The organism is Vreelandella populi, from assembly GCF_003989825.1.
Taxonomy (GTDB): Bacteria; Pseudomonadota; Gammaproteobacteria; order Pseudomonadales; family Halomonadaceae; genus Vreelandella; species Vreelandella populi.
On sequence record NZ_RZHE01000008.1, the window covers coordinates 1 to 57671 of the forward strand.

51 protein-coding genes and 1 tRNA gene (1 of these 52 running past the window's edge) are annotated in these 57671 nt (G+C 55.3%); 34 read left to right on the forward strand and 18 right to left on the reverse strand.

Annotated elements, in window-relative coordinates; translation table 11 throughout:
- Nucleotides 1-106: 106 nt before the first annotated feature.
- A tRNA-Asp gene (locus ELY25_RS09625) sits at nt 107-183 on the forward strand.
- 117 nt (nt 184-300) lie between these two features.
- On the opposite strand, the gene ELY25_RS09630 is transcribed toward ELY25_RS09625, so the two are convergent.
- The 4 genes from ELY25_RS09630 to glcD all read right to left on the reverse strand — a co-directional run bounded on the left by ELY25_RS09630 (nt 301) and on the right by glcD (nt 4633).
- Nucleotides 301-702, reverse strand: coding sequence for a GlcG/HbpS family heme-binding protein (locus ELY25_RS09630; protein ID WP_126951074.1), 402 nt, complete (start codon nt 700-702; stop codon nt 301-303).
- 66 nt (nt 703-768) lie between these two features.
- Complete coding sequence (glcF, locus tag ELY25_RS09635) at nt 769-2001, reverse strand: glycolate oxidase subunit GlcF (RefSeq protein ID WP_126951075.1); 1233 nt, start codon at nt 1999-2001, stop codon at nt 769-771.
- Nucleotides 2002-2015: 14 nt separating this feature from the next.
- The gene (gene glcE, locus ELY25_RS09640; protein ID WP_126951076.1) at nt 2016-3116 is read right to left on the reverse strand and encodes a glycolate oxidase subunit GlcE; all 1101 of its coding nucleotides are present in this window, start codon (nt 3114-3116) and stop codon (nt 2016-2018) included.
- A 17-nt stretch (nt 3117-3133) separates the two neighbouring features.
- Complete coding sequence (gene glcD / locus ELY25_RS09645; protein WP_126951077.1) at nt 3134-4633, reverse strand: glycolate oxidase subunit GlcD; 1500 nt, start codon at nt 4631-4633, stop codon at nt 3134-3136.
- Between the two features lie 226 nt (nt 4634-4859).
- On the opposite strand from glcD, the gene glcC reads away from it, so the two are divergent.
- Nucleotides 4860-5636, forward strand: coding sequence for a transcriptional regulator GlcC (gene glcC / locus ELY25_RS09650; protein ID WP_126951078.1), 777 nt, complete (start codon nt 4860-4862; stop codon nt 5634-5636).
- A gap of 5 nt (nt 5637-5641) precedes the next feature.
- On the opposite strand, the gene ELY25_RS09655 is transcribed toward glcC, so the two are convergent.
- Nucleotides 5642-6334 (reverse strand): GntR family transcriptional regulator, encoded by a 693-nt coding sequence (locus ELY25_RS09655; protein ID WP_126951079.1) that lies wholly within the window; start codon nt 6332-6334, stop codon nt 5642-5644.
- A gap of 230 nt (nt 6335-6564) precedes the next feature.
- Here ELY25_RS09655 and ELY25_RS09660 point away from each other — a divergent pair, with 230 nt between their 5' ends.
- The 9 genes from ELY25_RS09660 (at nt 6565) to ELY25_RS09700 (ending at nt 17140) form a co-directional block, all read left to right on the forward strand.
- Complete coding sequence (locus ELY25_RS09660; protein WP_126951080.1) at nt 6565-7035, forward strand: GlcG/HbpS family heme-binding protein; 471 nt, start codon at nt 6565-6567, stop codon at nt 7033-7035.
- Between the two features lie 303 nt (nt 7036-7338).
- Nucleotides 7339-8316: a TRAP transporter substrate-binding protein gene (locus tag ELY25_RS09665; protein WP_126951081.1), complete on the forward strand. Its 978-nt coding sequence runs from the start codon at nt 7339-7341 to the stop codon at nt 8314-8316.
- A gap of 68 nt (nt 8317-8384) precedes the next feature.
- Entirely contained in the window at nt 8385-8945 is a 561-nt protein-coding gene (locus ELY25_RS09670) for a TRAP transporter small permease (protein WP_126951082.1), read from the forward strand.
- A gap of 9 nt (nt 8946-8954) precedes the next feature.
- Nucleotides 8955-10238: a TRAP transporter large permease gene (locus tag ELY25_RS09675; protein WP_185856089.1), complete on the forward strand. Its 1284-nt coding sequence runs from the start codon at nt 8955-8957 to the stop codon at nt 10236-10238.
- Nucleotides 10239-10249: 11 nt separating this feature from the next.
- Nucleotides 10250-11056, forward strand: a complete 807-nt coding sequence (locus ELY25_RS09680; RefSeq protein ID WP_126951083.1) for an enoyl-CoA hydratase — start codon at nt 10250-10252, stop codon at nt 11054-11056.
- A 19-nt stretch (nt 11057-11075) separates the two neighbouring features.
- Nucleotides 11076-12263, forward strand: a complete 1188-nt coding sequence (locus ELY25_RS09685) for a CaiB/BaiF CoA transferase family protein (RefSeq protein WP_126951084.1) — start codon at nt 11076-11078, stop codon at nt 12261-12263.
- A gap of 77 nt (nt 12264-12340) precedes the next feature.
- Nucleotides 12341-13558, forward strand: a complete 1218-nt coding sequence (locus ELY25_RS09690) for a pyridoxal-phosphate-dependent aminotransferase family protein (RefSeq protein WP_126951085.1) — start codon at nt 12341-12343, stop codon at nt 13556-13558.
- A gap of 16 nt (nt 13559-13574) precedes the next feature.
- The gene (locus tag ELY25_RS09695) at nt 13575-16577 is read left to right on the forward strand and encodes an FAD-binding and (Fe-S)-binding domain-containing protein (RefSeq protein WP_126951086.1); all 3003 of its coding nucleotides are present in this window, start codon (nt 13575-13577) and stop codon (nt 16575-16577) included.
- A 38-nt stretch (nt 16578-16615) separates the two neighbouring features.
- The gene (locus tag ELY25_RS09700; protein ID WP_126951087.1) at nt 16616-17140 is read left to right on the forward strand and encodes a gamma carbonic anhydrase family protein; all 525 of its coding nucleotides are present in this window, start codon (nt 16616-16618) and stop codon (nt 17138-17140) included.
- Nucleotides 17141-17219: 79 nt separating this feature from the next.
- Here ELY25_RS09700 and ELY25_RS09705 read toward each other — a convergent pair whose 3' ends face one another.
- A complete protein-coding gene (locus ELY25_RS09705; protein ID WP_126951088.1) occupies nt 17220-18911 on the reverse strand; it encodes an L-lactate permease in 1692 nt (563 codons plus the stop codon).
- Nucleotides 18912-19261: 350 nt separating this feature from the next.
- On the opposite strand from ELY25_RS09705, the gene ELY25_RS09710 reads away from it, so the two are divergent.
- Together ELY25_RS09710 and ELY25_RS09715 are read left to right on the forward strand one after the other, a co-directional pair.
- Nucleotides 19262-19957: a glutathione S-transferase family protein gene (locus tag ELY25_RS09710; RefSeq protein ID WP_126951089.1), complete on the forward strand. Its 696-nt coding sequence runs from the start codon at nt 19262-19264 to the stop codon at nt 19955-19957.
- A gap of 197 nt (nt 19958-20154) precedes the next feature.
- A complete protein-coding gene (locus tag ELY25_RS09715) occupies nt 20155-20577 on the forward strand; it encodes a phasin family protein (protein WP_126951090.1) in 423 nt (140 codons plus the stop codon).
- 92 nt (nt 20578-20669) lie between these two features.
- On the opposite strand, the gene uraD is transcribed toward ELY25_RS09715, so the two are convergent.
- Nucleotides 20670-21212 (reverse strand): 2-oxo-4-hydroxy-4-carboxy-5-ureidoimidazoline decarboxylase, encoded by a 543-nt coding sequence (uraD, locus tag ELY25_RS09720; protein WP_126951091.1) that lies wholly within the window; start codon nt 21210-21212, stop codon nt 20670-20672.
- Between the two features lie 111 nt (nt 21213-21323).
- Here uraD and uraH point away from each other — a divergent pair, with 111 nt between their 5' ends.
- On the forward strand, nt 21324-21677 hold the full coding sequence (gene uraH / locus ELY25_RS09725; RefSeq protein WP_126951092.1) for a hydroxyisourate hydrolase: 354 nt from the start codon (nt 21324-21326) through the stop codon (nt 21675-21677).
- A 23-nt stretch (nt 21678-21700) separates the two neighbouring features.
- Nucleotides 21701-22417: a GntR family transcriptional regulator gene (locus ELY25_RS09730; RefSeq protein WP_126951093.1), complete on the forward strand. Its 717-nt coding sequence runs from the start codon at nt 21701-21703 to the stop codon at nt 22415-22417.
- Nucleotides 22418-22489: 72 nt separating this feature from the next.
- Here ELY25_RS09730 and ELY25_RS09735 read toward each other — a convergent pair whose 3' ends face one another.
- The 3 genes from ELY25_RS09735 to ELY25_RS09745 all read right to left on the reverse strand — a co-directional run bounded on the left by ELY25_RS09735 (nt 22490) and on the right by ELY25_RS09745 (nt 26279).
- Nucleotides 22490-23938, reverse strand: coding sequence for an NCS1 family nucleobase:cation symporter-1 (locus ELY25_RS09735; RefSeq protein ID WP_126951094.1), 1449 nt, complete (start codon nt 23936-23938; stop codon nt 22490-22492).
- 55 nt (nt 23939-23993) lie between these two features.
- A complete protein-coding gene (locus ELY25_RS09740; protein WP_126951095.1) occupies nt 23994-25364 on the reverse strand; it encodes an NCS1 family transporter in 1371 nt (456 codons plus the stop codon).
- Between the two features lie 162 nt (nt 25365-25526).
- Nucleotides 25527-26279, reverse strand: a complete 753-nt coding sequence (locus ELY25_RS09745) for an aspartate/glutamate racemase family protein (RefSeq protein ID WP_126951096.1) — start codon at nt 26277-26279, stop codon at nt 25527-25529.
- 264 nt (nt 26280-26543) lie between these two features.
- Between ELY25_RS09745 and puuE the strand changes: the two genes are divergently transcribed.
- Entirely contained in the window at nt 26544-27479 is a 936-nt protein-coding gene (puuE, locus tag ELY25_RS09750) for an allantoinase PuuE (protein ID WP_126951097.1), read from the forward strand.
- Between the two features lie 12 nt (nt 27480-27491).
- On the opposite strand, the gene ELY25_RS09755 is transcribed toward puuE, so the two are convergent.
- Nucleotides 27492-28940, reverse strand: coding sequence for a YfcC family protein (locus ELY25_RS09755; RefSeq protein ID WP_221885415.1), 1449 nt, complete (start codon nt 28938-28940; stop codon nt 27492-27494).
- Nucleotides 28941-29129: 189 nt separating this feature from the next.
- On the opposite strand from ELY25_RS09755, the gene ELY25_RS09760 reads away from it, so the two are divergent.
- The 5 genes from ELY25_RS09760 to ELY25_RS09780 all read left to right on the forward strand — a co-directional run bounded on the left by ELY25_RS09760 (nt 29130) and on the right by ELY25_RS09780 (nt 33793).
- Complete coding sequence (locus tag ELY25_RS09760; RefSeq protein ID WP_236995694.1) at nt 29130-29990, forward strand: MurR/RpiR family transcriptional regulator; 861 nt, start codon at nt 29130-29132, stop codon at nt 29988-29990.
- 316 nt (nt 29991-30306) lie between these two features.
- Nucleotides 30307-31146, forward strand: coding sequence for a bifunctional allantoicase/(S)-ureidoglycine aminohydrolase (locus tag ELY25_RS09765; RefSeq protein ID WP_126951098.1), 840 nt, complete (start codon nt 30307-30309; stop codon nt 31144-31146).
- Nucleotides 31147-31170: 24 nt separating this feature from the next.
- Nucleotides 31171-31662, forward strand: coding sequence for an ureidoglycolate lyase (locus tag ELY25_RS09770; protein ID WP_126951099.1), 492 nt, complete (start codon nt 31171-31173; stop codon nt 31660-31662).
- Between the two features lie 96 nt (nt 31663-31758).
- Entirely contained in the window at nt 31759-33219 is a 1461-nt protein-coding gene (gene pyk / locus ELY25_RS09775; RefSeq protein WP_126951100.1) for a pyruvate kinase, read from the forward strand.
- Nucleotides 33220-33244: 25 nt separating this feature from the next.
- The gene (locus tag ELY25_RS09780) at nt 33245-33793 is read left to right on the forward strand and encodes a DUF192 domain-containing protein (RefSeq protein WP_126951101.1); all 549 of its coding nucleotides are present in this window, start codon (nt 33245-33247) and stop codon (nt 33791-33793) included.
- A gap of 9 nt (nt 33794-33802) precedes the next feature.
- On the opposite strand, the gene ELY25_RS09785 is transcribed toward ELY25_RS09780, so the two are convergent.
- On the reverse strand, nt 33803-34663 hold the full coding sequence (locus ELY25_RS09785) for a DMT family transporter (RefSeq protein ID WP_126951102.1): 861 nt from the start codon (nt 34661-34663) through the stop codon (nt 33803-33805).
- Between the two features lie 153 nt (nt 34664-34816).
- Between ELY25_RS09785 and ELY25_RS09790 the strand changes: the two genes are divergently transcribed.
- From ELY25_RS09790 to exaC, 9 genes are all read left to right on the forward strand, one after another.
- Entirely contained in the window at nt 34817-35827 is a 1011-nt protein-coding gene (locus ELY25_RS09790) for a DctP family TRAP transporter solute-binding subunit (protein ID WP_126951103.1), read from the forward strand.
- Nucleotides 35828-35893: 66 nt separating this feature from the next.
- Complete coding sequence (locus tag ELY25_RS09795) at nt 35894-36373, forward strand: TRAP transporter small permease (protein ID WP_126951104.1); 480 nt, start codon at nt 35894-35896, stop codon at nt 36371-36373.
- Nucleotides 36363-37667 carry a TRAP transporter large permease gene (locus ELY25_RS09800; protein ID WP_126951105.1) on the forward strand — a complete coding sequence of 435 codons (1305 nt, stop codon included), beginning with the start codon at nt 36363-36365 and terminating at the stop codon, nt 37665-37667. Before ELY25_RS09795 ends, ELY25_RS09800 begins: the two co-directional genes overlap by 11 nt.
- Before the next feature lie 334 nt (nt 37668-38001).
- Nucleotides 38002-38982, forward strand: coding sequence for a TAXI family TRAP transporter solute-binding subunit (locus tag ELY25_RS09805; protein WP_126951106.1), 981 nt, complete (start codon nt 38002-38004; stop codon nt 38980-38982).
- Between the two features lie 131 nt (nt 38983-39113).
- The gene (locus tag ELY25_RS09810; RefSeq protein ID WP_126951107.1) at nt 39114-41714 is read left to right on the forward strand and encodes a TRAP transporter permease; all 2601 of its coding nucleotides are present in this window, start codon (nt 39114-39116) and stop codon (nt 41712-41714) included.
- A gap of 11 nt (nt 41715-41725) precedes the next feature.
- Nucleotides 41726-42154: a universal stress protein gene (locus ELY25_RS09815; protein ID WP_126951108.1), complete on the forward strand. Its 429-nt coding sequence runs from the start codon at nt 41726-41728 to the stop codon at nt 42152-42154.
- Nucleotides 42155-42377: 223 nt separating this feature from the next.
- Nucleotides 42378-42899, forward strand: a complete 522-nt coding sequence (locus ELY25_RS09820; protein WP_126951379.1) for a putative pterin-binding protein — start codon at nt 42378-42380, stop codon at nt 42897-42899.
- On the forward strand, nt 42886-45129 hold the full coding sequence (locus ELY25_RS09825) for an ATP-binding protein (protein ID WP_126951109.1): 2244 nt from the start codon (nt 42886-42888) through the stop codon (nt 45127-45129). The genes ELY25_RS09820 and ELY25_RS09825 overlap by 14 nt, the downstream gene beginning before the upstream one ends.
- A 232-nt stretch (nt 45130-45361) precedes the next feature.
- Entirely contained in the window at nt 45362-46882 is a 1521-nt protein-coding gene (gene exaC / locus ELY25_RS09830) for an acetaldehyde dehydrogenase ExaC (protein WP_126951110.1), read from the forward strand.
- A gap of 77 nt (nt 46883-46959) precedes the next feature.
- On the opposite strand, the gene ELY25_RS09835 is transcribed toward exaC, so the two are convergent.
- Nucleotides 46960-47373 carry a hypothetical protein gene (locus ELY25_RS09835; protein ID WP_126951111.1) on the reverse strand — a complete coding sequence of 138 codons (414 nt, stop codon included), beginning with the start codon at nt 47371-47373 and terminating at the stop codon, nt 46960-46962.
- Between the two features lie 245 nt (nt 47374-47618).
- Between ELY25_RS09835 and ELY25_RS09840 the strand changes: the two genes are divergently transcribed.
- The 4 genes from ELY25_RS09840 to ELY25_RS09855 are packed head-to-tail and all read left to right on the forward strand — an operon-like array spanning nt 47619 to nt 51672.
- On the forward strand, nt 47619-48635 hold the full coding sequence (locus ELY25_RS09840; RefSeq protein WP_126951112.1) for a Bug family tripartite tricarboxylate transporter substrate binding protein: 1017 nt from the start codon (nt 47619-47621) through the stop codon (nt 48633-48635).
- Between the two features lie 51 nt (nt 48636-48686).
- Entirely contained in the window at nt 48687-49139 is a 453-nt protein-coding gene (locus ELY25_RS09845; protein ID WP_126951113.1) for a tripartite tricarboxylate transporter TctB family protein, read from the forward strand.
- 9 nt (nt 49140-49148) lie between these two features.
- A complete protein-coding gene (locus ELY25_RS09850; protein WP_126951114.1) occupies nt 49149-50657 on the forward strand; it encodes a tripartite tricarboxylate transporter permease in 1509 nt (502 codons plus the stop codon).
- Between the two features lie 4 nt (nt 50658-50661).
- Nucleotides 50662-51672, forward strand: a complete 1011-nt coding sequence (locus tag ELY25_RS09855; protein WP_126951115.1) for an AbrB family transcriptional regulator — start codon at nt 50662-50664, stop codon at nt 51670-51672.
- Here the strand turns inward: ELY25_RS09855 and ELY25_RS09860 are convergent.
- The 5 genes in view from ELY25_RS09860 to ELY25_RS09880 are tightly spaced (at most 16 nt apart) and all read right to left on the reverse strand, a layout consistent with a single transcriptional unit that may run on beyond the window.
- Nucleotides 51653-53044 (reverse strand): sensor histidine kinase, encoded by a 1392-nt coding sequence (locus ELY25_RS09860; protein WP_126951116.1) that lies wholly within the window; start codon nt 53042-53044, stop codon nt 51653-51655. The two genes, ELY25_RS09855 and ELY25_RS09860, sit on opposite strands and share 20 nt — an antisense overlap.
- Nucleotide 53045: 1 nt before the next feature.
- Nucleotides 53046-53735: a response regulator transcription factor gene (locus ELY25_RS09865; RefSeq protein WP_126951117.1), complete on the reverse strand. Its 690-nt coding sequence runs from the start codon at nt 53733-53735 to the stop codon at nt 53046-53048.
- Nucleotides 53736-53749: 14 nt separating this feature from the next.
- Complete coding sequence (locus tag ELY25_RS09870) at nt 53750-54460, reverse strand: response regulator (protein ID WP_126951118.1); 711 nt, start codon at nt 54458-54460, stop codon at nt 53750-53752.
- A 16-nt stretch (nt 54461-54476) separates the two neighbouring features.
- Nucleotides 54477-55877, reverse strand: coding sequence for an ATP-binding protein (locus tag ELY25_RS09875; protein WP_126951119.1), 1401 nt, complete (start codon nt 55875-55877; stop codon nt 54477-54479).
- Nucleotides 55877-57671, reverse strand: the 3' portion of a protein-coding gene (locus ELY25_RS09880; RefSeq protein ID WP_126951120.1) for an efflux RND transporter permease subunit. 1301 nt of this gene lie beyond the right edge of the window; 1795 of the gene's 3096 nt are visible here — the last part of the coding sequence; its start codon lies off the right edge, out of view; its stop codon occupies nt 55877-55879. The genes ELY25_RS09875 and ELY25_RS09880 overlap by 1 nt, the downstream gene beginning before the upstream one ends.

Sequence of the window (57671 nt, forward strand, 5' to 3'; positions counted from 1 at the left end):
GTTGGGAGAGCACCAGCCTTACAAGCTGGGGGTCACTGGTTCGAACCCAGTACCACCCACCATTTAAAGTTCTTTTAAATGGTTGTTATAAAAGTGCCTTATTTGTGGACCGGTAGTTCAGTTGGTTAGAATGCCGGCCTGTCACGCCGGAGGTCGCGAGTTCGAGTCTCGTCCGGTCCGCCATTAAGCACTAGCATGTCAAGTACTCGTATTTTAAGTACGCTCGGTTAATACCGAACAAATTCCAAAACCCCGGATCGTTGATCCGGGGTTTTTTTGTATGTGCTTCGTTCACATTCATCAAGCAACGGCGCTAACGCCCGCCTTGGCGATTTGCACATCCTGCTCGGGCTTCACGCCGGAAATACCCACCGCACCAATTACCTGACCGTCTACGATGACTGGCACGCCGCCTGATAGCAGGCCCTGCAGGGGTGCGGTAACAAATGCTGTGCGCCCGCCATTAATCATTTCTTCAAATACCTGTGTCTCTTTACGTCCCAGCGCTGCACTACGTGCTTTATGGGTGGCCACTTCAGCACTGAAAGGGGCCGCGCCATCCAGGCGGCGAAGCGCCAGCAGGTGGCCGCCATCGTCAGCAACGGCGATGGTGACCGGCCAAGCGTTGCTTTCGGCCTCCTTTTGCGCAGCATCAAGAATTTTGTTGATATCGGCTAGTGCAAGAATCGCTTTGGTTTGCATATTAGTTCCTGTTGTTTGACGGGGTGGTAATGGCCGCGCCTGGTGAGCGTGGCCAAGGTAACGTTATCAGTTAAGCGCTGCGTCCACGACTTCTACCCAGTGGCGTACTGGCGTGCGGTTAGCGCCAGCCAAGTGCGTTTGGCAGCCAATATTAGCGGTGACAATAAGTTCGGGGTTGCCGACTTCCAGGGCATTGAGCTTATTGTCGCGTAATTGAGTGGCAAGTTCAGGCTGCGTCACCGAATAGGTGCCCGCTGAGCCGCAGCAAAGGTGGGCGTCCTGCACCGGTGTGAGGGTAAACCCGAGCTTGTTGAGCACGCCTTCCACCGCGCCGTTAAGCTTTTGGGCGTGTTGCAGCGTGCAGGGGCAATGAAAGGCGAGCCGCTGGGTTTCTTTCACCCTGAGCGTTTCCAGAGGCTCTTCGCGGAGTATCTCGACAATATCCTTGGCCAGCGCGCTGATCTTTTCTGCCTTTTCCGCGTAGTGGGGGTCATCTCTGAGCATGTAGCCATACTCTTTGATAAACGCTCCGCAGCCGCTTGCGGTTTGCACGATAGCTTCAGCGCCTTGCTCAATATGTGGCCACCAGGCATCGATATTGGCGCGCATACGGGTGCGGCCGTCATCCTGAGCATTGAGGTGAAAATCAATTGCTCCGCAGCAACCCGCTTCTGCCACCGGCGTCAGGCTAATATCCAGACGATCCAGCAGCCGCGCCGTGGCCGCATTGGTGTTGGGTGAAAGGCCTGGCTGTACACAGCCCTCCAGAATCAGCATTTTCCGGGTATTACGCTTACTATCAGGACGCTTGCCCGCATCAACGGGAGCGGCTGGCATCTTGTTGCGCAGCTTGCTCGGCACCAGCGGCCTGAAGGTTTGGCCCAGTTTTAAGAGCGCCTGAAAACGCTTGGGCTCGACCATCATTTTGCGCAGCGCATAGCGCTGCGCACGGTCGGCTGGCGGGCGCGGTACGCGGCGCTCGATTTCCGCGCGGCCGATATTCAAAAGCTTGTGATACTCGACACCTGATGGGCAAGTAGTTTCGCAGTTCTGGCAGGTCAGGCAGCGGTCCAGGTGCAGTCTGGTTTCAGCGGTAACCTGATCATCGTCGTCGCGGCTTTCCAGCAGCTCCTTCATCAGGTAGATGCGCCCGCGCGGGCCGTCACGCTCATCACCCAACAGCTGATAAGTGGGGCAGGTAGCGTTACAGAAACCGCAATGGACGCAGGTGCGTAAAATGCGCTCCGCTTCCTGAATATGCGGCTTTTGGCGATCTGCGTCAGTGAAATGCGTTTGCATATCAGCTCTCCTGATTAAAACGCCGCGTAAAGACGGCCAGGATTAAAAATACCGTGGGCGTCCAGCTGTGTTTTTAGATTGCGATGATACTTCTCGAGCACGGCGTTCAGCGGTGTGAAAGGCTCGGACGCGCCGCCCTGGGCATTTGGGGTGTAGCAGGTGGCATGCCCGCCTGCCGCCTGGCAGGCAGCGCGCAGGGTTTGCGCATCAAGCGCGGTTTTTACCCAGCGCTGGCTGCCGCCCCAGTCGTAGAAGATATCGGTTTCGGGAATATCCAGCGCAAGCGGTGCCGTGTTGGGAGGCAGCGACAGGCGCCACAGTGCTTGCCCTTCGTTGACATTGAAGAAGTCATGGGTGTGATCGCGCAGAGAGGCCCAGAAACTGGCCTCCAGCGGCTCGCCACCGAGGGACTCCTGCGTCGCTTTTACCGAGCTTGTCCCGCCTTCCAGGCGAATAAACAGCTCGCCTGCGTGCCAGGCGGCAGCGGTGATAGGTAACGGCTGACGGCCAAGTTTTGCGAGTGTGCCTAACGCGTCATCTAGGCTCATGGAAAGGCGCAGGCAGTGACTTGCCGTCGGGATGGGCAGCACCTTGAATGAGATATCGGCAAGCACGCCAAGTGTGCCCTGGGCGCCGGTCATCAGACGGGAAAGATCATAGCCCGCCACGTTCTTCATCACTTCACCGCCAAAGCGCAGCAGCTTGCCTTCCTGAGTGATCACCCGGGTGCCGAGTACAAAGTCACGCGCCGCGCCCGCCCAGGGGCGACGGGGGCCTGATAGGCCGGTCGCCACCGCGCCACCAATGGTGCTGTCCTCACCAAAGCTGGGTGGTTCAAAGGGGAGCATCTGGTGGTGTTCGGCAAGCGCTGCCTGAAGCGCGCTCAAGCGCGTGCCGGCACGCACGGTGACCACAAGCTCCACCGGGTCGTAGGAGACGATACCGTTGTGTTCTGCCATGGAAAGCGGCTGGCCTTCCACCGGGCGGCCATAAAACGCGCGGGTATCGCCGCCCACAATACGTAGCGGCGTGCGTGTTTCGTAAGCTGTACGCACTTGGTCGCACAGGCGCTTGGAAATATCGCAGTCAGCGGCGTGAATCGCTAAATCGGTCATGAGTGTTCCTTGTGCCATCAAAAGCGCGGTAGCTCAGGATGCGGTAATTCATTGTTATGCACATGCATGGCGCCAAACTCGGCGCAGCGGGCCAGGGTTGGAATGTTTTTTCCCGGATTGAGCAGGCGTTTCGGGTCAAAGGCCGCTTTTAGCGCATGAAAAACGCTGATCTCATCCGCCTGGAACTGGCTGCACATCTGGTTGATCTTTTCACGCCCTACGCCATGCTCGCCGGTGATCGAGCCACCAGCCGCCACACAGAGTTCCAGAATCTTGCCGCCCACGTCTTCGGCCAGCGCCAGCTCGCCCTCTTTATTGGCATCAAACAAAATCAATGGATGCATATTGCCGTCACCCGCGTGAAAGACGTTAGCCACCGCCAGGCCGCTCTGTTCAGAAAGCGCTGCTATACCTTTAAGCACTCGGGGCAGTTCGCGGCGGGGGATGGTGCCGTCCATGCAGTAGTAGTCCGGCGACATGCGGCCCACTGCCGGGAAGGCGTTTTTACGCCCGGCCCAGAACTTGGCCCGCTCGGCTTCATCGCGGGCTTGCTGAATCTGCGTGGCGCCGGCTTTTTCAAGTACCCGGCGTACCGTTTCGCAGTCGTCATCCACATCCGCTTCAACGCCATCAAGCTCGCAAAGCAAGATCGCCTCGGCGTCCAGCGGGTAGCCTGCTTTGACAAAATCTTCAGCCGCCTTGATGGCAAGCTTATCCATCATTTCCAGGCCGCCTGGAATAATACCCGCAGCAATAATATCGCCCACCGCACGGCCGGCTTTTTCCACGTCGTCAAAGCTTGCCATCAACACTTTGGCGGTTTCGGGTTTGGGCAGTAGATTGACGGTGATTTCGGTGACCACGCCCAGCATGCCTTCTGAACCGTTCATCAGCGCGAGCAGATCGAAGCCCGGGGCATCCAGCGATTCAGCGCCCAGCGTCATGTGTTCACCCTCAATGGTCAGCACATCAACGCGCAGTACGTTGTGTACGGTCAAACCGTACTTCAGGCAGTGTACGCCGCCGGCGTTTTCTGCCACGTTGCCACCAATCGAGCAAGCAATTTGCGATGACGGGTCGGGGGCGTAATAAAGCCCGTAGGGGGCTGCCGCCTCGGAAATGGCCAGATTGCGCACCCCAGGCTGCACGCGTGCCAGACGCGCATCAGGGTCAACGCTCAGTATCTTGTTAAACCGCGACATCACAAGCAGTACGCCCTGCTCAAGCGGCAATGCACCGCCAGAAAGGCCGGTACCTGCGCCTCGCGTCACCACTGGTACGTCTAATGCGTGACAGCGTTTTAACAGGGCTTCGACCTGTTCAAGGTTTTCAGGCAGCGCTACCAGCATGGGCAATACCCGGTAAGCGGCCAGGCCATCGCACTCGAAGGGGCGCAGATCCTCTTCCCGGTGGAGCAGAGTCAGGGTAGGCACGGCCTGCTGTATATCGGTTAAAACCTCGGCTTTATCACGGCGTGCAAGCTCGCCATCGAGGCGCTCATCAAAGAGGATATTCATCACGACATCCCAATTCTTATCGTTAAAAGTAAACGCACGGTCGGTAGGGCATGGCGTCAATCTGAGCTTTTTTTGTGTGCCTGTCTAGAGTGTGGTGCAATGGTCAGACCAGTAATTAGTCGACTGTCAAGCCTGCCAGTACGTGGTTAGTGATAATCGAGATATGGTCTTACCACTGCCTTGCAGAGAGGGCCATATAAAGATATAGGGGCTGAAGGAGTGAACCATGACATTGCTCAGCGAAGAGAGGGTGGCAGGGCAGCGCACGCCGGAAAATGTGGCGGCAAGGCTCGAGCGTTTGATCCTGGACGGTGTGTTTCGCCCCGGCCAGTTACTGCCTTCTGAAAGACGGTTATGCGAACGCCTCAAGGTATCGCGGGCCTCGCTGCGTGAGGGCTTAAGGATTTTACGCAGCAAGCAGATTATCGAAACCCGCCAAGGACATGGCTCAACTGTGGCGTCGCTTTTACCCATGCACCAGCAAAGCCCGTTGATGCACTTGTTCAACGACCATCCGCGCACCCTGTTTGATCTACTGGAGGTCCGGGCGCTGCTGGAAGGGGAGTCGGCGTTTCTGGCTGCCAGGCGGGGCACATCGATGGACCGCGTGCTGATTACCCGGCGCTACCGGGAAATGGCGGACTACGCGGAGCATTCAGAAAGCATTGATGTAGAGCGTCTGGCACGGCTGGATCACGCCTTTCATTTGGCGGTTTCCCAGGCCTCACACAATCCGGTGCTGGTTCACACACTACAGAGCCTGACCGACCTGCTGTTAAGTTCGGTGTTTGCCTCCGTCAAGCACCTTTATCATCGCGAGGGCCCGCGCGAGATGATCAACCGTCAGCATGCCAGGCTTCATGATGCCGTTGTCGCAGGCGATGCCGAGCAGGCGCGCCATGTGGCGCTTGAACATCTCACCAGTATTACCGAGCTGTTGCGGGAACTAGAGGCAGAAAGCGAGCGCCTGGAGCGCTCTGCGATGCGTATGGAACCCTGGTAGTAAGCTTAAGCGTTAACAACGCTATGCTCTTCGTCAGGCGCGTCATCTTCGATCACCCCAGCTAACGTCGCTACTTCAAGCTTATTGCACAGGTGGTCGCGCAGAATCTGGCCGAGCAGTTGGCTATCGCGCTTTTCCAAGGCGTTGATCATGTTTTCGTGATCCTTGACCGCCTGATCCCAGAACGCTTGGGTCATTTTTTTCGAGTAGCGCACGCGTTTTACGCGCTGGCTGAGATTGTTGTACATCTCCTGGAGTACCTCGTTTTGCGAGGCGGCCAGTATGCTTTCATGAATCTGCCGGTTGAGTTCGAAATACGCTTTTAAATCATGCTGGTGATAGTGATCAAGCATGCTGTTATGCAGCGTACGAATGGCGGCAATTTCTTTGTCGGTGATATGTTTACAGGCCAGCTCACCGGATAAACCTTCCAGCGCCGCCATAAGATCGTAAGTGTCCTTGACCTTTTTAAAGGTTAGGCGAACCACCCGAGCGCCACGATTGGGCAGCAGCTCAATCAAACCTTCGGTCGCCAGCACCTTAAGAGCCTCTCTTAAGGGGGTGCGTGAAACGCCGAATTTTTCACACAGCTGTTTTTCTGAGATTCGCTCACCAGGCGACAGCTCGCCGTGTTCGATAAGATCGCCGATACGGTCGGCGACTTCGCGGTATAAGTTGCGCTGAAGTATCTTCGTCATGGTTCCCTTCCTTCTCGGTCATCCACCTGGCGATCCTACCAAGCTGTCCACTCTGCTAACGGAATGTAGCCAACTATTCGCTTGGTATAGTGGCGAGTCTGCGTATGATCTGCAAAAGTAATTATGAATTCAATATTAACAGGCTTATTCAAAGCCTCGTGCCCAAGTGGTGATTCTTCTCCTAAAGCTAGGGGAATTTAGCAGTTAACAACGATAACAAGGAGCAAGCAATGGCGAGTAACGTGTATCACGCGAAGGTAGTGCTTACCCGAGCGCAAGCTAAAGCGATTCTGGAAGGGGCTACCGCCCAAGCGCGGGAGGCTGATCTTCCACCTTTAACCTTAGTTGTTCTGGATGGGGGCGGTCATCTGGTCGCGGCGGAACGTGAGGATGGATGCGCGCCTTTACGTTTCCCCGTGGCTCAGGGAAAAGCCTATGCCGCTTTAGGTATTGGTATTGCAAGCGGTGTCGTGGGGGAGCGAAATAGCGAGCGCTCCGCCTTTCTGGCTAGCGTGGCCGCCGCTTCCCAAGGCCATTTTGTGCCGGTAGCGGGTGGCGTTCCTATCCTGGATAACGATAACTGCGTGATTGGCGCCGTGGGGGTAAGCGGGGCATCGTCCAATGAGGACCAGCAGGCAGCTATTGCCGGTATTGAGGCGGCCGGACTCGTTTGGGGGCTTGAGCCCATTACTGATGAGTAGTGAAAAATTCCGCCATCGTTTAACCAACAGCGCTTTCAAAAGCGCTGTTTTTTATTTTTTAGAAGGTTTTTTCGCCTAGTGATCCTTGCGGATCGCTTAAAAATCAAGCTGCTGCAAAAGACCAGCGGCAGCCGATACGAAAGTTTAATACCTAATTTTGAATTTTGAATTCAAATTGAATGAGTGCACAGGAGCGGTGTTCGCGCTGCAGGGAAGCGACAACTTAATGAGCGTGCAAGGTTCGCCGGGCGTTGCCCCCGGTGGTGGCGATCCAACAACAATAAGTTCCTCTTGGAGTGCTCTATGAAATTCCTCAAAACAACGCTTTTGACCATTGCGGTGGCTGTGGGTATTCAAGCTTCAGTCGCAAGTGCTAATACAGAGGTGCGTCTTGGTCATGTGGGTGGCCCAGGCTCGCTTTTTGAAATTACCGCCAACCGGTTTGCCGAACTTGCCAATGAACGCCTTGAAGGCGTGGCAGAAGTAAATGTGTATGGCAATAGCCAGCTAGGTGGCGATGAATCGATGATGCGTCGCTTAAGGCTTGGCTCGCTGGATCTTTCTATCCCTTCTACGGTAATGAGCTCAGAGTCCAATCAGTTTGCTCTATTTGAAATGCCCTACCTGATTAAAGACCGTGAGCACATGAAGCGGGTTCGTGATGAAGTCGTTCGTGGGCCGCTTTATGAAGCAGCTGAGGCGCGCGGTTTCAAGATTATCGGCGTATGGGAAAACGGTTTCCGTCAGATCACCAATAACGTTCGTCCCATTGTTAAACCCGAAGATTTAAGTGGTATCAAACTGCGCACGCCAAGCGGCGTATGGCGTATTGAGATGTTTAGAAGCTACGGTGCCGCTCCTTCACCAATGTCGCTTTCTGAAGTGTTCGTGGCCCTGCAAACCGGTGCAATGGATGGCCAGGAAAACCCCCTTATTCAGACCTACTCTTCACGGTTTCAGGAAGTTCAGGACTATCTCTCCTTATCCAATCACGTCTATACCCCGGCGTATCTGACCGCAGGGGCCAGCTGGAACCGCCTGCCCGAGGAAGTACGTACGGTACTCGAGGAAGTCGCCATGGAAATGGAAGACTTCGCCCTAGAAGAGGGGCTGCGCCTGGATGAAGAAACCTTGGCGAAAATGCGTGACGAAGGCATGGAAGTAAATGAAGTCGACTTCGATGCCTTTGTTGAAGCCTCCCAGACCATTTATGACAAGTTTGCCGAAGAAGTCGATGGCGGTCAGGAATTAATCGATACGGTAGCCAGCCTGCGCGAATAAGCCCGGCAACGGTCTCTTCGAGGCGCATTGCCTGACGCAGGGTGCGCCTTATTGCTCTGGAGGTTTCAATGAGTGCTTATACCAAGTTCAAGAACGCCTATTTCTCATTTCTTGAGGGGATTGTGGTGGTCTTGGTTATTGCCCTGGCAGGCGTTGTCACTATCGGGTTCGTTACGCGCTATCTCGGCTTCCCATTGAGCTGGTATGACGAGCTGGCGGCCGTGCTGCTGGCATGGGTGACGTACTACGGAACGGCCCTGGCGGCCGCAAGAGGGGCACATATTACCTGCCCCAGCATATTGAATATGTGCCCGCCGTCGATTCGGGTGCCGATCGCATTGCTGGCAGAGGCCATCACCATCGGCTTTTTCGTATTTCTTGGCCTGGCCAGCTACCAGGTGATGCTGATTCTTGAAGGCGTCAATATGGTCAGCCTGCCGTCCATCTCCATGCAGCTTACCCAGTCGGCTATTCCCGTGGCTTCCGTACTGTTCATTATCGCTGAACTGCTGCGCTTACCCGATGTGCTGAAAAGCGCGCGTGGCAAAGGGTTTATCGATCATGAACTGGAAGAAGCCGGTATCGATGCCGAAGAAGTCGAAGCCGTCAGCACTCAACAGCGAGGGTAAGTAGCCAGCATGACCATACTGTATATCTTCATCGCATTGATCGTGTTGATTATGATCAATGTGCCGGTGGCGGTTGCCCTGGCGTTAGTCGGCACCATTGCCACCTTTATGACCTACGGCAGCATGGCAATGCCGACGGTTGGTATGACCATGTTCGAAGGGGCTACGAACTTTCCCTTGATCGCCATTCCACTGTTTATTCTGGCCGGCGCGATCATGAATGCCTCCAGTATCTCTCGGCGCTTGATCGATCTGGCCATGGCCATGGTCGGGTTTATCAAGGGTGGGCTTTCCATGGTGACGATTGGGGCCTCGGTGTTTTTCGCCGAAATCTCAGGGTCATCGGTGGCGGGTGTCTCGGCGATCGGGAGCATCCTGATTCCGGCCATGCGTAAAAAGGGCTACTCGAAAGAGTTTGCCGCTTCCATCTCTTCCTCCGCGGCTAGTCTGGCGATCATTTTGCCACCTTCGATTCCCATGATCCTGTACGCGGTTATGTCCGGCGAGTCCGTGGTCCAGATGTTTGTGGCGGGTATTTTTCCGGGTCTTTTAGGCGCCATGGGGCTAGCCGCCATGTGCTACTACCTTGCCCGAAAATACAACTTTCCTTCTGAAGGGCGTTTTCAGGCATCTGTATTGTGGAAGGCCCTGAAGGAAGCGGTCTGGGCGCTGCTGATTCCGGTAATTATTCTGGGCGGTATCTTTGGCGGCTTTGTTACGGCAACTGAAGGCGCTGCATTGGCTGTCTGTGTAGCGATCTTTATCAGCGCGGTGGTGTATCGCGAGTTTACGATCAGAAATTTCATCGACTCGTGCAAAAGTGCGGGTGTGCAAACGGCGGTAGTAATGTTGCTGGTTGCGGCCTCTGCGGTGGTGGGCAGCTATCTTACCGAGACCCGCGTGCCCCAGGAAATCGCTATGCAGATCAGTGATCTGACGGATAATAAATACGTCATTCTCGCCCTGCTCAACATCATCTTCCTCATTCTGGGTATCTTCCTGCACTCGGCAGCGGCCATCATTCTGGTCGTGCCTATCGTGCTGCCGCTTGTTCTGGAAGTGGGTATCGATCCGCTGCACTTTGGCTTGATTGTTACGCTGAACCTGGCGATTGGTCAGCAGACGCCGCCTGTGGCCAGCGTACTGATTGCCGCGTGCTCGATTGCCAAATCGGATATCTGGGCGACGTCCAAAACCAACCTGTGGTTTATCGCGGTGTTGTTCACGATCCTGATGATCAATACCTATATCCCCGCGTTTGCGCTGGCGCTGGTTAACTTTATCTACGGCTAAGGGAGTCATCTATGAAAGATTCACATGATTCACCACTAACCGAAAGCGTGCAGTTTGCAATCCGCGACGGTGTTGCCTGGATCGGTTTTAATCGCCCACAAAGCCGCAATGCGATGACCTGGGAGATGTATAACGCCCTGGAGCACTACTGCGATGTTCTGGCGGGTGATGACGAAGTTCATGCCGTGGTGCTTCACGGAGTAGGCGGCGAGGCTTTCGTGGCGGGCACGGATATCACGCAGTTTGCCAACTTCTCAGAGCCTAACGATGCCATCGGCTATGAGCGACGAATCGATCAGGTGGTTGGCAAGCTTGAGCGCTTCCCCAAGCCGACCCTGGCACTCATTGAAGGTGCCTGTGTGGGCGGGGGTGCGGCGCTTGCTCTGGTATGCGATTTTCGCTACGCCACTTCGACCATGAAGTTTGGGGTGCCTATCGCTAAAACCCTGGGCAATACGCTTTCGATCAATAACGTATCGCGCCTGATCGACATGGTCGGTGTGGCCCGCACCAAGGAAGTGCTAATGATGGCGCGGCTGTTCGGTGCCGACGAGGCGCACGCAGCCGGGCTTGTGAACCACATCTTTGCTGCCGACACCATTTACGCTGACGTCGCCAAGCTCGCAGCAGACTTTGCCAAGCGGGCGCCGCTTACCTTGCAGGCCAGCAAAGCATTGATCAATCGAGCGCTTGAGCAGCGAAGGCTTGAAGCGGATGCCAGCGATGACTGGGTCACTACCTGCTATATGAGCCGCGACTTTGCCGCTGCCGTGGATAAGTTCGTCAATAAAACGTCGTTTGAGTGGACGGGCCGCTAAACAAGAAGGAGGAGGGCGCATGCTTCCCTTACAGAATATAAAAGTACTGGACGTCTCCCAAATCATGGCGGGGCCTTACTGCACCATGGTGCTGGCCGATATGGGCGCTGAAGTCATCAAGGTCGAAAAGCTCAATGGCGGCGATGATAGCCGTCAGATGGGGCCTTACGTTAATGGTGAGTCCACCTGCTTTTCCCAGATCAACCGCAACAAAAAAAGCATTTCACTCAACCTCAAAGACGAACGGGCAAGGCAGATATTCTATCACCTGGCGAGTGATGCCGATGTCATCGTCGAGAACTACCGGCCAGGCGTTACTAAATCGCTGGCGATCGATTACGACACCATCAAAGCCATCAACCCAGGGATCGTTTACTGCTCGATTTCAGGCTATGGCCAGACCGGCCCTTACAGCCATAAAGGCGGTTTTGATCTGGTGGCTCAAGGCATGACCGGGCTGATGTCGATGACCGGGGAAGAGGGCCGGCGCCCGCTGAAAACCGGGATTGCGGTTTACGATATCGGGGCGGGCATCACCGCGGTCTACTCAATACTCGCGGCGCATATTCATAAGATGACCACCGGTGAAGGCCAGCATATCGATATTGCGATTACCGAGTGTGGCTTGCCCTGGTTTACCTGGGAAGCGGCGGCATACTTTGCCGAAGGCACGGTGCCGGGCCCCACGGGATGGCGCCATCGGGTATCGGCACCCTATCAGGCGGTAAAAGCACGCGACGGCTATTTGATGCTGGGCTGTGCCAACCAGCGCACCTGGGAGCGGTTTTGCCGTGACGTATTAAAGCGTGACGCCTTGATGGAAGACCCGCGCTTTATCACCAACCACGACCGTGGCCAGCACGTTGATGAGCTGGAAGCGCTGCTCGAAGAGCTGATGGCCGAGGCAAGCGTGGAGGAGTGGTTAACGCTTTGCGATAGCGCGGGCGTGCCTGCCGGACCTATCAATAATTTCGCCGACGCCATGGCCGATGAGCACTATCTGGCACGCGGCATGGTGGAAGAGATGGAGCACCCGGTAATAGGAAAAATGAAAACCATCGGCTTTCCCAGCAAATTCTCTCTAACACCTTCGACAATACGTAGTGCGGCGCCGCTGTTTGCCCAGCATACCGATGAAGTGCTTGAAGGGTTGGGCTTTGCTAATGAAGAACTAAGCCACCTGCGGGCTGAAGGCTGCATCAAATAGATTTTTTAAAGCCATTAATTGAATTCATTATCCATTTTTCAGGTTTTAATCGGCAACAATAACAAGAGGTAAACACCATGCTGAAACTCGACTTTCACCCATCCGGCCGTCATTTCCTGCAGATCCCTGGCCCCTCACCGGTGCCAGATCGCATATTGCGCGCGATGAGTCTACCCACCATTGACCACCGTGGGCCTGAATTTGGTGCCTTGGGATTAGAGCTATTGGCCAAGGTTAAAAAGGTCTTCAAAACAGAGCACCCGGTGATTATTTATCCGGCCTCGGGTACAGGCGCCTGGGAAGCGGCACTCGCTAACACCATGTCGCCGGGCGATCAGGTGCTGATGTTCGAGACCGGCCACTTTGCCACGCTTTGGCAGAAAATGGCGCTTCGCCTGAGCCTTGTGCCTGAGTTTATCGGCCTGCCGGGCTATGAGGGCTGGCGCCAAGGCGTTCAGGCCGACATGATTCAGGAACGCCTCAACAATGACCCCGAACACGCCATTAAAGCGGTGTGTGTGGTGCATAACGAAACCTCAACCGGGGTGACCAGTGATATTGCGGCGGTGCGTCGCGCCATCGATGCCACCGGGCACCCGGCGCTGTTAATCGTGGACACTATTTCCGGGCTTGCCAGCGCCGACTACCGCCATGATGAGTGGGGTGTGGATGTCACCGTATCCGGCTCCCAAAAGGGCCTGATGCTGCCGCCGGGGATTAGCTTTAACGCGCTTTCTCCCAAAGCGATCGAGGTTAGCCAGCACGCCAAACTCCCTAGAAGCTTCTGGGCGTGGGATGAGATTCTGGAAGCCAACCAGCGCGGCTACTGGCCTTATACGCCCAGCACCAACCTGCTGTATGGGCTTAATGAAGCCCTCGACATGCTGCTCGATGAGGGCATTGACCATGTGCTGGCGCGTCATCAGCGCTGGGCTGCTGGCGTTCGCACGGCGGTCGAGGCCTGGGGGCTGGAAGTTCAGTGTCAGGACCCGGCGCTTTATTCCCCTGTACTCACGGGTGTCGTGATGCCTGAGGGAGTCGATGCCGATGAGATTCGCAAGATTATCTACGAGCGCTTTGATTTGTCGCTAGGCATGGGGCTGGGCAAGGCCAAGGGCAAGATGTTCCGCATCGGCCACCTGGGCGATTGTAACGACCTTACCCTGATCGCCACGCTGGGCGGCTGTGAGGCCGGGATGAAGCTTGCAGGCGTCAACTTGCAGGGCAGTGGCGTCACCGCCGCCTTGGACTACTTTGCCAACAACCCGCTTAGCACAGGCACTTCAGAGCGTTAATGATGGGGAGAGTCACATGACATCACTGACGAAACAGCCCCAATTTCGTGACGCCAGAATCAAACCCATCGGGGAGCTGGCGGCGCGCTTAAGCCGGGAAATGGTAGGCGACGTGCTGTTTGATCAGGCAACGCGGGGGCGCTACGCCACCGATGCCTCGATCTATCAGGTTACCCCGGTGGGCGTGGTGATTCCCCGCCACCAGGAGGATCTCAGGATCGCTCTGGATATCGCCCGTGATGCCCGTGTGCCGGTGCTGGCGCGCGGTGCGGGCACTAGCCAGTGCGGCCAGACGGTCGGTGAGGCGCTGGTCATCGACACCACGCGCTGGCTCAACCAGATCGTCGAATTCGACGCTGACGCGCAGACGGTGGTGGTAGAGCCAGGCATGGTGCTTGATCACCTCAATGCCTGGCTCAAGCCTTACGGGCTCTGGTACCCGGTGGATGTTTCGACCAGCGCCCAGTGCACCATCGGCGGTATGGCTGGCAATAACTCCTGCGGGTCGCGCTCGATCTATTACGGCAATATGGTGCATAACGTAATGGGCATCGACGCGATACTCGCTGATGGCTTTGAAGCACGGTTTAGCTTTGTAGATAGCCTTGCCGAAGGCTCGCGGGAGCAGCAGCTCGCCCGGCAGGTCAAGGCGATTGCCGAGCGCGTCAGCCCTGAGATTCGTGAGCATTTTCCTAAAGTGCTGCGCCGTGTCGGGGGGTATAACCTGGATCTATTCGACTGCCAGAACCCCATACCTTATGACCCCGAGGGCCGGGTGAATCTAGCCCACCTGCTGATTGGCTCGGAAGGCACGCTTGGGGTAAGTAGCCGCATCAAGCTGCGGCTTTCCCCGTTACCCAGCCAAAAGGTGCTGGGCGTGGTGAATTTCCCAACCTTCTATCAGGCGATGGATTTAACCCAGCATATCGTCAGGCTCGGCCCCATGGCGGTCGAGCTGGTCGATAGAACCATGATCGAGCTTGCCCTTGAAAACCCGGCGTTTCGACCAGTGATCGAAAAAGCCCTGATCGGTAAACCTGAAGCCATTTTGCTGGTGGAGTTTGCAGGTCACGATCACGCTGAGCAACTGGCGGCGCTGAGCGCGCTTAACGAGCTGATGGGCGATTTGGGCCTGCCGGGCAGCGTGGTGAATATGCCCGAAGCGAAAGAGCAGAAAGCGCTTTGGGATGTGCGCAAGGCGGGGCTCAATATCATGATGAGCATGAAGGGCGACGGCAAGCCGGTCTCGTTTATTGAAGACTGCGCCGTGCCCCTTGAGCATCTGGCCGAGTACACCAACAAGCTTACCGAGGTGTTCAACCGCTACGGCACCGAAGGGACCTGGTATGCCCACGCCGGCGTCGGCACGCTGCACGTGCGGCCCATTCTGGACATGCGCCGCGATGGCGCTGAAAAAATGCGCGAGATAGCCGAGCTGGCTTCCTCGCTGGTGCGTGAATACAAAGGCGCTTACTCCGGTGAACACGGCGACGGCATCTGCCGTGGCGAGTGGGTCGCCTGGCAGTTTGGCGATACCCTTAACAACGCCTTTCGCGAGATCAAGCAGCTGTTTGACCCGAATAACCTGCTCAACCCCGGCAAAATCGTCGATACCCCTAAAATGGATGACGAGCGCTATTTCCGGTTCCCCAAAACGTATCAGACGATTCCGCTGACCCCGGTGTTTGACTGGTCAGCCTGGAACGTAAAGCGCGACCCGTTAACCGGCGAGCAGACGTCACCCGGCACCGCAGGCGATCCCACCCACGGGCTCGCCATGGCAGTCGAAATGTGCAACAACAACGGCCACTGCCGCAAGTTTGATGCGGGTACCATGTGCCCAAGTTTCCGAGCGACCAAAGATGAGCAGCATTTAACCCGGGGGCGGGCCAATACGCTGCGCCTGGTGCTTTCGGGCCAGCTCGGCGATGAGGGGCTTGCTAGCGACGCTGTTAAAGAAGCGCTCGACTTGTGCGTTTCCTGTAAAGGCTGTAAACGCGAATGCCCGACCGGCGTGGATATGGCCAAGTTCAAGATTGAAGCGCGGACCGCGCGCGCCAAAGCGAAAGGCCTGTCACTGCGTGATCGCATGGTAGGTGAGATGCCACGCTATGCGCCGTGGGCGAGCCGCTTTTCAGGGTTGATGGACTATGTGGAGCGCACACCACTTCTGGCTAACCGAATCAAAAAGACGCTCAATTTTGCTCCGGAGCGGGCGCTGCCTGCCTTCAAAGGCAACTTCCTGGCAGGCAATCAGAACACAAGCAGTAGCGAAGTCGCTGAGCGTGAGGTGCTGCTGTTTGTCGATACCTTCAATAATTATATGGAGGGCGACAACGCCAAAGCCGCTAAGCGCGTGCTGGAAGCCGCCGGGTATCGGGTTCACCTCAACGTCACCAAGGGCCAGCGGCCGCTGTGTTGCGGGCGTACCTACCTATCATCCGGCCAGTTCGAGAAAGCCAAGGCGGAAGCCCGGCGTACGCTTGATCACTTGATGCCGTTTGTCGATCGCGGCGTGGCGGTCGTGGGGCTTGAGCCATCGTGTCTTTTAAGCATGCGCGATGAGTTTCTGCAGTATGGGTTTGGTGAGCAAGCCCGAGCGCTCGCCGAATCGGCGTATTTATTTGAAGAGTTCCTGGTGACTGCCCATGAGGCCGGTGAGCTGCCGCTGGCACTCAAGCATTCAGGCTATAAGCAGGCCCTGCTGCATGGCCATTGTCATCAAAAGGCCTTTGATGCGCTGCGCCCGGTCGAGCAGGTACTACGCTGGGTGCCGGGGCTTGAGGTCAAAACTATCGAGTCTTCCTGCTGCGGTATGGCGGGGAGTTTTGGCTATGAAGCCGAGCATTACCAAGCCTCGCTTAAAATGGCTGAGCTTTCGCTACTGCCGGCCATTCGTGAAGCTGAAGACGGCACTGTTCTGGTCGCCGACGGTACCAGCTGCCGCCACCAGATTAAGGATGGCAGCGGCCGAGAGGCCATTCATGTTGCCCGACTGCTGGAACAGGCGTTAGCCTAACCGAGAAGGCTATCAACAATAACGAACAGGAGAGTCATGTGGCCATTTATCAATACGGAGAGCATCGGCCTGCGATACACGAAGACGTGTATGTCGCCGATACGGCGGATGTGATCGGACAAGTGACCTTAAAAGCGCGTTCAAGCGTCTGGTATCAGGCCGTTTTACGCGGCGATAGCGATCACCTGGAAATAGGTGAAGAAAGCAATATTCAGGATGGCGCGGTCCTGCATGCCGACCCCGGCTATCCGCTTAAAGTAGGCAATGGTGTCACGGTAGGCCACCAAGCCATGCTGCATGGCTGTACCGTGGGCGATGGTTGCCTGATCGGCATCCAGGCGGTGGTGCTCAATGGCGCGGTGATTGGTGAAAATAGCCTGGTAGGTGCAGGCGCGTTTATCAAAGAAGGGGCCGTATTCCCACCCAACTCCCTGATTGTTGGCTCGCCCGCTCGGGTAGTGCGAGAACTCTCAGCGGATGCCGTAGAAGGCTTAAAGCTGAACGCACAAAGCTACGTTATCCGCGGTCAGCAGCACTCCAAGGAGTTAAAGCGAATAGATTAGCCGTGTGCCATGAACAGGCGCCCAATAAAAACCCCAGACAGTGTCTGGGGTTTTTTTATGCCCATAACTAGAGCTAGGGTTACATCAACGTGTCGGTAATACCAATCACATAAAAAGCTATTAACGCGATAATGCCGGTAAACACCAGATAGTAGATGGTCGGGATAATCGTTTTACGAATCGTCGCACCTTCACGGCCAAGCAAACCTACGGTTGCCGAGGCCGCGACCACGTTATGAATAGCGATCATATTACCTGCTGCCGCACCGACGGCCTGAAGCGCGACCATCATGGCTGTAGACAGCCCCAAGGTTTGAGCAACATTAAACTGGAACTCTGCCAGCATCAGGTTGGAAACCGTGTTGGAGCCGGCGATAAAGGCGCCCATGGCACCCACGGCCGGGGCAAAGAACGGGTAGATGTCGCCAACGCCGCTGGCCACGGCCTGGGCCATCATCACCGGCATGGAGACAAGGTCTGCACCGTTGACGCCGGAGTTGATCAGAATGCGCACCATGGGCACGGTGAACACCAGCACGAAACCGGCGCCGAAAATCGTCTTGGTGGATTCCGACACTGCCGCGCTGATCTTCTGCGGGTTCATGCGATGCAGGAAGTAGGTAATGATAACGACGGCAATGATAATACCGCCGGGCAGGTACAGCGGCTGAACACCACCGCTAACACCTGTTTCACCCAGAATATCGTTCCAGTTCAGGTTGATCGAGGTGAGCGCTACGCGCAGTGGTTCAATAGTACGTGAAGCGACCAGGAACAGGGCCAGCAACACATAAGGGATCCAGCCTTTCAGGGTCGACATGGGCGCCTTGCCGGCTACATCGTCCAGCTTGATTTGCAGGTTGCCGATCCACTCATCCGGCCATGAGGTTGACTCAGGAAAATCCCAGGTATCCTTGGGCAGCAAGAAGCCTTTACGCGCCGCAGGGACGACGATCGCCAGGCCGACCATGGCACCAATCATGGAAGGGAACTCAGGCCCCAATAGCACGCCTACCAGCATGTAGGGCACCACAAAACATACGCCGGTAAAGATGGCGAACGGCGTAATCGACAGGCCCTCTTTCCAAGAGCGGTTCGCCCCAAAAAAGCGCACCATCATGACGACCAGTATCAAGGGCATCAGGATACCCACGATGCCGTGAGTAATAGCGACTTCGCTGGTGATCAATCGAAAAAATTCGTTCCAGGTCGAGCCATTGGCTTCAAGCTGAGCCGTAATGCCAGCGCGGTCCAGGCCGCTGCCCACCCCAACCACGATGGGCGTGCCCACAGCACCAAACGAAACGGGCGTTGATTGAATCATCATGCCCACGACAACCGCTGCCAGGGCAGGGAAACCCAGCGCAACCATCAAAGGGGCAGCTACCGCAGCAGGGGTACCAAAACCTGATGCACCTTCAATAAAACAGCCAAACAGCCAGGCCACAATCAGTGCCTGTACCCGGCGGTCGGGGCTAATGCCCGAAAAACCGTTGCGAATGGCGGTAATACCGCCTGAGTGTTTAAGCGTATTGAGCAGTAATATCGCGCCGAAAATGATCCATAAAAGCCCCGCTGTTTGGATGAGGCCCTGAATCGTGGAAGCTGCGATGCGGGTAAACGACATGTCCCAAGCGGTCAGACCAATAATGGCTGCCGTTAAAAAGACAATTGGCATGGCTATTTTGGCAGGTATTTTAAACCCAACGAGCAAAATACCTGCCAGCAGCAACGGCAGGAAAGCCAGAAGAGCTAGTGTTGTTTCGTTCATAGGTGAAGGCCGCCCCGGTTATTTATTTGGTGTGCTCTGCATCCGTCTAGCGTTTCCAGTGCTAAACGTAACAATGAGCAAGATACGGTTCGGTTCAAAAAATAACACTAGTGGAAAATTGGTCTTACCATAAAAGTGCTTTGCTAAGGTGCTTGTTTAAACAAAGAAAATGTATATAAGAGTTTGTATTCATTGTTTTTTATAGCGTTTATTGGGTGGCGGAACGACAAGCTGCCATTAGACTAAAAGACAGTGTAAGAAGGCCTTTCTTGCTTAGCCAGTGAATTAAGATCAATGTCTATTGATCAACTTGGTTTTACCTATCTTGCATTAACCGTAAGGATAAAAGGATGACCCGAACGCTTTATGATTTATGTGGCCGCGATGAACGTTTGCGCTTCTCCCCGTACTGCTGGCGCGTTCGTATGGCGCTTGCCCATAAAGGGTTGGATTACGATACGGTTGCTTGGCGATTTGAAGATAAGCAGGCGTTGGCATTCGCCGATTACGACAAGGTGCCGGTACTGCTTGATAACGAGCAGGTGATTACCGACAGTTTCGACATCATGCGCTACCTGGATAAAACCTACCCTGAAGCGCCGGTGCTGGGAGAGGGAGCAAGTTATCAGCGTGCGCTGTTCTTTAAGTACTTTGTAGAACGCAGCGTAACCCCCGCTCTTTTTCGCTTGGTAGCCATGGATCTGTTAGCTGCCATTCACCCTGACGACCGGGATTATTTTCGTAAAACCCGTGAGGCGCGCTTTGGTACCCGCCTGGAAGCGCTACATAACCCGGAGCAAGCCAGACAACAGTTGGCAACGCTGCTGGCGCCCGTGCGCGATTTACTGCGCAGTAGCCCCTTTTTGGATGGGGATGCACCCAGCGGCGCGGATTACCTGTTGTTTGGCAGCTTGATGTGGGCTCATACCGTATCGCTTGAAACGTTAGGTGAAGAAAACGCCCTAGTGGATGAATGGTTCAAGCGTATGTTGAGCGTGCATGACGGGATTGCAGGTAAGGCGTTCACTATTCGTGATTTGTCATAAAAGACAGGTAACCGGCTGATTAATCTAGCCGGTTTCCGAACAAGCTAGGCATATAGCATAACGGTTTAAAAAAATCATGTTGCGCTGCACAAAATGCGCTGCTAGCTTGGGTGGAGCAACGGCAAACGCCGACGCATCAGCATCGCCTCCATCAGTAACGGGCGGCGATTTGCTAGCTAACCCAAGGAGATGTCGTGATGATGAAATCTACAGAGAACAGCACTCAACAGTTTGAGTCTACTTTTGTATCACCTATGCGTTCTTACACGCAGACAGCACTTGATTACTATCAAAAGCTGATGGGTGCGCAACTTGACGCTGCCCGCGCTTACTCTGATATGACAGTTTCACAAGCACGCACATGGCTTGATGTTAAAGATGCCGACAGCTTCAAAAAAGCCATGGAAAGCCAGCAACGCGTTGCTAGCGACTTTATGGAACGCCTGAAAGGCGACTCTGAAAAGGTGACTTCTATCGGTCAGGGCTTTATGCAGGAAAGCCAGAAAATGACCGAAGAAAACACTCAGAAGGCAGCCGATAATACTCAGAAAGCCGCTGACAACATTCAGCAAAAAGCTTCTGACAATATTCAAAAGTCAGCAGATGCCGCGAAGCGCTAAACCCCTTTTAAACCGCTAACCCCTGGCGGTGAAAAGCGCTGTGCCCTTTGGGCGCGGCGCTTTTTTATGTGTTCTAAACGTGGTTGGGCGGCTTACTCGCCCATGGCTCGCGCTGTTAAACGAAAGCGTGCGATACGGATAATTTGCTCAATGGCCGTTTCGCGCTCTGTCACCGCTTCATTATCCAGGCGCTTTTCAAACGCCGCCAAAATGGCATGTCGATCAAGCCCTTTAACGGCGATCACAAAGGGAAAGCCAAACCTCTTCTTGTAGGCGCCATTTAACGCTTCAAAGCGTGCAAATTCTTCTGGTGAGCATTGGTCAAGCCTGGCGGCTGCCTGTTCGCGCGTGGAATCCTGGGTGAGCTTACCGGCCATGGCGGCTTTACCGGCCAGGTCGGGGTGAGCCTGGATAACGGCTATCTGTTGCTCGCTTGGCGCTTGCTGAAGAATATGGCCCATTTTTACGGCCAGTGCTTCCGGGGCATCATGCGCCTCATTCAAACCTTGCTGCCAGGCGGTTGCGGCGACCCACGGTGAGTGCTCATAGATATCCCCGTAGTGAGCTACAAACGCATCCTGCGAAAGCTGGCTAGGACGTGGATCAAGAAGCAGTTGCGCGGTATCCGAAGGCATGATGATTCCTTAACTGACAGGTTAATAGGCTAATCATGTATACAATATTAAAGGCATAAAGGTAATCTAGACCTGCCTACTTTAATTATTCATTAGCAGCAAGGAGCCGCTATGGGACGTTTAACGACTCACGTACTGGATACCGCAAAAGGTCAGCCAGCCCAAGGGATTACCATTGATATCTTTCACGTAGCCGCAGGTCATCGTGAGCACGTAGGGGAGGCGGTCACTAACGCCGAAGGCCGTTGTGACGCGCCGCTTCTGGAAGGCGAGGCCTTTACGCCTGGCGAATATGAGCTGGTGTTTCATGCAGGCGATTACCTACGAGTGCAGGGTGTAGAGGCTGAAGAACCGCGTTTTCTGGATGTAATTCCTCTGCGTTTTGGCGTTGCTGATGCCGATCAGCACTATCATGTGCCGCTTCTTTTATCCCCGTATGGCTACTCCACCTACCGGGGAAGTTAAGCATTAGTCAACAGGAGCGCCAGATGAGTGAGGTGCAGATGGCTGCAAAACGGCACGCCCCTGAAAAAGAGGGCGATGAACGCCATGAGACGATTTATCGGGTGGTAAGCGATGCCATTGTTGAGCAGCGCTTAAAGCCCGGCGCCCGGCTGCGTGAAGATGCCCTGGCGGAGGTTTTTAATATCAGCCGCACGGGTATACGCAAAATTCTCCAGCGCCTGGCGCTTGAGCAGTTGGTGACCTTGACGCCGCGGCGTGGAGCGAGCGTCACCCGGCCAACGGCGGAAGAAGCTAAAGATGTGTTTGATGCCCGCCAGCTTATCGAGTGCGGGCTAATGCCTGATGTGGCAAGGCGAATTGGCGAAAAAGAAGCCGCCGAGCTACGCGACATGGCCCGCCAGGAGCGCCAGGCGCTGCGCAGCGGTCAACAGAGCATCGCCATTCGTCTATCTGCAGACTTTCATGTGCGCCTAGCCCAGCTATCCGGTAATGCCACACTGGCAGAGTTTGTCGAACGGCTCTGCTCTCGCTCCTCACTCATTCTGGCGGTATACGGTCATCGTGGTCATTTAGGCTGCGAATCCCACGATCACGATGACTTGATCGGTTATCTGGAAGCCGGCAACGGCGAGCGCGCCAAAGCCTTTATGAGCCGCCACTTGAAGGCTATTGAGGCGTCGCTTTCCATGGTTGAGGGAGAGGATAACGTACCGGACTTGCAGGATATTTTCGGGAGTTAACGGCGCTTTAGTTAAACAAACGCCCGGCTTAATGCCGGGCGTTTGGGTTTGGCGGTTGAGGCTGGAATGCGTTCAAATCGCCTTTTCCCGCATCAATCCGTAATAAATCAGCCCGCCCAGACCCGCACCAATCAGCCATCCATAGCCGCCTAAACTCGATAGCGCAGGCACCAGTACGGTAGAAAGCGAGAACACTGCCGCTACACCAAACGCAATCAGCGCGCGGGTGTTCCAGCCGTTGGTGTAGTAGTAGGTGCTGCCCGGTTTTGATGAGAACAGCGCCTGGATATCCAGGCGCTGGCGTTTAATCAGGTAATAGTCCACCACGATAATGCCGTAGAACGGGGCGACGATGGCGCCCAGGGCATTTACAAAACCGGGGATGCCGATCTGGCTGATAAACGATATCCAGAAGGCGCCGACGAAGAAGGCAATCACCGCAGTGATCAGGCCACCCATCTTGAAGCTGATCTTGCTGGGGAACAGGTTGGCCAGGTCATAGGCAGGCGGAATAAAGTTGGCGACCAGATTGATACCCACGGTGGCGGCAAAGAAGGTGAGAGCGGCCACAATAGTGAGCGGCAGTGAATCCACTCGCTCCACGATATCGGCGGGGTTGGTGAGCGCCTCGCCAAACAGCACCAGCGTGCCAGCGGTAATCATCAGCGCAATAAAGGAAAAGAACGCCACGTTAAGCGGCAGGCCCAGCAGGTTGCCCAGCTTCATCTGGCGCTCGGTTTTGACGAAGCGGGTAAAGTCGCCAAAGTTGATCACCACCGCGGCAAAGTAGGCCACCATGGTGCCTACAATGGCCAGGAACGCGCCAATGGCGGTGCCGTTGGATTCCCCTGAGCCGCTAAAAATCGAGCCAACCGCCGGTAAGAGCTCATCGCCTGCCTGAACCCAGACAATCACCATCAGCACCAGCATGACGACGTAGACCAGCGGGCCTGCCCAATTGAGGAAGTGCTTGATGCGCTCGATACCCTGCCAAAAAATTGCAATCTGAAACAGCCAGACAATCACGAACGACACCCAGGCCACACCCGAAAGCCCCAGGTACGTATTACCGTTACCCCCGCCAATCAAGGCAGTAATTAAGAGTGTGACGGCGGTGGAAGCAAAGTAGGTCTGCACCCCGTACCAGAAAATACCTACGATCGCACGAAGCATAGCAGGGAAGTTGGCGCCGCGAACGCCCATGCTTGCGCGCACCATTACCGGAAACGGTATGCCATATTTAACGCTGGGCTTGCCGGTTAAATTGACCAGGAACATCACGATAACCCCGGCCAGAATAATCGCCGCCATTACTGCCCAACCGTTCAGTCCGTAGGAGAGAAACAGCGACGCTGCCAGGGTATAGCCAAACAGACTCTGGATATCGTTGGACCAGACGTTGAAAATTTCAAAAGCACCCCAGGTACGATCCTGGGGCTTTACCGGTGCCAAGTCATCGTTATACAACGTCGGGTCAATATGCCCTATATCCAAGCTACTTGCAGTTTCACGCTCTTTCATTACGAACTCGCATTTTTATGTTGTGGGTCGTAGGGGGTTGAGGTTAATAAAATCCTTATTGAGCAAAGCGCTGGCAGGGAGCCCAGTGCTTCATCAGCAGGTAATAGGTGACCCCGGCTGGAATCAGGCTGGCATACCAGGAAACCGACGAGAAAGTGAGAGCGGCGGCAATACCCACGACGGTGGCGATCAGGGCAGCCATATTGATGCCCTGATAGGGGCCGTTGACGTCATACAGCTTGCTGATATCTAAAGTGCGGCGGCGGATGACGTAGTAATCGACCACCAGAATGGCAAAGATAGGGCCAAGAAATGCCGAGTAGGTTTGCACGAAAAGCTGTAAGCCAGCAGCCGACTCAGGCTGAACCAGTTTCCAGGGGAAGGTGGCAAAGGCGAGCAGGCCCACGATAACGGTAGCGACCGGGAACTTGATCTTGAATACATCCATCAATACATAGGTGGGCGGCACAACGTTATTGAGCACGTTGGTGGTCACTTGGGCAAAAGCGATAAACAGCAGGGTAATCATCAAAAGTGGGGTGTTATCCACCGCGTTGGCAAATACCTGAATAGGGTCGGCCGTGCCTGTCGCCTCTGACACCATATAACCGATCAGCCCCATAAACAGCGTGCAGGGCAGAATCGACATCGCGTAAATGGTGGTAAGAAGCCCTTGGCCTGTGCCTTTTTTATGCTCACGGGAGTAGTCGCTGACATTGAGCATCATGGTGCTATAAATGCCCAAAAACAGCATAGTCGCGCTCCAGAACGGCATACCCCAGGAACCTTCCATGGTCAGCAGGCTGGCGGAGAGCTCATCGCCATAGCGCTGCACCGTGGCGTAGAACATATACATCAGCGAGCCCAGGATAAACACACTGCCAATGTTTTCCAGCCATTTGATACCCTGAAAACCCATGACAGACAGGCCAATCTGCAAAAGCTGGAAGGTAATAAAGTAGAACACCAGATTATCAAAGCCGAACAGGGTGGCCGACACCATATTGAGTGCACCCGCGCCAATCCAGCTTTGAAAGCCGTACCACACAACGGCGGGTACCGCGCGAACCAAACCAGGGATGCGGGTGCCGGTAAACCCAAAGGCGCTGCGCGCCTGCACCATAAACGGGATGCCGTACTTGTAGCCCGCCGCACCGTTGATCGCGAGCGCAATGCCAATCACAAAACAGCCAATCGCGATAGCAAGCGTTGCCTGCAACAGGTTTAACGTACCCACCACGCTTGAGCCCATGGCGAAGGTACCAATGGATACGCAGCCGCCAAACCACGCCAGAAAATAGGAGCCTCGCCCCATAATTCGGGTGTGTTGCGGAGCCAGGGTTTCCGCCCCCAGGCTTTTTGTATCCAACCCTGTGTGCACAGTGGATGGGTCTTCTGACGGTTGAGCAGGTGCTGAAATGCTCATGATGTCGTCCTCGCAAGATTATGAGTATTGTTGGTATCCCAGGTTTTTACCTGAAAAACGCTTGCGGCATGGCGTGCTACTGGACGTGCTGGTTCTGTTGCTTTTTATTTTTAATCAATTGTTTAAGTCGTTATAGAGCTGTCGGGTATTGCAAATAAAACGCTATTTAGGCGGTAATTGAAGGTCAGAAAGCGCTGCAAACTGACCGGTAAACGGTTTGGGTCGTGGATAGGCAAGGTCGCCGTGCTTGCTGGTATAAAGCCCCAGGCCTACCAAGGATTCGGCAAGCTTTAACGCAGCGCTGACGCCTTCAACTACAGGAATGCCCACTTCACGGCTAATTTCTTGGGTAAGATTTGCCATCCCTCCGCACCCCAAAACAATCGCGCCGATATCATCTTCATCCCGGGCGCGGCAGCACTCTTCCACAATACGTTTAAAGGCAGCGTCGGGATGATGCTCAAGATCGAGTACCGGAATTTCTGCAGCACGGATACGCCGACAGTGATGGCGAAAGCCGTACTGCTCTAGCAGGTGTTCGGCAATAATCCCAGTGCGGCTTAGCGTCGTCACAATCGAAAACCGCGTACTGATAAGGGTTGCCAGATGAAAGGCGGCTTCTGCAATACCAATCACCGGGGCGCGCGTTAGCTCACGAGCGGCAAGCAGCCCTGGGTCGCCAAAGCAGGCCACGATGTAGGCATCAATGCCTCCTTCGCGTTCGCCTTTTAACACCTCTTGGGCCACACCTACCGCGCTGACGACTTCATCAAAGTGGCTTTCGATGGAGACAGGGCCAGACTCGGGTTGAGAGGCAGTTATGCGAACCCCTGTTGAAGCTTGGCACTCAGCAGTACGATGAATGGCTTGAGTCATCGATGCCGTGGTATTGGGATTGATAATATGTATATGCACGATAAGCGATCCACAGGTAAGCAGCTAAAACATCTTGTATACGAAAATAGGTTGGTTTATCACCAAGAGCAAGGCCTTTAAGCTTATTAAAAAGGCTAATAATCTTGACCATTCGTTCAGGTTTGCACGCTTGCTGGCTTTTAAAGCGGGATTCGTTGTATACGGTTGTATTGCGGTTAGCTGTGAATATGGCTACTTTGTATACAAATACTGATGGCATTCTTGGGCTTACACGCTTAGCGATTACCGGTAAGGATCTGCTCTATGAAGTTGACGACTCACTCTCCCTATCCGCGCGACTTAATGGGCTATGGGCGTACGCCGCCTCACGCCAACTGGCCGGGCAAGGCCAAAATCGCCGTTCAGTTTGTACTTAACTATGAAGAGGGCGGTGAAAATAGCGTACTCCACGGGGATAACGCTTCAGAGCAATTCTTGTCGGAGATTATTGGCGCTGCCGCCTACCCAGACCGCCATTTAAGCATGGAGTCGATTTATGAGTATGGCTCCCGGGCAGGGGTATGGCGGATTTTGCGTGAGTTTGAGCGGCGCGGGCTGCCGTTAACCGTCTTTGGGGTGGCCATGGCACTGGAACGAAACCCTGAAGTCGCCCAGGCGTTCAAAGAGTTAGGGCATGAAATTGCCTGCCACGGCTATCGTTGGATTCACTATCAGGAAGTGCCCGAACACATTGAGCGTGAGCATCTTCAAAAAGCCGTGGAGATTTTCCAGCAGCTTTACGGTGAAAAACCAGACGGCTGGTATACCGGGCGCGATAGCCCCAATACCCGGCGGCTACTTCTGGATGAGGGCGGCTTTTTATATGACAGCGACTATTACGGCGATGATCTGCCGTTCTGGACCCGAGTAACTGATAGCCAGGGCAGTGAACACCCGCATCTTATCGTGCCTTATACGCTGGATAGCAACGATATGCGCTTTGCCGCGCCTCAGGGTTTCAACACCGCGGACCACTTCTTCACCTACTTGCGCGACGCCTTTGATGTCCTTTACGAAGAGGGTGAGGAAGCGCCCAAGATGCTCTCGATTGGCATGCACTGCCGCCTGCTGGGCCGCCCCGGGCGTTTTCGTGCCCTGCAACGCTTTCTCGACTACATCGAAACCCACGACCGGGTATGGGTGGCGCGCCGGGTGGATATCGCCCGCCACTGGGCGGAGCACCACCCGGCACCTCTTTAAATGAGCTAAAGGTTAGCCTACCCACTGCACCGCTTGGGCGAAGATGAGAAAGCCGAGTGCAATCAGCACCCAGACGCAAAACAGCGGGAAGAAGAACTTGACCCACTTCTGCCAGGAAACGCCAGCCAGAGCCAGGGTCGCCATAAAGTACCCCGAGGTGGGGTAAAGAATATTGCCCATGCCGTCGCCGAGCTGAAATGCCAGAACGGCGGTTTGGCGGGTAACGCCGATCATGTCGGATAAGGGGGCCATGATGGGCATGGTCACAAGCGCCTGGCCGCTGCCGGAGGGAATGACAAAGTTGAACAGTAGCTGAGCCACGTACATGCCAATGGCAGAGAGAATGGTGGGCAGCCCCCCGACCACGTTGCCGAGCGCGTAAACCAGCGTGTCCATGATCTGGCCTTGCTCGAGAATTACCGCCACACCGCGGGCAACGCCGGCAATCATGGCGCCAACCAGCACATCTCGAAAGCCCTTGTTGAAGCCTTCGCAGATGTCGTCGGTGCTGAGGCCTGCAATCAACCCGACCACCACACCCATGATGATGAATAACCCGGCCATTTCGAGCATGAACCAGCCCTGGCGCAGCACGCCATAAACCAGTACGCCAAAGAAGATGAACGTTGCCGCAGCGGCAAGCTTCTGTCGCGTATTGGCCACTCGCGCTGACTCGCTCACGCTATGCTGGTAGCTTGAACGCTTGTCCGCTTCGTCTTCATCGTTTTGCATAAGGCTCAAGGCCGGATTCTGATGCACTTTATGGGCGTAGCGCATCACGAAAAAAATCGCCGCACCCAGAATGGCAACAAAGGCGAGCGCGCGTAACCCAAGCCCCGAATACAGGGGGAGGCCCGATAGCTGCTGGGCAAGCCCGGTATTGATCGGATTCAAAAGGCCGGTGGCAAACCCGGCGGTCGTGGCGCACAGCGCAACGGCAGCGGCGGTAACAGAATCAAAGCGCAGCGCAATCATCAGCGGCAGAATGACCGGTACATAGACAAGCGCAAGCTCCTGAGTGCCGATCACGGTGGCGATCACTGCAAACACCGTCATCAACACGGGAATCATCAGGAGGCTCTGGTTGGCAAAGCGACGCGTCAGCTTATCAACGCCAATTTCAATAATGCCGGTACGGCGCAGTACCATGAACATGCCGCCGATCATGAAGGTGAAGAACACCACTTCGCCTGCACTGATAAGCCCATTGGGAATGGCCAGCATGAAGTCGGTGAAGCCGGCGGGCGCTGCCTCTACAAACTGGAAAGACGCAGGGTCGATGGTGGTGCGTCCGGCGGGGCCTGGCACTCGTTCGAATTGGCCTGCCGGTACAAAGTGTGTCGCAATGGCGGCAATGGCAATAAAGATAAATAAAACAACATAGATATCGGGAACCCGGCACCATCCTCGTTTGGGCGTTGCTTGTGGCGGGGGCATAGAACGTTGAGTGTTAGGGGACATAGGTTGCCTCGCATTAATGGACGTTATCGTTATGTGAGTCTGGCGGCCTGACCTGGGCGTATGCAGCGCAACCTGGCGCACTCGGTGCGTTAAAACGAACGCAAAGCGCGCTAGTGGCGTGCATCAATACCTTCTGTTTTTATGTTTCTTGTTTTCCGTGCGTGCACTGCACGCGCTAAGGAGTCTTTCTTGGCGATACCGTCCTCCTCTTCGATGCCACATATTGGCCAGCGAATTGCCACACAATTTGTTGAACTGAGTACCCAGGAGCAGCGTGTAGCCACCTTTATCCTGGATCATTTTGATGACCTGGCGACCTTTAGTGGGGCTGATCTGGCCCGTTTGACCGGGGTGTCCAAGTCCACCGTCAGTCGTCTGTTTAAAAAACTGGGCTTTGAAAGCTTTCAAGTGGTCAAGCAGCATGCCAGGCAATTGCGTAGCATGGGTGTGCCCCTGGTAACAGGCAGCGAGCGGCCCGATGAAGAGCGCTTTAAACGTCACCTGGCGCGGGAGTACGATAACTTGCGGCAGACGTTTGCCAACGTCGATTCGACGAATTTTGAAGCAGTGATGAACGCGCTCGATCATGCAAACCGTATCGTGCTGATTGGGTTTCGTAACAGTTACCCCCTCGCCGTGCATTTTCGACAGCAACTGGTACAGGTGCGTGACAATGTCAGCCTGGCGCCTCAACCTAATCAAAGCCTGGCTGAGGAACTGGTATCGCTGGGTGAAAATGATGTGGTGGTGGTGTTCGGGTTTCGGCGCCGGCCCGCTTTTTTCAATACGCTGCTGAAAACGCTTGCTGCAAAGGAGTGCCGCGTATTGCTGTTTGGCGACGCAACCGTAAAAAACTATACGCGCCACGTAGACTGGTGGCTTGAGTGTCCTCTGGACAGCGTTTCGGCTTTTGACAGTTATGCCAGCGCAATGAGTTTGATCAGCCTGCTCTCGAACAGCTTGCTGCATCAGCGGCTTGCTGAGGGAAGGGCACGTATCCACGCCATCAGCGAGCTTTATCAGGAACTGGACGAGCTTGAACTTAGCTAGCGTTGAATAAAGCGACTCGTGCCATGTGGCTGTTCTTCTAGGAGCATTAACAGATGCCATTTCTCGTCTATTTTTTAGATTTTTGAAACGAAGGTTTCTAGAGACGTTACTATTGGTATTAATGTTTCACAAGCGTATTGTCTACTAAACTGCTTAATAACCGCGCAAACCAAGTGGTGATAAAACCCAAAAGTGGCGTGAAACCTTTGAGTAACGTTAAGTGTTTTTATAAATATCAATTATTTGATTTATTCATTTAAGAATGCCGTGATCATGTGTGAATGGTGACAGCAAGCAACAATGAAGAGGAAAAACAATGCCAACGAACAATCTACCCAATTACTACGCCCCCACCGGCGGACATCCGCCGCAGACTCAGCTAACCGCTGACCGGGCGGTATTTACCGAAGCGTATGCGCTGATTCCCAAGGGCGTGATGCGTGATATCGTGACTAGCAACCTGCCGTTTTGGAATGGCACCCGCGCATGGATATTGGCGCGACCGTTATCAGGCTTTGCCGAGACGTTTTCCCAGTACATCATGGAAGTGCAGCCGGGCGGGGGAAGCGACAAGCCCGAACCGGAGGCTGATGCCGAGGGCGTGCTGTTCGTTGTCGAAGGCGAGCTTACCCTGACTATCGACGGGGTGCGCCATACCCTGGTACCGGGCGGCTATGCGTTCATTCCACCGGGGGTTCAGTGGCGTGTGCGCAACGACGCGCAGGCGCCGGTGCGTTTCCACTGGATCCGCAAGGCCTTCGAGTATGTGGACGGCCTTGAGGTGCCTGAGGCTTTCGTTACCAACGAACAGGCGATCACCCCCAACGAAATGCCCGGTACTGAAGGCCGCTGGTCGACCACCCGCTTTGTTGACCCCAACGACGTGCGCCACGATATGCACGTCACTATCGTCAATTTCCAGCCGGGCGGCGTGATTCCGTTTGATGAAACCCACGTGATGGAGCATGGCCTCTACGTGCTGGAAGGCAAAGCGGTGTATCACCTGAACCAGCAGTGGGTCGAGGTAGAAGCGGGCGATTTCATGTGGCTGCGCGCCTTCTGCCCTCAAGCCTGCTACGCCGGTGGGCCAGGGCCGTTTCGCTATCTGCTGTACAAGGACGTCAACCGCCACGCCTCTCTTAAACTCTTCCGCTAGTTTCGCAAAGGAGTAGGAGTCACGATGCTGAACCTGACCGCCGTTCCGTTAACGCCGGAAGCCTTTACGCCTTTCGGCGATGTGATCGACGCGCGCAGCAGCGCGGCGTTCCCTATCAATGCCGGGCGCACCCAGCGTCATCACGACCTCGCCCGGGTGGAAACGCTTGGCGAGTGCGCCCATACGCTGATCAATATCTTTGTCAGCCAGCCGATCTCGCTGCCGCTGGAGCTTACCTTTCTGGAGCGCCACCCGCTGGGCAGTCAGACATTCATGCCGCTGCATCAGGAGCGCTTTATTGTGGTGGTTGCCCCGCTCGGTGAGGCCATCAACCCCGATGATGTGCGCGCGTTCGTCACCGACGGCCGCCAAGGCGTGAACTACCGTGCCGGTACTTGGCACGCGATTCAGTCGGTGCTGGAGCGCGAGGGCGAGTTCCTGGTGGTGGACCGCGGCGGCGAGGGCAACAACTGCGAAGAGTACCCGTTAAAAATCACGGTCACTCTGGGCGAATAACTTGTCTCCACGGCTTATGGTTGTCATCTTGGTCGTCTTATACTGCTAAGCTAATGACACATCTCGCGATTGTTCAGGAAATTGTTTAGGAAAATTATGAATCCACAGACGCATGTTCCGCTTCGCCGTACCAAGATTGTCGCCACTCTTGGCCCCGCCAGTGACCGTGAGGGGGTTCTGGAGGCAATGCTGAAAGCGGGGGTGGATGTCGTACGTTTGAACTTCTCCCACGGTACGCCCGACGATCATCGCAAGCGCCTGATGCGGGTGCGCGAAATAGCCGCCCAGCTTGGCCGTAGCGTGGCCGCGCTGGGCGACCTTCAGGGTCCGAAAATCCGTATCGCCCGGTTCAAGGAGGGTGCGGTGACTCTGAAGGAGGGTCAGGCGTTCGTGCTGGACATGGCGCTGGACCGCGATGCCGGCGATGCCGAGCAGGTAGGCTGCGATTACAAGACACTGGCCCAGGACGTTGGCGCCGGCGACCGACTGCTGCTGGATGACGGCCGCGTGGTACTGGACGTTACCCGCGTGGATGGCCAGCAGGTGCACACCCAGGTAGTGGTGGGCGGCAAGCTCTCTAACCATAAGGGCATCAACAAGCAGGGTGGTGGTCTTTCGGCGCCGGCACTGACGGAAAAAGATAAGGAAGATTTAAAAACCGCCGTCGAGATTGGCGTTGACTACTTGGCCATTTCGTTTCCCCGCCATGCCGAAGACATGCTTGAAGCGCGTCGACTGCTGGGCGAAGAGGGCAAGGAGATTGGCCTGGTCGCCAAGGTGGAGCGCGCCGAGGCGGTGGCGGATGACGCAACGCTTGATGGCATTATCGAAGCGTCGGAAGCGGTCATGGTCGCCCGGGGTGATTTGGGCGTGGAAATTGGTGATGCCAAGCTGGTAGGCGTTCAGAAGCGCATGATCAAGCGTGCCCGCTCGCTCAACCGCGCGGTGATTACCGCCACGCAAATGATGGAGAGCATGATCTCCGCGCCGTTGCCTACCCGCGCTGAAGTATTTGACGTGGCCAATGCCGTGCTGGACAGCAGCGATGCGGTGATGCTCTCGGCGGAAACTGCCGCCGGCGACTACCCGGTGGAAACCGTGGAAGCCATGGCGCGCATCTGCCTTGGGGCTGAGCGTGAAAAGCTAGTTCAGGAGTCGGGCCACCGTATCCATGAAGGTTTTACCCGCCCGGATGAAACCATCGCGCTTTCCGCCATGTACGCCGCTAACCATATGACCGGTGTAGCCGCGATTGCCTGCATGACCGCCTCTGGCTATACCCCGCTGATTGCCTCGCGCATTCGTTCGGGATTGCCTATCGTCGGGCTTGCCCATAACCCGATTGCCCAGCGGCGCATGGCACTCTATCGTGGCGTGGTGTCACTGCCCTTTGATACATCCGAAATGAGCGCCACCGAACTTAACGATCGGGCGCTTGAGCTGCTGGTGCAGCATGGCCTTGCCGAGCCGGGCGATCATGTCATTCTTACCCGGGGCGATCACATGAATGCCCATGGCGGTACCAATACCATGAAAGTCATGACCATCGCCGAATAGCAGACCGATTAAAGGAGGCGTCTTTATGAACCCGACTCGTCGACTCGTGCTGAAAGCGGCATTAGGTTTGCCGCTGGCGGCACTACTCCCCGGTACGCTCTGGGGGGCGCTCGCTTGGGCAGATAACGCTGATGAACGTAGTGATGCCGAGGGCGGCGAACTGCTGGCACTGGCCATCCATAGTGATGGCGGCCCGCACCGCCTGGAAGTTGAAGTAGCCCAAACCGCGGCGCAGCGTCAGCAGGGGTTGATGGGGCGGGAATCTTTGCCTGAAGACCGCGGTATGCTGTTTCGCTTTGAGCAGGAGCAATCTGCGGGCAACGCCTTTTGGATGTACCGCACGTTAATCCCGCTGGATATCGCGTTTATCGATCAAGAAGGGCGTATTGTAGCCATCAATACCATGCCGCCCTGTGAATCCAGCGCGCCCACCGAGTGCCCTGCCTACCCGGCAGGAGCTGCTTATCGGGCGGCCCTTGAAGTGAATGGCGGCTACTTCGCCGAACGCGGTATCAAGGTGGGTGACTGTATCTCGATTCCGGACCAGGCAGGCTTCTGCCAGCCCATCGATTAACAGGAAAACTTAAAGCGCTGGGCGGCGCTTGCGAAAACGGATCAGGATCAAGCCGATACCTGCCACTACCAGGCCGCCGCCCATCAGCTTATGAAGCCCCAGACTGTCGTCCATCAATAGTGCGCCCAGACCAACGGCCAGCACGGGTACCAAAAGCGTCATCGGGACCACCCGGTTAACCGGATGACGGCGCAGCAGGGCGTACCATATGCCGTAGGCGACAATTGACGACATCACCGCCGTATAGAAGACCGCTCCCCAGCCTACCCACCCCGCCTCTTTGATTGCCTGCCACTGCCCACTTTCAAACAACCAGGAGCCAACGGCTACCTGTGGCACCGCCAGTAGCGCTACCCAGCCAGCCAGTGCCAGCGGCGCAATGGCCGGGCCGCGCTTGATCAATAACTGTGATACCGCCCAGCCCAAAGCACACAGCAGTAAAATACTCAGCGGCAGCGGTGAAGGAAGCGTTGGCCCACCCGCTAGTACGATTACCCCAGCAAACGAAAGTAACAGCCCGATTAGACGCTTAGGGCCCAGTTTCTCTTTAAGAAAGATGACTGCAAGCAGCGTGGCAAAGGGCGTTCCCATTTGCACTAAAAGCGCTCCTGTGCCCGCTTCGGCCTGGCTCAAACCGATAAATAGCAGGGCGAAATGCAGCGTGCCGAAGGTGAATGAAAGGAGTAAAAGAAAGGGCAATTGAGAACGGGATACCGGGAAGAAAGGCACCAGTAAAAGAGAAACCAGCATAAAGCGGAGCGTCGTCATAAGCAGAGGCGGTAATTCTGCGACACCAACTTTAATAACAATAACGTTTAATGCCCAGATGGCGATTACCAACAGGCCAAGCAATAGATCGCGTAACGGCATAACGTATCCGGTCAATGAAAGGTCTTTCATAGCATATCAGCAAAGGCATCTTCCCTTCGCCTTCTAAGTGCCTACAATGGGGCTGGGCATCGCGCCCGGCAGCACACAGAGGCTGCTCACAACCCTATAAAAATCGATAAAAAAGGAATCATCATAATGCTGACACGCCATATGAGTTACATGACTAAGGGCCTCACCGGAGCGGTGCTTATTACGCTTGCTTTTTCAGCCCAAGCCCGCGAGCTTTCTGTCTCTACCGTTTTGTCCGATGCCTTCCCTTGGGGGCAGGCGGCTGAAAAGTGGGCCGAGCTGGTCGAAGAACGCAGCGGCGGTGAATTAACCCTGCGCGTCTACCCTAATTCCCAGCTGGTATCCGGCGATCAGACCCGCGAGTTTTCCGCCATGCGCTCGGGGCTGATTGACGCCGCCGTCGGCTCAACCATCAACTGGTCGCCCCAGGTGCCGGAGCTTAATCTGTTCTCGTTACCCTTCTTTATTCCTGACGAAACCGCGGTTGACGCCATTACTGGCGGTGAGGCGGGCGCTATGGTCTTTGAGGCGATTGAGTCACGTGGCGTGATTCCGCTTGCCTGGGGGGAGAACGGTTTTCGACAGGTATCCAACTCGCGCGGAGCTATCACCGAGCCCGATGATCTGGACGGTCTGAAAATCCGCGTGGTGGGGTCGCCGCTGTTCCAGGATACGTTTAATGCACTCGGCGCTGATCCTACACAAATGAGCTGGACCGATGCCCAACCTGCGCTTACCACCGGCGCTGTGGATGGCCAGGAAAATCCGCTTTCCGTATTTGACGTGGCGCGTATTGATCAAGTGGGCCAGCAGCATCTGACGCTTTGGAACTACATGAACGACCCGCTGATTTTTGCGGTGAACCAGCAGGTTTGGCAGACGTTAAGCGAAGAGCAGCAAACCCTGCTGCGTGAAACAGCGCTTGAAGCGGGTGAGTGGGAAACGGCCATGACCCGCGAGCAGGAAAGCGAGCGTTTGGCCGCCATTCAAGAGCGTGGCGTAACAGTGACCGAACTCACTGATGAGCAGTACCAGACCTTTGTAGACGCCACCCAGTCAGTTTACGAAAAGTGGGCGCCGCGCATTGGCGAATCGCTGGTTGAGGCGGCCCAGATAGCTATCGATGGGCGTTAACCGCTTCTTTTGATGTACTCGCTACCGGCCCTTGTGGCCGGTAGATTTGGTTGTGATGAGGCTTTTATGAAAGGCTTTCCTGATGCGCGCCCTGAGCGCTGGATAGGCGCGATTGCGCTTATTGTGATATCGCTGATTAGCTTGGGTAACGTAGTGACACGCTATATCACCGGCGGCTCGTTTTCGTTTACCGAAGAGTTTTCGGTCTTCTTGCTGGTGGTACTGACCTTTGCCGGTGCGTCGGTTGCGCTGCGCCGCAATCGGCATATTCGCATTGGTTTTTTAGAGCGAGCGCTCCCGCCACGCTTTCGCCAGGCCTTGATCATCTTTCAGGCATTATGCGGCATTACGGTGTTAGGGCTGATTACCTGGTACGGGGGCAAGCTTGCCTGGCAGGAGTATCAGTGGGAGTCGCTCTCGCCCGGGCTTGGCCTGCCGCAATGGTGGTATCTGGTCTGGCTGCCGGTGCTCACCCTTGCCATGCTGTGGCGGCTACTGCAGCAAACCCGCGCGCGGTTAACCGGGGAGCTTTCTGATGACGCCTGACGTATGGATGATTCTCGCCTTTGGCGGGTTACTGATTGCAGGCGTGCCGGTTGCTTTTTCGCTGGCGCTTTCCGGAGCTGTGGGCATCGTGCTTGGCCTATCACCCGATATGCTGGCAACGCTGGGTACCAATACCTATAACAGCATTGCCAAATACCCTCTGATTGCGATTCCGCTGTTTATTCTTACCGGGCTGATTTTTGAACGCTCGGGCGTCGCCCTGCGGCTGGTACGTTTTGCTCAGGCGATGATTGGCCCGCGTCACGGTGGCCTGGCGCTGGTGGCGGTACTGGTGTGCATGATCATGGGCGGGATGAGCGGTTCAGGCCCCGCCGACGCGGCCGCTGTGGCCATGGTAATGCTGCCCAGCATGACGAAGGCAGGCTATCCCAAGCCGTTTTCGGCCACGTTAATTGCCGCCTCCGCCTCGACCGCTATTCTGATTCCGCCTTCGGTGGCGTTAATTCTGTATTCCATTGTGGTGCCAGGGGTCGATCTGCGTGCGCTATTTGCAGCCGGCCTGTTTCCCGGCATTTTGGCAGGGCTGGCGCTGTTAGTACCTGCGCTGATTTTTGCCAAACGCAACGGCTGGGAAGGTGGCACGCTCACGGCAGATAACCCGCGCCTGAGCGTTCGGGCCACGTTTAAAGAGGCATTGCCAGCGCTGTTTGCGCCCATTTTGATTCTAGGCGGGCTGCGCTCGGGATTATTTACACCTACCGAAGCAGCGGTGGTGGCCGTCGCCTACGGCACGCTGGTGGGACTTTTTCTGACGCGCGAGCTCTCGCTACGCGATTTATGGGAGCTTCTGGGCGAGGCTGCGATTATCTCGGGCGTGGTGATGCTCATCATCGCCCTGGCCGGTATTTTTGCCTGGGCGGGCACCATGCTGGGTACCTTCCGCCATTTGGCTGAATGGATCATTGGGCTGACGGATAACGGGGTTTTACTACTGATCCTGGTAATGCTTGCCGTGCTGGTGGCAGGCATGCTGCTCGATGCAATTTCCATCTATTTGATTATGATGCCTATTTTGATTCCAGTGATGCAGCATTTTGAATGGAATCCGGTCTGGTTTGGGATATTGCTGGCGATGAATATCGCGATAGGCCAGTTTACGCCGCCCGTTGCGGTCAATTTAATGGTCACCACGGAAGTCGCCAAGATTCGCCTTGAGCACACGCTTGGTTGGGCGCTGGTATTTGTGGTCGCGATGGGCTGTGCGCTTGCCCTGGTGGCTATATTTCCCGAGATTGCGCTTTGGCTTCCACGCCTGCTGGGCTACAACGTGTAAGTAGTAAAAAAGTTAAATGACGCTAATATAAGATAGATCGTCTAATGCTTTGCTAATAACAACCCATGCAAAATTTGCATAGCCATTAACGGTGACTAAACGTTACGTGCGGTCAAACTCGTGTTTCAATAGGCTGCGCAAGGCGCGCCCGTTGCCATCATGGTTTCGCCAAGCAGGTATTTTTTCGCTAAAGTAGTGATGGTTGGCACAACCGGGTGCCGGGTTATAACAGTTTGTCTTGAAAACGTTTTGGAAGAAGATTCACCTAAGGGAACAGGCTAATGGGTGGTTCCAAAACGCATAACGCTCACAACATCAAGATAGAGGTGTGTTAATGAAACGCCATGTATTTTCTACTGCTGCCTTTTCAGGCGCGTTAATCGCTGCCGCGACGTTTGCCGCGCCAGCAGTTGCTCAAGAGCGCTATATCACTATCGGTACTGGCGGCCAAACCGGTGTTTACTACGTCGTGGGCCAGTCGGTCTGCCGCATGGTCAACCGCGGTAGCGAAGAGCACAACATTCGCTGTAATGCGCCTTCTACCGGCGGCTCGGTTGCCAACGTTAACGGCATGAAGAGTGGTGAGCTGGACATGGGTGTTGTTCAGTCTGACGTTCAGTACCGTGCTTATAACGGCGAAGCCAACTTTGAAGAAGAAGGCCCGTGGGAAGACATGCGCGCCGTATTCACCATGCACGGCGAGCCTCTGACTGTTGTTGCACGTGCCGATTCCGGTATCGAGAACATCAGCGACTTCCCGGGCAAACGCGTCAATATCGGTAACCCGGGCTCTGGCCAGCGCAACACCATGGATGTAGTCATGGACGCGTTCGGTTGGGACGAAGGCACCTTCTCCCTGGCCTCGCAGCTGGATGCCGCCGAGCAGGCCTCTGCGCTGTCTGACAACAACATCGACGCTATGGTGTATGTGGTAGGCCATCCCAATGGTTCTATCCAGGAAGCGACCACCACTATCGATGCGCGCCTGGTCTCTGTCACCGGTGACGAGATCGATTCACTGATCGAAGAGTACCCGTACTACACCCGTTCCGTGATCCCGGGTGGCCTTTATCGCGGTAACAACGAAGATGTTGAAACCTTCGGTGTAGCGGCAACTTTCGTTTCATCTACAGCTGTGGATGAGGACGTTATTTACGAAACGGTTAAATCCGTATTCGAAAACTTTGATCGCTTCAAGCGCCTGCACCCGGCGTTTGAAAACCTCAAAGAAGAAGACATGATTGCTGATGGTTTAACCGCACCGCTGCACGACGGTGCTGCGCGTTACTACCGTGAGCGTGGCTGGATCGAATAAGGCTAGCGTCACGCTATTAGCCAAGACCGATAGCGATCGCTTTTGAAGTGCAAAGCGCGGGCACCTGGGGTGTCCGCGCTTCTTGTTGAAAGCGCTGATTGCCAGCGCTGACCATTAGGCAGGACAAGCGTATGCGTGATGACAAACAACCCTCGGCAGGCACTGGAAACGACCTGGATGATATGGTCGCCTCCAGTGACACAGGGGCAAGGAAGCCTCACGGCGTACCCGGTAAGCTGCTGGTAAGCATTGCAGCTGTTTGGTCGCTGTTTCAGCTATGGATTGCATCGCCACTTCCTTATATTGTCGGCTTCGGCGTTTTTAGTGCCACCGAAGCACGCTCCATTCATTTAGCGTTTGCGCTCTTTTTGGCCTTTATGGCCTATCCGGCGTTAAAACGCTCCCCGCGTGATCGCATCCCTTTGCAAGACTGGGCGTTTGCAGCGATCGCCGCGTTCTGCGGTGCGTATCTGTTTATTTTTTATTCGGACCTGGCGCAACGCCCGGGGCGGCCCATTACCCAGGATATTGTGATCGGGATACTGGGCATTGTGATGCTGCTAGAAGCCACGCGTCGCGCACTCGGTCCGCCGTTGACGATCGTTGCCGCCATTTTCATTGGCTACTCTCTGTTTGGCCCCTACATGCCGGGCATTCTCGCCCATCGTGGGGTTAGCCTGGGTGGCTTAATCAACCACCAGTGGCTGGGCACACAAGGGGTCTTCGGTATTGCGCTGGGCGTATCCACAAGCTTTGTATTTCTATTTGTACTGTTTGGCGCACTGCTCGATAAAGCGGGGGCGGGTAACTATTTTATTAAAGTCGCATTCTCAATGCTGGGTCACCTTAAAGGCGGGCCCGCGAAGGCGGCGGTCGTTGCGTCGGGAATGACCGGTTTAATCTCAGGTTCCTCGATTGCCAACACGGTGACCACCGGTACGTTTACCATTCCCATGATGAAGCGGGTGGGTTTTAGCTCTGAAAAAGCCGGGGCGGTTGAAGTATCTTCATCGGTTAACGGGCAGATCATGCCGCCGGTCATGGGTGCTGCAGCGTTTTTAATGGTTGAGTATGTTGGTATTCCCTATGTGGAAGTCATCAAGCACGCTTTCTTGCCCGCGATTATTTCGTATATCGCCCTCATCTATATCGTTCACCTGGAAGCGCTAAAAGCCAATATGAAGGGGCTGCCTTCGAGTAACCCAGCGCGTCCGCTGCTTAATAAAGTGATTGGCTTTTTGACTGGCTTACTGCTGCTAATGGGGCTTTCGGTAGCGGTCTACTACGGCTTGGGCTGGCTAAAACCGGTGCTGGGTGAGGCAACACCCTGGGTAGTCTCGGTTGGCTTAGTCATCATCTATGTTGGGTTATTAAAAATTAGCGCCAACTACCCTGAGCTGGAAATGGATGACCCGACATCCAAGATCATTACACTGCCGCAAACGCGGCCCACTGTGATGGTCGGCTTGCACTATATCCTGCCGGTTGTCGTATTGGTGTGGTGTTTAATGGTCGAGCGCCTTTCGCCTGGGCTTTCGGCGTTTTGGGCGACCATGTTCATGATTTTTATCATGGTCACACAGCGTCCAATTATCGCTATCTTCCGTGGGCGCAGCAAAATGGCGGCCGACGTTAAAGAGGGCTTTGTAGACCTATGGGACGGCTTGGTAACCGGTGCTCGCAATATGATTGGTATCGGGATCGCCACCGCCACGGCGGGTATCATTGTCGGTGCCGTATCACAAACCGGCGTAGGTCTGGTGCTGGCGGATGTCGTTGAGATTTTGTCAGGCGGTAACCTGATGATGATCCTGCTGCTTACTGCGCTGCTGAGTTTGATTTTAGGTATGGGTCTGCCGACGACGGCCAACTACATCGTGGTATCAGCATTGATGGCGCCGGTGATCGTGATGTTGGGCCAGCAAAACGGGTTGATTGTGCCGCTGATCGCTGTGCACCTGTTCGTCTTCTACTTCGGCATCATGGCGGATGTTACCCCACCGGTGGGTCTGGCTTCCTTTGCCGCCGCGGCGATCTCGGGAGGCGACCCGTTACGCACAGGCTTCCAGGCGTTCTACTACAGCCTGCGTACGGCAGCGCTGCCGTTCTTGTTCATCTTTAACACGGATCTTCTGTTAATCGATGTCACGGTGATGCAGGGCGTGGTGGTGTTTATTGTCGCGACAATTGCCATGCTGATCTTCGCGGCGGGCACCCAGGGCTTTATGTTGACGCGTAACCGCTGGTACGAATCGGTGCTGTTACTGCTGGTCGCCTTTACGCTTTTCCGCCCCGGCTTCTGGATGGATCAGATTCATGACCCTTATGAGTCGGTACCTCCCGCCCAGCTTGCCGAAGCGTTAGGGCGTGTGGACGATGGCAGCAGCCTGCGTGTGCAGATTGCCGGTGAGGATGCTTTTGGCGCCCCTATGTCGACTTACCTTCTAGTGCCGGTACCCAGCGGTGAAACCGGCGAAGAACGCCTGGAAAATCTGGGTATAGAGCTTTATGTCGATGGTGATCAAACGCTGGTCGATTTTGTTCAGTTTGGTAGCCCGGCAGCCGAATTGGGCTTTGATTTCGACCAGGAAATTACCCAAGTTCTCGCGCCCGTTAACCGCTGGACAAAAGAGTGGATGTGGTTGCCTGCATTAGCGCTCTTCGGCTTAGTGGTCCTCATGCAGCGCCGTCGGCGTCGTCAAGAACCTGATGACACCATGGCCAAAGCATAACGGAGGTTGCTATGTACCAGAAAGTACTGCTACCTGTGGATTTGAACGAAGAGGCTTCCTGGAAAAAAGCGTTACCCACGGCGGTAACGCTTTGCCAGACCTTTGGTGCATCGCTGCATATCGTCAGCGTGCTACCGGAATTCAAGATGCCCATGGTGGGCGCTTATTTTCCTAAGAATTTTTCAGAAAAGGCGAATGCGGCCATGAAGGAAGCGCAGCAAACGTTTATTCAAGAAAATGTACCGAAGGACATTAAAACCCAGAGCATCATTGTGGATGGATCACCCTGGGAAGCGATTATTAAGGTGGGTAAACAAGTGAATGCCGACCTTATCGTGATGGCTTCGCACACCAAGCATAAGTTTGTGGACTATGTGCTGGGGCCTAATGCCGAGCATGTGGTTCATCATGCTAAGGTTTCGGTTATGATTGTGCGTTAGCGCCTCCTTGGGTAGCGCTGAAAACTCCAGCTCAGACGAGCTGGAGTTTTTTATAGGGCGCCATATAGCGATAGGATATAAAATTCGATTTGAAGAATCCTGATGTCAGTTCACGTGTGAGGTTTAAAAACGTGGTCTGACCTAAGCGGTGAGATCTCGTACTCTGCCTGTCACTTATTGATAGTTTTGAATGAGAAGCGGTAAAGCAATGCGTTATGAGGAAATGATTGTGAAAACGTTATTATCAGCCTGGGTCCTGCTGGTGCTTGGTATATCCCCGGCTGTACTGGCCAACCCCTCCGCGGCATTAGACGCGCCTACCGGTGCGGTTGTGCTGGAAGTAAAAGGTAATATCGACCGTCAGAATGTCGAGTCAGAAGCACACTTTGATTTTGAGATGTTAAAAGCGCTTCCGCAGCACGGATTTGATACAGGCACGCCGTGGACAAGTGGGGTAAGTCATTACTCTGGCCCGTTAATGCGCGATTTATTGGGGTATGTCGGCGCTACAGGTAGCACCGTAAAGGTATCTGCGCTCAATGGCTATGAAGCCGAAATCCCGGTTGATGATTTTTACGATCATGATGTAATACTGGCGCTTGAGCGAAACAACCGGCCAATGCCTATTCGTGAGTACGGACCTCTATGGGTGCTGTATCCGTTCGATGAGGACGATGTACTGTTAAATGAAAAAATCCGTTTTAGAGCCGTTTGGCAAGTGATGCGCATTGATGCGCTTGAGTAGCTCTGCAACGCAGCCCCCTAGCCTGCTGCGCTATCCTCGTCGCCTGAAGCTGCTAGCCATTATTACCGTGCTGCTGTTTGCCGCAGCACTTGTAGTGGCTGCACTTGCTTCCTGGCGCCAGGAAAACCTGACGCAGAGTCTACGTGAAGATACCGCCTGGGTAGTTTACAAGCTTGATCGGGATGCCGTGCAGCTTCTTAACCACCTGCTGTCAGCCGTGCGAACACCGCCGAGTCCGGCGGCGCAGGATGAGCTGAACCTGCGCTTTGAACTCCTGTATAGCCGTTTAACGCTACTCCAGGAAGGAGAGGTTAATACGCTGTTCCAAGCGGCTAATGGGGCAAGCGAACTGATGGGCCAGATACAGCAGCAGATGGAAAAGCTGGACCCCATGATTGAGCTCCAAAATATGCGTGACGGGCTGCCGGTTGTTCCTCTTGAAACAGAGCTTATCAGGCTAACGCAGTTAACCGAACGGTTCGTCATTACCATTAACGGATACTTGGCTGAGTCTGCTACGGAAGAGCGAATTTTATTAAGCACGCTCTATAAACTTCTAATGACGCTGCTGGTAGGGATGAGCCTGGCGGTTCTGCTGGTAATTGCCTTTCTGGTACGCGAAATGCGTGAAAGTGCAGCCGCCAGGCGGGAACAGGAGCTGTTAAGCCAGCAGTTGGAAGTAACGGCCGAGCAGGCGCAGGCCGCCAATCATGCCAAGTCAGATTTTCTGGCCATGGTCAGTCATGAGATTCGAACGCCTCTCAACGGGGTAATCGGTATGAGTGAGCTGTTGCGCGAACCGGCAAGTCCTGCCCAGGTAGAGGACTATGCGCGCACTATCCATGACAGTGCTAATCAGCTCTTGGCCATGATCAATGAAATTCTCGATTTTTCAAAAATTGAAGCGGGCCATCTAACGCTTGAAACGTCGCCCACCGCGCTCAAGCCTTTGATAGATAGCATTGTGGCGCTATTTGAGCCACGTGCTCAAGTGAAGGGCCTGTTATTGAAGGTCGATATCGACTCATCGTTGCCGGCGTGGGTGATGCTGGACGCCGGACGCCTCAGGCAGATCCTGCTCAATCTGGTCGCCAATGCGATCAAGTTTACCGACTATGGTGAGGTTAGCATTCGTGCCTCTTCAAAGATTGACCACCTACTGCTGGAAGTAACCGACACCGGGTGCGGTCTTAGTGAAGAGCAGCAGGCAAGCCTGTTTGAACCCTTCCAGCAAGCCGATGCGTCAGTGGCGCGGCGGTACGGTGGTACGGGCTTGGGGCTTGCCATTTCCAAACGCTTAAGTGAGGCCATGCAGGGCCGCTTGAGCGTGAAAAGTCAGCCAGGGCGAGGTAGTACGTTTAGCTGCGAATTGCCGCTGGTCAAAGCCCAGCCAGCGGCTGCTCTACTTCCCAAGGAACCGGGTCGCGACTTTACCGGCACCTCATTGCTGCTGGTGGAAGATAACGCCGTCAATCGCAAGGTGGCGATAGGGCTCTTATCGCGCTTAGGGTGCGACGTTGTCTGTGCAGAGAACGGTCAGGAGGCGTTGAGCATGGCGGGCGCTCAGCAGGTTCATCTGATCTTTATGGATATTCAGCTACCGGATATGGATGGCTTGATGGTAACACAGCGCCTGCGTGAGCAGGGCGGCTGGCTGGCCAAGGTCCCCATCGTTGCCATGACCGCCGGGGGAAATGACCGTCAGCGCTGTCTGAGTGCCGGTATGAATGACTATATTACCAAGCCGTTATCTTTATTGGCGCTGAGTAACGTGCTGGCATTGCATTTACGACCATCGGGTCACCGTGACCTCACTGCTTCACTGGAGCACGTGCATAGCGATGCAGTACAGCAGGAGCTGTTGAACTTCGACACGTTGCGAATGCTCAAGGAGAGCTTGGGAGAGGAGCGTCTGGTACATTTGGTTCTTCTCTATCACCAGCAGGTGAGCGACTATCTATCTCAGCTGTCGGCCTATCTTGTCGCATCAGAAGGGCTTTTTGACGAGCAGGCACATCAGGTGGCGAGACTGGCGCATCAGCTGCGCGGCGAGTCGCTGAGCATGGGCGGCGAACAGCTGGCTGCCTATGCCAGGCACCTGGAACTACTCGCTCACGATAACACCGCCACGCCTTGCCAGTTAGATGCTGCGTTTAGCTCCATACGCCACGCCGCCACACGTACACATGCAGCTCTTGAAAGGTGGCGACGTGACTTTTTGCTCAATTAATATAACGAGTTACGTGCTTTACAAACCTGCCGTTTGCTTTTTCTGACCCGACGGCCACCCATGGTCAGTTTGATCAATAGGACTGATTACCTATGCCGGTATTATGTGGGCGGGTGGTTATCTTCTACCAAGGGATGAGGGCTAATCCTGGCATCGTGCTATATCGTCATAGGCAATAATAAACAATACTGTCAAAGCACCTTTAATAATCATAATACTCAGGAGCTTTAAAATGATCTACGCCAATCCGGGTGATGCCAATGCCGTGGTGTCATTTGAAAAACGCTATGGAAATTATATTGGTGGCGAATTTGTGCCGCCGGTAAACGGCCAGTATTTCGACAATATCAGCCCGGTCAATGGAGAGGTATTTTGCGAAATTCCTCGCTCCAGCGCTGAAGATATCGATAAAGCACTGGACGCCGCCCACAAGGCTGCCCCGGCCTGGGGCAAGACCTCCGCCGCTGAGCGCAGCAATATCCTGCTTAAAATGGCCGACCGTATAGAGCAGAATCTGGAGATTCTGGCGGTTGCCGAAACCTGGGATAACGGCAAGGCCGTTCGCGAAACCCTGAATGCCGATATACCGCTGGCGGTGGATCACTTCCGCTACTTTGCAGGCTGTCTTCGTGCTCAGGAGGGTACGGCGGCCGATATTGATGCCAACACGGTGTCTTACCATTTTCATGAGCCGTTGGGTGTGGTGGGCCAGATCATTCCCTGGAACTTCCCCATTCTGATGGCCGTCTGGAAGCTGGCGCCGGCACTGGCCGCAGGCAACTGTGTGGTTCTCAAGCCCGCCGAGCAAACGCCCGCGTCTGTTCTGGAACTGATGAAAATCATCGGCGACCTGCCGCCGCCGGGCGTGGTCAATATCGTCAACGGCTTTGGCGCTGAAGCAGGCCAGGCGCTGGCCAGCAGCAAGCGCATCGCCAAGATTGCCTTTACCGGCTCTACCCCTGTGGGGTCGCATATTCTCAAGTGCGCCGCTGAAAACATTATTCCCTCCACCGTGGAGCTGGGCGGCAAGTCCCCTAATATCTACTTTGCCGACATCATGAACGCCGAACCGACGTTTATCGATAAAGCGGTAGAGGGCTTGGTACTGGCCTTCTTTAATCAGGGTGAAGTGTGTACCTGCCCGTCGCGTGCACTTATTCAAGAGAGCATGTACGACGAATTCATGGCCAAGGTGCTTGAGCGCACTCAGACCATCAAGCGTGGTAACCCCTTGGATACCGACGTACAGGTAGGTGCCCAGGCCTCTCAGGAGCAGTACGACAAAATCATGTCGTATATGGATATCGCCCGTGAGGAGGGCGCTGAATTCCTGACCGGCGGCAACAAGGAGAGTTTCGACCCGAGTTTTGATAAGGGCTACTACATCCAGCCAACGCTTTTGAAAGGCGACAACAAGATGCGCGTCTTTCAGGAGGAGATCTTTGGCCCGGTGGTGGCGGTCACTACCTTCAAGGATGAAGAGGAAGCGCTGGCGATTGCCAACGACACCGAGTTTGGCCTGGGCGCAGGCGTATGGAGCCGAGATATCAACGTGGCATTTCGTATGGGGCGGGGCATTCAGGCCGGCCGCGTATGGACTAACTGCTACCATCAGTATCCGGCGCATGCCGCCTTTGGCGGCTACAAGAAGTCCGGCGTTGGCCGTGAAACCCATAAGGTCGCCCTTGAGCACTACCAGCAAACCAAAAACCTGCTGATCAGCTATGACATCAATCCGCTAGGTTTCTTCTAACTGTATAACCTGGTATTGACATAAAAACGCCCGGCATAAGCCGGGCGTTTTTATAGGATATAGCGGTAAACAAGCGCTTAATCGCTAGCGGCTTCCGCAGCGTCTTCATGCTGATCGCGCGGGCCGTGCCTGCCGTGGCCTTTACCCTCGCCCCGGTGCTCGTTGTGCACTTCTTTCATGGCGTTTTTAAGGGCTTCGCGCTCTTCTTCAGACAGAATATCCGCTACTTTTTCCTGATGCTCTTCACGCAGAGCCTGCATGGCTTGGTAATGCTCAGCGTTAAGTTCGTTAAGAGCCGTTTGCTGCTCCTCGCTTAATCCAGCACGGTCGTACACTTCCTGGCGACGCTCTTCCATGCGCTGGTGGAAGGCTTCACGATCAACGTCTGAACCATGATCTTCATGCTGGTTCGCCTGCGCTGCAAAAGCGAGTGGTGTTAGCGCGAAAGCAAGCAAAGCTGGAGCGAAAACCTGGCGTAATGACATTTTCATAACGTACCTCCTGGTAAGTTGACAATGTCAGTATCGGGCGGGGGAGTGCAAACCGTATGCACAGAGTGTGCAATAACGGTGATGATGCAGGCCGGGGATATCTGCCGTGTAGCAGTTATATGGTTAGACTTTAGTTGGCTTTTAGCGCCATGCAAGGTTGGTGAAAGGTTTGTGGGATAGCTTTGTCCTCCGCAGGCAATAGCCTGCTTGAAGACTTTATAATTCTATAAAAAAGAGAACACGCTATGCCCAAGAAAACATTTGCTCCGTTTAGCTTCAATATGAAATCGCTACTCGCTGGTGCCACGGTTGTTGCAGCGTCACTCGCGTTAGTCATGCCTACCGCTGCGGCAGATGATTATCCTGAGCGCCCGATCAATATGGTGGTCGGCTTTGGTACCGGCGGTAGCGCCGATCGTTTGGCACGTATTATGTCAGGCTACATCGCTGAAGAGATCGGCGTGCCTGTTCAAGTGACCAACCGCCCAGGTGCTGGGACTCAGGTGGCTTCTAATTACGTGCTGAACATGCCGGATGACGGCTATACCACCTACGCCTCAACCTTTGCCCCTTATTTGGCCAATTCGATCCTGACCGGTGGCGCCAACTTCAGTGTTGATGATTTTTCGTATATCAACTTTCAGTGGTTCGACCTAGATCTGATTGCCGCCAATAAAGATAGCGGATACGAAGATCTGCCTTCATTGCTGGAAGCGATTCGCGAAGAGCGCGGCCAGGTGCGTGGCGCGGTAGTTCAAGGTTCAGCCGGTCACCTGATGATTCGTCTGCTGCTGGAAGAGGCCGGTATTCCTCAAGAAAATCTTAACCTTGTGACGTACAACAGCGGCGGTGAAGCCCGCTCAGCGGTTGCCGGTGGTCAGGTGGATTTCGTTTCTATCAGTGCCCAGGGCAGTGAGGGAATTCGTGAGTTTTTGACGCCGCTTGCCATTGTAAGTGACGAGCGCATTGACCAGTGGGATGCCCCGCCGATCAATGAAGCGCTGGCACCAATGGATCTGGACGTACCGGTGCTGCAGGGCTCGATGCGCGGTTTCGCAGTAACCAGCGAAGTTGAGCTTCAGCATCCTGAGCGCTTTGAAGCACTCGCTGCAGCCATCCAGAGCGCGCTGGCCCGTAAAGACGTTCAAGAACACCTTGAGCGTAATGAAATGGGCGGTGTCTGGATTGGACCTGAGCGTGCCAACGAGCTGATGCGCGAAAACTACGCTGTATTTGAAAAATACGCCCACCTGCTTAACTGATCTTCCTGTCATGGCTGGCCACCCTGCATGTGGCCAGCCTGGAGTTGAACCATGCCTGCACAGAAACGCGACTATGGGGACTTTTTAGTTCTCATCGGTCTGGCTTCCTTTACGCTGTGGTATTTGCTGGACGCGATCAGCGTCTCGGCACAACCCCAGAATTTACTCCTGATACTGCCGCTTTCAGTCATTGTCCTGTCGATTATTGCCATCGAGCTGGTGCTACGCCTAAAGCAAGGGACGTTATTCAGCATCGCTGCCGACGAGGAACCGTTACACCAAACGCTGCCCGTCGTAGTTCTATTCGGCGCTTATGTGTTATCGCTTGAAACGCTCGGTTTTGATGTGGCGACCGTGCTGTTCATTGCGCTCTTTTTGATCCTCAAAGGTGAGCGTAACTGGTTAGCGGTGGTGGGCTTTAGCGCAGCGTTTGGGTTGGCCGTGGCGTTCTTTTTCTCCCAGATGCTGCCCTATCCCATGACGCTGCTACTGCTACCCAGTTAAGGAGGCAATATGATCGATTTTGGCGCAGTACAGCAGGGTCTGGATCTGCTCTTTTCTAATTTTGGCCCCTGGCTCGTGGTGATACCTGGCATTGTGCTGGGGCTGATCTTCGGCGCAACGCCGGGGCTGCAAATTTCCATGGCCATGGCAATCTTCCTGCCTATGACCATGTACATGGATTTCATTCAGGCCATGCTGTTCTTAACCGCGATTTTTACCGGCGGTTCGTTCGGCGCGGGTATTCCTGCCATTCTGATGAATATCCCGGGCACCTCATCGGCCATTGCCACTGCCTTTGATGGCTACCCGATGGCGCGCAAGGGGCAGCATAACCAGGCGCTGGGCGTGGCGCTGGCGGCCTCTGTGGTAGGCGCGTTGATGGGTTATCTCGTGCTGTTTTTCATGATTCAGCCGCTCTCCTATCTGGTGCTGAGGCTTGGCCCTTCCGAAATGTTTGTGGTCATCCTATGGGGCATGACGCTGATTGCCAGCCTGAAGGGCGAGCAGGTACTTAAAGGTCTGGTGGCGGGTTTTGTCGGCCTTCTAGTGGGTACCATCGGGTTTAGTGAAATTGGCCTGGCGCGCGGCACCATGGGGCAAACGTATCTGCTTGATGGTATTCCGGTAATTCCGGCCATGATGGGCATGTTTGCCGCCTCTGAGCTTTTCAAGCTCGCCAATAAAGGCTTTATTGTTGAATCCGCCGATTCACGTAAAGTGAAAGTCAGCGAGATTTTTGAAGGTTGCAAGATGGCGATGCGCTATCCGGTTGTCATGCTGCGCGGTGGTTTGATCGGCGTGCTGGTCGGGGCCGTACCCGGCGTGGGTTCCTCGGTTTCCAACCTGCTTTCCTATATTGAAACCAAGCGCCGTGATAAAGATCCTGACTCGTTTGGCAAGGGTAACCCGAAGGGCGTGGTGGCATCTGAAGCGGCCAACAGCAGCTCTGAAGGCGGCTCAATGGCTACTCTGCTGGCGCTCGGCATTCCCGGCGGTGGAGCAACTGCAGTAATGCTGGCCGCATTTGCCATGCATAACATTACCGGCGGGCCGCAGTTTATTCGTCAGCAAACCGACGTGGTCTACGCGATTATTTTTGCCAACTTTGCCCAGGTGTTTCTGCTGGTGATAGTGGGTCTGTTGTTTATCCCGCTGTTGGCCAATATTGTCAAAGTGCCCATGCGCTACCTGATTCCCTCGGTACTGGTACTCGCGGTTATGGGGTCGTTTGGCTTGACCGGCAATATGACCGGACCCGCCACCGTGCTGGTATTTGCGGTAATTGGCTGGATATTCCGCCATTACGGCTACTCGGTGCCTGCCGCCGTGATTGGCATGTTGTTAGGTTCTCTGGCCGAGAAATCACTGCTGCACTCCTATCAAATCAGTGGTGGAGAGATCAGCTACGTCTTTGAGCGCCCGGTGACACTGGGGATTCTCGCGCTCTTGCTGTTCTCACTATTTAGCCAGCCGTTAATGGCGCGCTTCAGTACTTGGCGCGCGGCCAAACAGGCGTAACGTAATGGCAAAAAGAACGCTGAAAACATTAGTCTTGGGTTGCTTGGGTGGCGTTATCGCCACCCTTTTTTCATTACCCCTGGCCTGGATGCTGGGCGCACTTTTTATGGTGATGGCGGTATCGCTTGGCGGTGTTAAAACCGGCGTTGATAAGCGCTTGCATCGTGTAGCAATTGCTCTGCTGGGACTTTTTATCGGAAGTCGCATTCAGGCCAGTGAACTGGTCAGTCTGGTGCAGTGGTACCCAAGCGTACTGGCGATGCTGGTCTATATGGGGCTCATGCTGGTGGGCGGGTACTTTATCTTTATCCGCGCCAACGTAGGGCCAATGGACGCGATGTTTTGTGCCTACCCTGGGAGCATGAATTCGGCTCTGGTGCTTGCCGAGCGCGCCAATGGCGATGTGCGCTGGATCGCTATTTCGCACTCGCTGCGTCTGGTCACCGTGGTATCTGGAGCGGCGCTGATGGCAAGCTTCTTTGTGGATGATGTCACGCTGCAAAGCTCGCCTGTATCGCTTTCTCTGTTGGATGGGCTGCCGTTGTTATTGGCTCCGCTTTGCTGGTGGCTCGCCCGTTTGCTGCGCATTCCCATTCCGGAGTTTTTAGGCCCGATGGCCGCAGGCGCCATCATCGCTAATCTGGGCATGGATTACTCACTGCCCACCTGGGTGGTGTTCATGGCCTTTTTGGTGCTGGGCTCTTCGGTCGGCGCGCGCTTCTCGGGGACCCATTGGTCTCAGGTCGTCACCGTGGGGCGGTTTGGGATTGTATATGCACTGTTTGCCCTGATTGTCGCGGCACTCATGGCCTGGCTGGTCGCAAGCATAACCCAGCTTTCCTTTGCGGCGGTGTTGCTGGCACTGATTCCCGGCGGTGTGGGGGAGATGGCCGTCATCGCCATGGTGATGGATATCGATCCGGTGTATGTGGTGTCACACCATGTCCTGCGCCTGTTACTGCTGATCTTTATGACCCCGCTGGTCATTCGTATTGCTAAGCAAGCGGCTGCATAGCGGGAAACGCCACCGTGACAGCGAAGCCCCCTTCTGGCCTGTTGCTAAACGAGAGGAGGGCGGAGTGCGCGGTGGCAATCTGTTCCACAATGGCTAAGCCTAAACCGCTACCGGGGGCGTGCGGATTGTGGCGGAAAAAACGCTCGGTCAGCTTGCCAAGCTGTGCCTCTTCCACGCCAGTCCCCTGGTCACTTATTGTCAACATTACCTGTTGCTGTTGTATCGTTAGGGCGATATCGATTGGGCCTTGATAAGCCTCAACACCCCCTGCGTGCAGGCTGGCGTTCTCAATCAGGTTAATCACCAGCCACAGTAGCATGATTGGGTCGCCCAGCACCCTGGGAATGGCATGGGGCTGATCGAACGACAGCTCCTGGCCTTTTTGATAGATGCTGGTGGCGGTTTGCGCGCAGGCGTCCTGGCATATTGCCACCAGATCGACAGCTTCAAGATGGGTCTCATCCACCAGCTCGCTGCGGGTCTTTGCATATTTCAAAAGTTGTTGGACCGTATGACTGGCATGCTCTGAAATATGCTGTATTTCGATAAGATTGGCCCGAGTAGCCGGTTCCTGGGTCGCTTTCAGCGAGATTTCGGTTAGCGCACGTATTTCAGAAATGGGCGTTCGCAACTGATGGGACACATCGGCATTTAATTGCTGTGTGTTTTCAATGCTGCGTCGGATACGCAGCATCAGCTGATTAATACTGATAATCAGCGGATGAATCTCTTTCGGGGCCCCATCTTCGAGCGGCTGAAGATCATGCGGTGAACGGCGGCGCAGCGCTTGGCTTACGCTATTAAGCGGTGCCAAGCCGTGGTAGATCGCAAGCCATGCGATGGTGATGGCAAGAATCCCGGCAATTACCGCTAACCCGGTGAGCGTCACCATGAAGTCATGGATCAGCGTGTAGCGCGCCTCTTTGGACTCCGCAACGATCACTTCAATATTGACGTTTTCACGGCCCCGGCTAAACGGAAAAATCAGGGCGACGGCGCGTAGCTCATTGCCCGCGTACGTTACGTCATAAAATACCGGCTCTGAAAGGTCCTCAGGTGGGTCGCCCAGTCCCTGAAAACCGGCAATCATCCCGCCGCCTACTTCCCGCATACGATAGAATATTTTACCCTCACCGCGACTACCCAGGGTGCTGATGCTGAAGTAGTGCATGTTAATGCGCAGCGCGCCGTCTACCGTATAGATACGCCTTTCCAAGCGCTCGGCGGCATTGAGCAGCATATCGTCAAAGGTTTCGTTAATTTGGCGTGTCAGCAGCAGGTAGCTTGAAAGAAGTGCCAGACAGGCCAGCACAGTAAACGGCAAACCAATCCATAGCAGCAGGCGGCTTTTTATTGACTTGATAGCAGGCATATCAGGCGTCGGGTTCTAGATTGGCGGCTTCTTTGGGGGCCAGGTAGTAGCCTAAACCGCGGACCGTTTTCAAGCCGAAGTCATAGCCGATTTTCTTGCGAATACGCGAAATATAGGTCTCCACTGCCGCATAGCTGACTGGCTCATCCGTGGTGGAAAGCCGATCAATAATCTGGTCCTTACTGACCAAGCGGTTTTGGTTAATCATCAGGTATTCGATTACTTCAAGCTCGCGGCGGTGCAGCGTTACAGGCTGCCCATCGACTCTTAGTTCCATGGCATCCGGTAAAAACTCCAGGCGGCCACAGCTAAGCGTTTCGTTGCCAAAATGCTTGGCACGCCGCACCAGAGCCCGGGCGCGGGCCACCACTTCATCCAGTGAGAAAGGCTTGCAAAGGTAGTCGTCGGCGCCTTCTTCAAGCCCCAGAATGCGTTGGTCCAGCGTGTCTCGAGCGGAAATGATCAGCACCGGGATGGTATTCTGCTGGTGACGTAGTTTGCGCAGAAGGCTAATACCATCCATTTCAGGCAGCCCCAGATCCAGCACCAGCAGATCGAAGCCGCCCTGTACAAGCAGGGGGAGCGCTTTTGCGCCGTCATTGGTGACGGTGATGCTAAACCCCGCCTCGCTGAGTGTTGTGGACATCGAACGCGCTAGATTGTCGTTATCTTCTACTATAAGCGCCTTCATAGTGAATCCTGCAGTTAGCCCTCTGGCTGGTACTTATATCCTACCCCATACACTGAGCGAATGATCTCCTGCTCGGGGAGGGCTTCGGTGATTTTTTTGCGCAATTTTTTAATATGACTATCCACGGTGCGTTCAGAAACAATGCGGTTATCGCGGTACATATGATCCATCAGCTGCTCACGGCTAAAGATTCGCCCTGGTGACTGCATCATCACTCGCAGCAGCTGAAATTCAACCGCAGTGAGGCCTAGATCATGACCATTGGCCAACGCCTGCCAGCCATCTTCGTTAAGCGTCACCGGGCTTGAGGCCACGGCATCGGGCGTTTGGGTCAGGGCCTGTTCAGCAATGGCCTGGCTGCGACGCAGTACCGCTTTCACCCTAGCCACCACTTCGCGGGGGCTGAACGGTTTGCAGATGTAGTCATCGGCGCCCAGTTCCAGTCCCAGCAGTCGGTCAACTTCCTCTACTTTGGCAGTCACCATGATAATCGCGATAGCGGGCCATGCCTGACGTATTTCCCGGCAGAGCGTCAGGCCATCCTTGCCGGGCAGCATGACATCTAAAAGTACCAGCGGCGTGGGGTGTTGCTGCAGCCAGGGCAGAACATCATCGCCATGACTCAGCGTTGCAACGTTATAGCCATGGGAAGTGAGATAGTCATCCATGAGACGGGCAATCTTGGGCTCGTCCTCAACAATCAGTAGCGGGGCATCTTGAGACATGAGGGCTCGCTTGTCATTAATGGGAAGTCAGTAACGGAAAACGCAAGGTCCAGCAAAGCCCGCCTAGCGGCGCATTTGAAGCCTCAAGCGTTGCACCATGTGCGCTCACCAAGGCGCTTGCAATGGATAGCCCCAGGCCACTGCCGCCGCTGGCCCGGTTGCGTGATCCTTCAACGCGGTAAAGGCGCTCGGTAAGTCGGGGCAGCTCGCTTTCAGGCACGCCCGGCGCGCTATCCTGCCAGGTAATCACCGCGTATTGCTGCTCAATACCCAGGGTTACCTGAAGCCTGCCGGGGGCATCGGTATAGGCGCAGCTGTTATCCAAAAGGTTATTCCACAGCTGGTGCAGGCGCTGGGCGTCCCCGCGAATCATTACGTCTGGGGCAATGTGCGTAGTGAGGGCAAGGCCACTTTCATTGAGCCAGCGGTCAGCGTCCTCAAGGCGGCAGGCTAGGCTATCGCTAAGGTTCATAGGGGCCAGATGAATGTCGAGAGCGCCGGCATCGCTTTGCGAAAGCAGGCGTAAGTCGGCCACCAGGTGCTCAAGCTGGGCGACTTCCTGGGCCAGCGAGCTGAGGTTCTCCTGATTCAGCGGACGAATGCCGTCCTGCATGGCCTCGATTTCACCGCGCAGCACGGCGAGCGGCGTGCGCAGTTCGTGAGCGGTATCGGAGACCCAGCGTGCTCGGGCGTCCCGGTTAGCTTCAAGGGTTGCGGCCAGTACGTTGAAATCCCGCGCCAGTCGCGCAAGCTCATCCCGGCCACCCTCGGGCAGGCGAGTATGGTAGTTGCCTTCCGTAAGACGCCGGGTGGCAACGGCCAGTGCCCGCGTGCGTCGGCTTAACCACCAGGAAAGCCCTGCTGCCAGCAGCAGCGACGCCAGCCCAATCGAGATAACAATAATCACCAGGTTACGCTGCTGAAGTTCCAGAAAGCGATTCTCCATGCGCTCCATCATCTGCTGAGGAGGGCGAAACCCCAGCGAGCCAATCGCTTCACTGTTGCTGTAGAGCGTGAGCCAGCGCCAGTCGCCAGGGCCCATACGGCCATTCATGGGCGGAATCACAAACTCGCCATTGGGCGCGCGCAGGGCGAAATCCTGCGCTTCGCCTAGAGGCGAGGGGCGCTCGCGGTGCTCCTGACCGAGCTCAAAGCGTACGATATGCGGCCAGCGCTCCGGGTGTTGCTCAAGCCAACGCCAATCTCCCTGCGTTTCCCAGCGGGTAATCAAACCATCAGCCAGGAGCATGGCGCGGCGTTCCTGGGCCTGATTTAAGTAGTCGATAAACCCCCGGTCAATACTGTAGGAGACAGCCATGAACATGCTGGCGGAAATGGCCACATTCACGCTTAATATGGCCACAAAAAGCTTCAGTCCCAACCGGGAGGGCCGCCAGGAAGACAGGGGAATCGCCATCAGTGCGCGCCCTCCTGACTGGGCTGGCGGGGCATGCTTAGCCGCTCGCGCCAGTTTTCCATTCCCAGGTAAAGGCAGGGTACCAGTATCAGCAGAATAGCGGTCGCAAAGATCATTCCGAAGCCCAGCGAGATGGCCATGGGAATCATAAAGCGCGCCTGACGCGAGGTTTCCAGAATCATGGGTGCCAAGCCCAGAAAGGTGGTTAGCGTGGTCATCATGATGGGCCGCAGGCGACGGGTGGCGGCGGCAACAATGGCCGCACGGGGTGCCATGCCCTCGCGCCGCTTACGGTTGGCGTAATCAATCAGCACCAGCGCATCGTTAATCACCACCCCCGATAGCGCCAGCATGCCAAGCAGGCTGATAATCGAAAGCCCAAACCCCATGATCATGTGGCCCACTACGGCACCGACAATACCAAACGGAATGGCAGCAAGTACTAGTAAAGGTTGCAAATAACTTCTGAACGGAATGGCCAGCAGCGCGTACAGGGCGGCGAGCATCAGCCACATGGCGGTGCGCAGGGCGGCCAGGTTGTCAGCGGTATCCTGCTGGCGGCCACCCAGGCTGACTTCAAGCCCGGGCCAGGTATTGGTCAGCGTCGGGAACACGTCTTCCTGAAGGGTTGCCAGCACTTGGTTGATCGTCTGGTCGCCTTCTGAATCCGCCGTGACGGTAATAATGCGCCTTCCATCAATGCGCTGCAGGCTGCTGGACGCCTGGCTCAAGGTAATGTCGGCTACACGTGAGAGCGGCACGCTCAAACCATCCGGCGTGCGTACCGGCATGCGGTAAAGCTCGTTTAAGCTATCGCGGTCGGCTTCGGGAAGGCGAACCTCCACGCTGATCTCACTGCGCCCCACAAACTGCTCAACGGCAGTGGCACCCTGCAAGGGCCCACGCAGTGCCTGGGCCAGGTCGCTGCCGGTCAGGCCCAGCGCGCGGCCCTCTGCGGAAAGGCGCATTTCAAGCTGGGGTTTGCCGTCTCCAATTCCGCTGTCGATATCGGTCAGCCCATACTCGCCCAGCACCTCGGCTAACCGGGCTGCGGCGGCTTCCAGCACCTGGGTATCGGGATGGGATAAGCGCAGGCTAAGCGCGGCCCCGCTGCCGGGGCCGCCGAAGTCTGACTCAAAGCGCACTGACTGCGCGCCCACCAGGTCACCGGCAACCTCGCGCCATTCACGTGCAATGCGCGAAGGGGCCCACGCCTCCAGGCTTTCGCTGGCGATATCCAGGCGGACTTCAAGGTTCTCTCCATCCAGGCGGCTGCGCGTGCTGCTAAAGGCCAGCGTGTCTTCACGTTCGCTCAACTGTTGGGCGGCCGCCAGCAGCTGCTGGCTAAGCTCGCGGCTAACGCTAATATTGGTGCCAATCGGTAGCGTCACCGTTGCCTGGACCTGGTCTGACTCCGCACGGGGCATGAGTGAAAACCCCATCCGGCCACTCATTGACCACGCCAGCACCACAACCAGCACCGCAACCCCTATGGAAATACTCAATAAGCGTTGATTAAGGGCGCGCTGAAGAAAGGGCTCAAACTGGTGATAGGTAAAGTGATGCAGACCGCCCTGAAGGCGCTGACGCAGCGCTTCCAGCGGCCGCTGCCAGGCAGGCGTTTCACGCGGTTTACGACTATGGGCCAGGTGAGCGGGGAGTATAAACAGCGCTTCTGCCCAGGAAACCAAAAACACGGTGATGACCACAACAGGCAGGGTGGCAAACAGCATGCCCAGAAAGCCGGGTAAAAACAGCAGGGGCAAGAACGCCACGATATTCGACAAAATGGCA

What these genes read in the sequence shown, in the direction of transcription:
- pyk (WP_126951100.1), top strand. Translation starts at nt 31,759, where the DNA reads ATGAATCCACAGACGCATGTTCCGCTTCGCCGTACCAAGATTGTCGCC.
- ELY25_RS09805 (WP_126951106.1), top strand. Translation starts at nt 38,002, where the DNA reads ATGAAACGCCATGTATTTTCTACTGCTGCCTTTTCAGGCGCGTTAATC.
- ELY25_RS09740 (WP_126951095.1), bottom strand. Translation starts at nt 25,364, where the DNA reads ATGAGCATTTCAGCACCTGCTCAACCGTCAGAAGACCCATCCACTGTG.
- ELY25_RS09850 (WP_126951114.1), top strand. Translation starts at nt 49,149, where the DNA reads ATGATCGATTTTGGCGCAGTACAGCAGGGTCTGGATCTGCTCTTTTCT.
- ELY25_RS09810 (WP_126951107.1), top strand. Translation starts at nt 39,114, where the DNA reads ATGCGTGATGACAAACAACCCTCGGCAGGCACTGGAAACGACCTGGAT.
- ELY25_RS09680 (WP_126951083.1), top strand. Translation starts at nt 10,250, where the DNA reads ATGAAAGATTCACATGATTCACCACTAACCGAAAGCGTGCAGTTTGCA.
- glcE (WP_126951076.1), bottom strand. Translation starts at nt 3,116, where the DNA reads ATGACCGATTTAGCGATTCACGCCGCTGACTGCGATATTTCCAAGCGC.
- ELY25_RS09755 (WP_221885415.1), bottom strand. Translation starts at nt 28,940, where the DNA reads ATGTCCCCTAACACTCAACGTTCTATGCCCCCGCCACAAGCAACGCCC.
- ELY25_RS09655 (WP_126951079.1), bottom strand. Translation starts at nt 6,334, where the DNA reads ATGACGAAGATACTTCAGCGCAACTTATACCGCGAAGTCGCCGACCGT.
- ELY25_RS09820 (WP_126951379.1), top strand. Translation starts at nt 42,378, where the DNA reads ATGATTGTGAAAACGTTATTATCAGCCTGGGTCCTGCTGGTGCTTGGT.
- ELY25_RS09855 (WP_126951115.1), top strand. Translation starts at nt 50,662, where the DNA reads ATGGCAAAAAGAACGCTGAAAACATTAGTCTTGGGTTGCTTGGGTGGC.
- ELY25_RS09815 (WP_126951108.1), top strand. Translation starts at nt 41,726, where the DNA reads ATGTACCAGAAAGTACTGCTACCTGTGGATTTGAACGAAGAGGCTTCC.
- glcC (WP_126951078.1), top strand. Translation starts at nt 4,860, where the DNA reads ATGACATTGCTCAGCGAAGAGAGGGTGGCAGGGCAGCGCACGCCGGAA.
- ELY25_RS09860 (WP_126951116.1), bottom strand. Translation starts at nt 53,044, where the DNA reads ATGCCTGCTATCAAGTCAATAAAAAGCCGCCTGCTGCTATGGATTGGT.
- ELY25_RS09665 (WP_126951081.1), top strand. Translation starts at nt 7,339, where the DNA reads ATGAAATTCCTCAAAACAACGCTTTTGACCATTGCGGTGGCTGTGGGT.
- ELY25_RS09875 (WP_126951119.1), bottom strand. Translation starts at nt 55,877, where the DNA reads ATGGCGATTCCCCTGTCTTCCTGGCGGCCCTCCCGGTTGGGACTGAAG.
- ELY25_RS09715 (WP_126951090.1), top strand. Translation starts at nt 20,155, where the DNA reads ATGATGAAATCTACAGAGAACAGCACTCAACAGTTTGAGTCTACTTTT.
- puuE (WP_126951097.1), top strand. Translation starts at nt 26,544, where the DNA reads ATGAAGTTGACGACTCACTCTCCCTATCCGCGCGACTTAATGGGCTAT.
- ELY25_RS09785 (WP_126951102.1), bottom strand. Translation starts at nt 34,663, where the DNA reads ATGCCGTTACGCGATCTATTGCTTGGCCTGTTGGTAATCGCCATCTGG.
- ELY25_RS09765 (WP_126951098.1), top strand. Translation starts at nt 30,307, where the DNA reads ATGCCAACGAACAATCTACCCAATTACTACGCCCCCACCGGCGGACAT.
- exaC (WP_126951110.1), top strand. Translation starts at nt 45,362, where the DNA reads ATGATCTACGCCAATCCGGGTGATGCCAATGCCGTGGTGTCATTTGAA.
- ELY25_RS09835 (WP_126951111.1), bottom strand. Translation starts at nt 47,373, where the DNA reads ATGAAAATGTCATTACGCCAGGTTTTCGCTCCAGCTTTGCTTGCTTTC.
- ELY25_RS09630 (WP_126951074.1), bottom strand. Translation starts at nt 702, where the DNA reads ATGCAAACCAAAGCGATTCTTGCACTAGCCGATATCAACAAAATTCTT.
- ELY25_RS09865 (WP_126951117.1), bottom strand. Translation starts at nt 53,735, where the DNA reads ATGAAGGCGCTTATAGTAGAAGATAACGACAATCTAGCGCGTTCGATG.
- ELY25_RS09690 (WP_126951085.1), top strand. Translation starts at nt 12,341, where the DNA reads ATGCTGAAACTCGACTTTCACCCATCCGGCCGTCATTTCCTGCAGATC.
- ELY25_RS09825 (WP_126951109.1), top strand. Translation starts at nt 42,886, where the DNA reads ATGCGCTTGAGTAGCTCTGCAACGCAGCCCCCTAGCCTGCTGCGCTAT.
- ELY25_RS09780 (WP_126951101.1), top strand. Translation starts at nt 33,245, where the DNA reads ATGAACCCGACTCGTCGACTCGTGCTGAAAGCGGCATTAGGTTTGCCG.
- glcF (WP_126951075.1), bottom strand. Translation starts at nt 2,001, where the DNA reads ATGCAAACGCATTTCACTGACGCAGATCGCCAAAAGCCGCATATTCAG.
- ELY25_RS09695 (WP_126951086.1), top strand. Translation starts at nt 13,575, where the DNA reads ATGACATCACTGACGAAACAGCCCCAATTTCGTGACGCCAGAATCAAA.
- ELY25_RS09675 (WP_185856089.1), top strand. Translation starts at nt 8,955, where the DNA reads ATGACCATACTGTATATCTTCATCGCATTGATCGTGTTGATTATGATC.
- ELY25_RS09795 (WP_126951104.1), top strand. Translation starts at nt 35,894, where the DNA reads ATGAAAGGCTTTCCTGATGCGCGCCCTGAGCGCTGGATAGGCGCGATT.
- ELY25_RS09735 (WP_126951094.1), bottom strand. Translation starts at nt 23,938, where the DNA reads ATGAAAGAGCGTGAAACTGCAAGTAGCTTGGATATAGGGCATATTGAC.
- ELY25_RS09845 (WP_126951113.1), top strand. Translation starts at nt 48,687, where the DNA reads ATGCCTGCACAGAAACGCGACTATGGGGACTTTTTAGTTCTCATCGGT.
- ELY25_RS09770 (WP_126951099.1), top strand. Translation starts at nt 31,171, where the DNA reads ATGCTGAACCTGACCGCCGTTCCGTTAACGCCGGAAGCCTTTACGCCT.
- ELY25_RS09660 (WP_126951080.1), top strand. Translation starts at nt 6,565, where the DNA reads ATGGCGAGTAACGTGTATCACGCGAAGGTAGTGCTTACCCGAGCGCAA.
- ELY25_RS09800 (WP_126951105.1), top strand. Translation starts at nt 36,363, where the DNA reads ATGACGCCTGACGTATGGATGATTCTCGCCTTTGGCGGGTTACTGATT.
- ELY25_RS09705 (WP_126951088.1), bottom strand. Translation starts at nt 18,911, where the DNA reads ATGAACGAAACAACACTAGCTCTTCTGGCTTTCCTGCCGTTGCTGCTG.
- ELY25_RS09840 (WP_126951112.1), top strand. Translation starts at nt 47,619, where the DNA reads ATGCCCAAGAAAACATTTGCTCCGTTTAGCTTCAATATGAAATCGCTA.
- ELY25_RS09730 (WP_126951093.1), top strand. Translation starts at nt 21,701, where the DNA reads ATGAGTGAGGTGCAGATGGCTGCAAAACGGCACGCCCCTGAAAAAGAG.
- uraD (WP_126951091.1), bottom strand. Translation starts at nt 21,212, where the DNA reads ATGCCTTCGGATACCGCGCAACTGCTTCTTGATCCACGTCCTAGCCAG.
- uraH (WP_126951092.1), top strand. Translation starts at nt 21,324, where the DNA reads ATGGGACGTTTAACGACTCACGTACTGGATACCGCAAAAGGTCAGCCA.
- ELY25_RS09685 (WP_126951084.1), top strand. Translation starts at nt 11,076, where the DNA reads ATGCTTCCCTTACAGAATATAAAAGTACTGGACGTCTCCCAAATCATG.
- glcD (WP_126951077.1), bottom strand. Translation starts at nt 4,633, where the DNA reads ATGAATATCCTCTTTGATGAGCGCCTCGATGGCGAGCTTGCACGCCGT.
- ELY25_RS09870 (WP_126951118.1), bottom strand. Translation starts at nt 54,460, where the DNA reads ATGTCTCAAGATGCCCCGCTACTGATTGTTGAGGACGAGCCCAAGATT.
- ELY25_RS09710 (WP_126951089.1), top strand. Translation starts at nt 19,262, where the DNA reads ATGACCCGAACGCTTTATGATTTATGTGGCCGCGATGAACGTTTGCGC.
- ELY25_RS09670 (WP_126951082.1), top strand. Translation starts at nt 8,385, where the DNA reads ATGAGTGCTTATACCAAGTTCAAGAACGCCTATTTCTCATTTCTTGAG.